The 55,559-nt window shown below is 67.4% G+C and carries 54 protein-coding genes (1 of these 54 running past the window's edge); 31 read left to right on the top strand and 23 right to left on the bottom strand.

What is annotated here, in order from left to right; translation table 11 throughout:
• Positions 1-188: 188 nt before the first annotated feature.
• A complete protein-coding gene (locus DXK21_RS07895; RefSeq protein ID WP_114817243.1) occupies positions 189-863 on the bottom strand; it encodes a DsbA family oxidoreductase in 675 nt (224 codons plus the stop codon).
• Positions 864-937: 74 nt separating this feature from the next.
• The gene (locus DXK21_RS07900; RefSeq protein WP_114817244.1) at positions 938-1,219 is read right to left on the bottom strand and encodes a hypothetical protein; all 282 of its coding nucleotides are present in this window, start codon (positions 1,217-1,219) and stop codon (positions 938-940) included.
• A gap of 123 nt (positions 1,220-1,342) precedes the next feature.
• On the opposite strand from DXK21_RS07900, the gene DXK21_RS07905 reads away from it, so the two are divergent.
• Positions 1,343-2,125: a ribonuclease T2 family protein gene (locus tag DXK21_RS07905; RefSeq protein ID WP_114817245.1), complete on the top strand. Its 783-nt coding sequence runs from the start codon at positions 1,343-1,345 to the stop codon at positions 2,123-2,125.
• Positions 2,126-2,184: 59 nt separating this feature from the next.
• On the top strand, positions 2,185-2,562 hold the full coding sequence (locus DXK21_RS07910) for a hypothetical protein (protein ID WP_114817246.1): 378 nt from the start codon (positions 2,185-2,187) through the stop codon (positions 2,560-2,562).
• A gap of 9 nt (positions 2,563-2,571) precedes the next feature.
• On the opposite strand, the gene DXK21_RS07915 is transcribed toward DXK21_RS07910, so the two are convergent.
• From DXK21_RS07915 to DXK21_RS07930, 4 genes are all read right to left on the bottom strand, one after another.
• Positions 2,572-3,918, bottom strand: coding sequence for a GGDEF domain-containing protein (locus DXK21_RS07915; RefSeq protein ID WP_114817247.1), 1,347 nt, complete (start codon positions 3,916-3,918; stop codon positions 2,572-2,574).
• A 159-nt stretch (positions 3,919-4,077) separates the two neighbouring features.
• Positions 4,078-5,106, bottom strand: a complete 1,029-nt coding sequence (locus DXK21_RS07920; RefSeq protein ID WP_114817248.1) for a hypothetical protein — start codon at positions 5,104-5,106, stop codon at positions 4,078-4,080.
• Positions 5,107-5,203: 97 nt separating this feature from the next.
• Entirely contained in the window at positions 5,204-5,971 is a 768-nt protein-coding gene (locus tag DXK21_RS07925) for an ABC transporter permease (RefSeq protein ID WP_114817249.1), read from the bottom strand.
• Positions 5,971-6,906: an ABC transporter ATP-binding protein gene (locus DXK21_RS07930; RefSeq protein ID WP_114817250.1), complete on the bottom strand. Its 936-nt coding sequence runs from the start codon at positions 6,904-6,906 to the stop codon at positions 5,971-5,973. Before DXK21_RS07930 ends, DXK21_RS07925 begins: the two co-directional genes overlap by 1 nt.
• Positions 6,907-7,045: 139 nt before the next feature.
• On the opposite strand from DXK21_RS07930, the gene DXK21_RS07935 reads away from it, so the two are divergent.
• Complete coding sequence (locus DXK21_RS07935; RefSeq protein WP_245945143.1) at positions 7,046-7,630, top strand: lipocalin family protein; 585 nt, start codon at positions 7,046-7,048, stop codon at positions 7,628-7,630.
• 11 nt (positions 7,631-7,641) lie between these two features.
• Positions 7,642-8,955 (top strand): PQQ-dependent sugar dehydrogenase, encoded by a 1,314-nt coding sequence (locus DXK21_RS07940; RefSeq protein ID WP_114817251.1) that lies wholly within the window; start codon positions 7,642-7,644, stop codon positions 8,953-8,955.
• Between the two features lie 54 nt (positions 8,956-9,009).
• Here DXK21_RS07940 and DXK21_RS07945 read toward each other — a convergent pair whose 3' ends face one another.
• The gene (locus DXK21_RS07945) at positions 9,010-9,603 is read right to left on the bottom strand and encodes a hypothetical protein (protein WP_114817252.1); all 594 of its coding nucleotides are present in this window, start codon (positions 9,601-9,603) and stop codon (positions 9,010-9,012) included.
• 336 nt (positions 9,604-9,939) lie between these two features.
• On the opposite strand from DXK21_RS07945, the gene DXK21_RS07950 reads away from it, so the two are divergent.
• The 9 genes from DXK21_RS07950 (at position 9,940) to DXK21_RS07990 (ending at position 20,763) form a co-directional block, all read left to right on the top strand.
• A complete protein-coding gene (locus tag DXK21_RS07950; protein ID WP_114817253.1) occupies positions 9,940-11,739 on the top strand; it encodes a long-chain-acyl-CoA synthetase in 1,800 nt (599 codons plus the stop codon).
• A 118-nt stretch (positions 11,740-11,857) separates the two neighbouring features.
• A complete protein-coding gene (motA, locus tag DXK21_RS07955; RefSeq protein ID WP_114817254.1) occupies positions 11,858-12,727 on the top strand; it encodes a flagellar motor stator protein MotA in 870 nt (289 codons plus the stop codon).
• Positions 12,728-12,811: 84 nt separating this feature from the next.
• Positions 12,812-13,081 (top strand): hypothetical protein, encoded by a 270-nt coding sequence (locus tag DXK21_RS07960; RefSeq protein WP_114817255.1) that lies wholly within the window; start codon positions 12,812-12,814, stop codon positions 13,079-13,081.
• Positions 13,082-13,185: 104 nt separating this feature from the next.
• Complete coding sequence (locus tag DXK21_RS07965; protein ID WP_114817256.1) at positions 13,186-13,476, top strand: hypothetical protein; 291 nt, start codon at positions 13,186-13,188, stop codon at positions 13,474-13,476.
• A gap of 188 nt (positions 13,477-13,664) precedes the next feature.
• The gene (locus DXK21_RS07970; protein WP_114817257.1) at positions 13,665-13,943 is read left to right on the top strand and encodes a hypothetical protein; all 279 of its coding nucleotides are present in this window, start codon (positions 13,665-13,667) and stop codon (positions 13,941-13,943) included.
• A 116-nt stretch (positions 13,944-14,059) separates the two neighbouring features.
• Positions 14,060-15,892 (top strand): tRNA (5-methylaminomethyl-2-thiouridine)(34)-methyltransferase MnmC2, encoded by a 1,833-nt coding sequence (gene mnmC2, locus DXK21_RS07975; RefSeq protein WP_114817258.1) that lies wholly within the window; start codon positions 14,060-14,062, stop codon positions 15,890-15,892.
• 48 nt (positions 15,893-15,940) lie between these two features.
• Positions 15,941-16,333: a DUF6491 family protein gene (locus DXK21_RS07980; protein ID WP_114817259.1), complete on the top strand. Its 393-nt coding sequence runs from the start codon at positions 15,941-15,943 to the stop codon at positions 16,331-16,333.
• 173 nt (positions 16,334-16,506) lie between these two features.
• The gene (locus tag DXK21_RS07985) at positions 16,507-17,634 is read left to right on the top strand and encodes an efflux RND transporter periplasmic adaptor subunit (protein WP_245945144.1); all 1,128 of its coding nucleotides are present in this window, start codon (positions 16,507-16,509) and stop codon (positions 17,632-17,634) included.
• Between the two features lie 9 nt (positions 17,635-17,643).
• Entirely contained in the window at positions 17,644-20,763 is a 3,120-nt protein-coding gene (locus DXK21_RS07990) for an efflux RND transporter permease subunit (protein ID WP_114817261.1), read from the top strand.
• Between the two features lie 251 nt (positions 20,764-21,014).
• On the opposite strand, the gene DXK21_RS07995 is transcribed toward DXK21_RS07990, so the two are convergent.
• A complete protein-coding gene (locus DXK21_RS07995; RefSeq protein ID WP_114817262.1) occupies positions 21,015-24,023 on the bottom strand; it encodes a TonB-dependent receptor domain-containing protein in 3,009 nt (1,002 codons plus the stop codon).
• A 377-nt stretch (positions 24,024-24,400) separates the two neighbouring features.
• Between DXK21_RS07995 and uvrB the strand changes: the two genes are divergently transcribed.
• Positions 24,401-26,761 carry an excinuclease ABC subunit UvrB gene (uvrB, locus tag DXK21_RS08000; protein ID WP_114817263.1) on the top strand — a complete coding sequence of 787 codons (2,361 nt, stop codon included), beginning with the start codon at positions 24,401-24,403 and terminating at the stop codon, positions 26,759-26,761.
• Positions 26,762-26,916: 155 nt separating this feature from the next.
• Here the strand turns inward: uvrB and DXK21_RS16905 are convergent, their stop codons facing one another.
• Together DXK21_RS16905 and DXK21_RS08010 are read right to left on the bottom strand one after the other, a co-directional pair.
• Positions 26,917-27,327, bottom strand: a complete 411-nt coding sequence (locus tag DXK21_RS16905; RefSeq protein ID WP_245945145.1) for a hypothetical protein — start codon at positions 27,325-27,327, stop codon at positions 26,917-26,919.
• Positions 27,328-27,359: 32 nt separating this feature from the next.
• On the bottom strand, positions 27,360-28,304 hold the full coding sequence (locus DXK21_RS08010; RefSeq protein WP_114817265.1) for a ParA family protein: 945 nt from the start codon (positions 28,302-28,304) through the stop codon (positions 27,360-27,362).
• Between the two features lie 552 nt (positions 28,305-28,856).
• Here DXK21_RS08010 and DXK21_RS08015 point away from each other — a divergent pair.
• The gene (locus DXK21_RS08015; protein ID WP_114817266.1) at positions 28,857-29,066 is read left to right on the top strand and encodes a hypothetical protein; all 210 of its coding nucleotides are present in this window, start codon (positions 28,857-28,859) and stop codon (positions 29,064-29,066) included.
• A 97-nt stretch (positions 29,067-29,163) separates the two neighbouring features.
• On the top strand, positions 29,164-29,493 hold the full coding sequence (locus DXK21_RS08020; protein ID WP_114817267.1) for a hypothetical protein: 330 nt from the start codon (positions 29,164-29,166) through the stop codon (positions 29,491-29,493).
• 215 nt (positions 29,494-29,708) lie between these two features.
• Here DXK21_RS08020 and DXK21_RS08025 read toward each other — a convergent pair whose 3' ends face one another.
• The 7 genes from DXK21_RS08025 to DXK21_RS08055 all read right to left on the bottom strand — a co-directional run bounded on the left by DXK21_RS08025 (position 29,709) and on the right by DXK21_RS08055 (position 33,023).
• On the bottom strand, positions 29,709-29,996 hold the full coding sequence (locus DXK21_RS08025; RefSeq protein WP_114817268.1) for a GNAT family N-acetyltransferase: 288 nt from the start codon (positions 29,994-29,996) through the stop codon (positions 29,709-29,711).
• A gap of 14 nt (positions 29,997-30,010) precedes the next feature.
• A complete protein-coding gene (locus tag DXK21_RS08030) occupies positions 30,011-30,385 on the bottom strand; it encodes a hypothetical protein (protein ID WP_114817269.1) in 375 nt (124 codons plus the stop codon).
• A 9-nt stretch (positions 30,386-30,394) separates the two neighbouring features.
• Entirely contained in the window at positions 30,395-30,766 is a 372-nt protein-coding gene (locus DXK21_RS08035; RefSeq protein ID WP_114817270.1) for a serine/threonine protein kinase, read from the bottom strand.
• 58 nt (positions 30,767-30,824) lie between these two features.
• Complete coding sequence (gene folB / locus DXK21_RS08040; RefSeq protein ID WP_114817271.1) at positions 30,825-31,214, bottom strand: dihydroneopterin aldolase; 390 nt, start codon at positions 31,212-31,214, stop codon at positions 30,825-30,827.
• Positions 31,211-31,747, bottom strand: coding sequence for a 6-pyruvoyl trahydropterin synthase family protein (locus DXK21_RS08045; RefSeq protein ID WP_114817272.1), 537 nt, complete (start codon positions 31,745-31,747; stop codon positions 31,211-31,213). Before DXK21_RS08045 ends, folB begins: the two co-directional genes overlap by 4 nt.
• A 94-nt stretch (positions 31,748-31,841) precedes the next feature.
• Positions 31,842-32,621: an SDR family oxidoreductase gene (locus DXK21_RS08050; RefSeq protein WP_245945146.1), complete on the bottom strand. Its 780-nt coding sequence runs from the start codon at positions 32,619-32,621 to the stop codon at positions 31,842-31,844.
• A complete protein-coding gene (locus tag DXK21_RS08055) occupies positions 32,622-33,023 on the bottom strand; it encodes a dihydroneopterin aldolase (RefSeq protein WP_114817273.1) in 402 nt (133 codons plus the stop codon).
• A gap of 154 nt (positions 33,024-33,177) precedes the next feature.
• Between DXK21_RS08055 and DXK21_RS08060 the strand changes: the two genes are divergently transcribed.
• The 5 genes from DXK21_RS08060 (at position 33,178) to pgsA (ending at position 37,388) form a co-directional block, all read left to right on the top strand.
• Positions 33,178-33,651, top strand: coding sequence for an NUDIX domain-containing protein (locus tag DXK21_RS08060; protein ID WP_114817274.1), 474 nt, complete (start codon positions 33,178-33,180; stop codon positions 33,649-33,651).
• A 9-nt stretch (positions 33,652-33,660) separates the two neighbouring features.
• The gene (locus tag DXK21_RS08065) at positions 33,661-34,107 is read left to right on the top strand and encodes a DMT family transporter (RefSeq protein WP_114817275.1); all 447 of its coding nucleotides are present in this window, start codon (positions 33,661-33,663) and stop codon (positions 34,105-34,107) included.
• A gap of 16 nt (positions 34,108-34,123) precedes the next feature.
• The gene (uvrC, locus tag DXK21_RS08070) at positions 34,124-36,013 is read left to right on the top strand and encodes an excinuclease ABC subunit UvrC (protein ID WP_114817276.1); all 1,890 of its coding nucleotides are present in this window, start codon (positions 34,124-34,126) and stop codon (positions 36,011-36,013) included.
• A gap of 44 nt (positions 36,014-36,057) precedes the next feature.
• Positions 36,058-36,672: a carbonic anhydrase gene (locus tag DXK21_RS08075; protein WP_114817277.1), complete on the top strand. Its 615-nt coding sequence runs from the start codon at positions 36,058-36,060 to the stop codon at positions 36,670-36,672.
• A gap of 83 nt (positions 36,673-36,755) precedes the next feature.
• Positions 36,756-37,388 (top strand): CDP-diacylglycerol--glycerol-3-phosphate 3-phosphatidyltransferase, encoded by a 633-nt coding sequence (gene pgsA, locus DXK21_RS08080; protein ID WP_114817332.1) that lies wholly within the window; start codon positions 36,756-36,758, stop codon positions 37,386-37,388.
• Positions 37,389-37,584: 196 nt separating this feature from the next.
• Here pgsA and DXK21_RS08085 read toward each other — a convergent pair whose 3' ends face one another.
• The 3 genes from DXK21_RS08085 to DXK21_RS08095 form a co-directional block, all read right to left on the bottom strand.
• A complete protein-coding gene (locus DXK21_RS08085) occupies positions 37,585-38,115 on the bottom strand; it encodes a GNAT family N-acetyltransferase (protein WP_114817278.1) in 531 nt (176 codons plus the stop codon).
• Positions 38,112-40,178, bottom strand: a complete 2,067-nt coding sequence (locus DXK21_RS08090; RefSeq protein ID WP_114817279.1) for a S46 family peptidase — start codon at positions 40,176-40,178, stop codon at positions 38,112-38,114. Before DXK21_RS08090 ends, DXK21_RS08085 begins: the two co-directional genes overlap by 4 nt.
• Positions 40,179-40,448: 270 nt before the next feature.
• Positions 40,449-42,542, bottom strand: a complete 2,094-nt coding sequence (locus DXK21_RS08095; RefSeq protein ID WP_114817280.1) for a S46 family peptidase — start codon at positions 42,540-42,542, stop codon at positions 40,449-40,451.
• Positions 42,543-42,735: 193 nt separating this feature from the next.
• On the opposite strand from DXK21_RS08095, the gene DXK21_RS08100 reads away from it, so the two are divergent.
• From DXK21_RS08100 to DXK21_RS08110, 3 genes are read left to right on the top strand one after another with little or no spacing between them, the layout of a single operon-like run.
• Positions 42,736-43,908: an ABC transporter permease gene (locus DXK21_RS08100; RefSeq protein ID WP_114817281.1), complete on the top strand. Its 1,173-nt coding sequence runs from the start codon at positions 42,736-42,738 to the stop codon at positions 43,906-43,908.
• On the top strand, positions 43,905-44,672 hold the full coding sequence (locus DXK21_RS08105) for an ABC transporter ATP-binding protein (protein ID WP_376856817.1): 768 nt from the start codon (positions 43,905-43,907) through the stop codon (positions 44,670-44,672). The genes DXK21_RS08100 and DXK21_RS08105 overlap by 4 nt, the downstream gene beginning before the upstream one ends.
• A 25-nt stretch (positions 44,673-44,697) precedes the next feature.
• The gene (locus DXK21_RS08110) at positions 44,698-45,714 is read left to right on the top strand and encodes an HlyD family secretion protein (RefSeq protein WP_114817282.1); all 1,017 of its coding nucleotides are present in this window, start codon (positions 44,698-44,700) and stop codon (positions 45,712-45,714) included.
• Between the two features lie 250 nt (positions 45,715-45,964).
• Here DXK21_RS08110 and DXK21_RS08115 read toward each other — a convergent pair whose 3' ends face one another.
• Together DXK21_RS08115 and DXK21_RS16665 are read right to left on the bottom strand one after the other, a co-directional pair.
• The gene (locus DXK21_RS08115) at positions 45,965-46,762 is read right to left on the bottom strand and encodes a crotonase/enoyl-CoA hydratase family protein (protein ID WP_114817283.1); all 798 of its coding nucleotides are present in this window, start codon (positions 46,760-46,762) and stop codon (positions 45,965-45,967) included.
• A 120-nt stretch (positions 46,763-46,882) separates the two neighbouring features.
• Positions 46,883-47,041 (bottom strand): hypothetical protein, encoded by a 159-nt coding sequence (locus DXK21_RS16665; RefSeq protein ID WP_170136955.1) that lies wholly within the window; start codon positions 47,039-47,041, stop codon positions 46,883-46,885.
• A 164-nt stretch (positions 47,042-47,205) separates the two neighbouring features.
• On the opposite strand from DXK21_RS16665, the gene DXK21_RS08120 reads away from it, so the two are divergent.
• Both DXK21_RS08120 and DXK21_RS08125 read left to right on the top strand, forming a co-directional pair.
• Positions 47,206-47,433 (top strand): DUF1289 domain-containing protein, encoded by a 228-nt coding sequence (locus DXK21_RS08120; RefSeq protein ID WP_245945147.1) that lies wholly within the window; start codon positions 47,206-47,208, stop codon positions 47,431-47,433.
• Positions 47,434-47,644: 211 nt separating this feature from the next.
• Positions 47,645-48,127 carry a retropepsin-like aspartic protease family protein gene (locus DXK21_RS08125; RefSeq protein ID WP_114817284.1) on the top strand — a complete coding sequence of 161 codons (483 nt, stop codon included), beginning with the start codon at positions 47,645-47,647 and terminating at the stop codon, positions 48,125-48,127.
• A 130-nt stretch (positions 48,128-48,257) separates the two neighbouring features.
• On the opposite strand, the gene DXK21_RS08130 is transcribed toward DXK21_RS08125, so the two are convergent.
• Complete coding sequence (locus tag DXK21_RS08130) at positions 48,258-49,106, bottom strand: LD-carboxypeptidase (protein ID WP_114817285.1); 849 nt, start codon at positions 49,104-49,106, stop codon at positions 48,258-48,260.
• Positions 49,107-49,188: 82 nt separating this feature from the next.
• Here DXK21_RS08130 and DXK21_RS08135 point away from each other — a divergent pair, with 82 nt between their 5' ends.
• From DXK21_RS08135 to DXK21_RS08155, 5 genes are all read left to right on the top strand, one after another.
• Complete coding sequence (locus DXK21_RS08135) at positions 49,189-50,577, top strand: UDP-N-acetylmuramate--L-alanine ligase (RefSeq protein WP_114817335.1); 1,389 nt, start codon at positions 49,189-49,191, stop codon at positions 50,575-50,577.
• A gap of 117 nt (positions 50,578-50,694) precedes the next feature.
• Positions 50,695-52,296 (top strand): ATP-binding protein, encoded by a 1,602-nt coding sequence (locus tag DXK21_RS08140; RefSeq protein ID WP_114817286.1) that lies wholly within the window; start codon positions 50,695-50,697, stop codon positions 52,294-52,296.
• 299 nt (positions 52,297-52,595) lie between these two features.
• Entirely contained in the window at positions 52,596-53,936 is a 1,341-nt protein-coding gene (locus DXK21_RS08145; RefSeq protein WP_114817336.1) for a glycosyltransferase family 2 protein, read from the top strand.
• Entirely contained in the window at positions 53,933-54,910 is a 978-nt protein-coding gene (locus tag DXK21_RS08150) for a hypothetical protein (RefSeq protein WP_114817287.1), read from the top strand. The genes DXK21_RS08145 and DXK21_RS08150 overlap by 4 nt, the downstream gene beginning before the upstream one ends.
• A 69-nt stretch (positions 54,911-54,979) precedes the next feature.
• A protein-coding gene (locus tag DXK21_RS08155) for a PepSY-associated TM helix domain-containing protein (protein WP_114817288.1) crosses the window boundary here: on the top strand, positions 54,980-55,559 show its 5' portion. The gene runs 86 nt beyond the window's last position; the window shows 580 of its 666 coding nt (coding positions 1-580); the start codon lies at positions 54,980-54,982; its stop codon lies off the right edge, out of view.

The following is a 55,559-nucleotide window of genomic DNA, read 5'->3' on the forward strand; positions in this document are numbered from 1 at the left end:
GATGGTCGCCATGGCCTTCAACCTGCGCCGCTGGGCCGCCCTGCAACCCGCCTGACCAAGCCCGGAATCCGCCCCAAACCCGCCGGGCCGACCCGGAAGAGCCCATCTCACCCGCATGAGCCCCCGCCTCACCGCCCCAAGCTAACAGCTGGGCCGTAATGCAACGGTTCCGCAAGGGGAGAAGGACGTCAGCCTTCCCCCGCAATCTTCCGCAGCGCCTCTTCAAACGCCGCCGCCGGCTGGCCGCCGCTGATCAGGTGCTTGCCCTCCACCACCACAGCCGGCACCGAGGTGATCCCCCGCGCCCGCCACAGCTCCTCGGCGGCGCGCACCTCCGGCGCATACCGCCCCGAGGCCAGCACCTCGCCCGCCTCGGCCCGGTCCAGCCCGGCGGCCTCGGCGGCCTGGGTCAGGACCCCGGCGTCGGTCAGGTTGCGGTTCTCGGTGAAGTGGGCGGTGAACAGGGCGCGCTTCAGCGCCTCCTGTTTGTCGGGCGCCGTCTCATGCGCCCAGTGCAGCAGGCGGTGGGCGTCAAAGGTGTTCCAGATGCGGCTGTCGTCGCCCATCCGCATGTCGAAGCCGACCTCGGCGGCGCGCTCGCGGATCATGACGCGGTTGGCCGCCGACTGCTCCGGCGTCGCGCCGTATTTGCGGCCGATGTGCTCGACGATGTTCTCGCCCTCGGGCGCCATCTGCGGGTTGAGCTCGAACGGCTGGAAGGTGATGTCCGCCGCGACGCCCTCGCCCTTCAGCGTCTCCAGGGCCGTCGTCAGCCCGCCCAGCCCCACCACGCACCAGGGGCAGACCACGTCCGAGACGAAGTCGATCTTCAGGGTTTTCAGGGCGGGGGCGGCGTCGGTCATGGCGGTTCCTCGGACGTGTTATCCGCACCATATAGTGTTGCTGATTACCAGCGCCAGCCCCTTCCGGGGAGGACTTACGCCCCCTTGCGGCCCATCAGCGGCGTCAGCAGGGTGTTGACCTCGTCCATCTGGCCGTGGCCCACGGCGGCGCGCCGTTCCAGCTCGTTGGCGCGGGCCTGCAAGGCGCGGGCCTGCGCCGCGCGGGGATCGTCCTCGGGCACGGCCTCCAGTTCGGGGCGCCGCGCCTCCAGCTCGGCCAGCAGTTCGTCAAAGCGGGCCTGGTTCATCGCCTCGCCCTGTTCGAACAGGGCGATCGCCTCTTCCAGAGCGGTCTCAAAGGCGGTTTGTTCGGGCATGACAGGCTCCCCATTTATGCTCACGCTTATCAATGGGCGAGACGGGCGCCGGGTTCCGTCTCGACCGCATGGCGGGAAGCGTTTAGGCGTCGATTTTCCCCGCCGACCCGACCGGAGCCCCTGATGCGGCCCTTCTCCCTGCTGACGCCCGCCGCCTCCGCCCTGGCCCTGGGCGCCGCCCTGCTGCTGGCCGCCTGCGAGCCGCGCCTATCGTCCCCGGTCATGACCGCTGCGACCGAGGGCGCTACCTGCGCCGTCCCCGCCGACCTGACCCCCGCCCGCCCCTATACGCCGCCCGCCGACGAGGTCGCCGCCGACGTGCCGGTCGCCTTCAACATGCTGGCCGTCAGCTGGTCGCCCCAGGCCTGCCGCTCGGGCAAGGACTACCCGGACGAGCGTTACCAGTGCGCTCAGAACCAGTTCGGCCTGACCCTGCACGGCCTCTGGCCCAATGGCGCGGACAACAAGCACCCGCGCTACTGCGCCGCTCCGGGCCCGGCCATCCCGGTCGCGACGGTGAAGAAGCACTTCTGCATGACCCCCTCGCCGTCCTTGCAGCAGCACGAATGGGCCGCCCATGGGACCTGCGGCTGGGACAGCCCCGAGGCCTATTTCGAACAGGCCGCCCGCATGTGGAACGGCCTGAACAAGCCGGATCTGGAGGCCATCCCGGCCGAGCGCCTGACCGCCGGCGCCATCCGCGACGCCTTCGTCGCCGCCAATCCCGGCCTGCCGCGCGACGGCGTCTTCGTCGCCACCACCGACGGCTGGTTCCGCGAAGCCCGCCTCTGCTACTCCAAGGCCTACCAGCCCATGGCCTGCCCGCGCGGCCTCGGCGCCCCCGACCGCGAGCGGCTGAAGCTGGCCCCCACCGGCGTCTCGGGCGGCGTGCAAACTGCTCCTTAACCAAAGCGGCCCAGCTTCATCGGCGCGGTCCCTGTGGGCCGCCTTGTGGAGCGCCGCCGATGTCGACCGTGCTGACCCAGAGCTATCGCCGCCAGCGGGATCATTTCGAACCGCAGGATCAGGACCCGCAGGAGCAGCGCCGCCTGCGCGGCCTGCTGGAGCAGATCGACTACGCGGCCTTCATCTCGAACCGCGAGGTGATCGCTCAGACCCTGTCGCGGGTGGATGCAGGCACCTTCCAGAAGCTGGCCGTCCTGACCGCCAACGCCCGCGCCCGCTGGGCCGCCGAGGCCGTGCGCCTGTCGGAATCCGGCTCGGCCGTGACGGTGGACCAGACCGCTCGCCTCACCGCCGCCCGCACCGCCTACGAGGAACTGGCCGAGGCCTACGAGGCCCTGCGCCGCATGGTCGAACGCGGCTACCTGACCTTGCGCTAGGCGTGGAGCCTAGCCCCGCTCGACCCGGTTCCGGCCCGTCTGCTTGGCGCGATACAGGGCCTCGTCAGCGGCCTTGATCAGGTAGTTTTCGTCCGGGTGGCCGCCGTGTTCGGCCACGCCGATCGAGGCGGTGACGCTGAAGGTCTCAAGCCCTCCCGCCTTGATCTCACGTCCTTGCAGGGCGGCGCGGACGCGCTCGGCGATGGCCATGGCCTGATCCATGCGCGTCTCGACCAGCACCACCAGGAACTCCTCGCCGCCGTAACGGAAGACGAAGTCGCTGGGCCGGACGTTCTCGGTGATCGCCTCGGCCACCTGACGCAGCACCTCGTCGCCGGCCTGGTGCCCGCGCGTATCGTTGACGCTCTTGAAGTGGTCCACGTCGATCAGCATCACCGACAGGGCGCTCTTGTTGGCGTTGGCGAAGCCGATCTCGCGGCTCAGGATCGAGGGCAGGAAGCGGCGGTTCAGCGCCCGCGTCAGGGGATCGCGCCCGTTCTCCATGTCGCCCAGGACCTGGAACATCTCGTTCAACAGATAGGCGACCTCCTCCACCGCCGCCTGCAAGGCCTTCAGAGCCTCGGCGCGGTCGCCGCCGCTGTCGGGCTCCAGCCGGAGCAGCAGTTCGCCGTCGATCCGCGCCATGGCCTGGTTCAGCGCCACCAGATGCGGCGAGGTCTCGAACAGGAAGCCCGCGCGGTGGCGAATCCACAGGCCGAAGGGCGAGTTGGCCATGGCCTCGCACCCGTCGACGGCGCCGTTGCCCAGGATGCGGAACAGGGTCTTCTGGCCCCATTCCATCAGGCTGGCGCGCTGGCTCTCGCGCTCCAGATTGACGTCCTGATCCAGCGAGAACAGGCGATAGGCCTCGTCCAGCCGGGCCCGGTTCATGGTCCCCTTCACATAGGACTGGCTCATCAGGCGGATGGCCGCGTCGATGCGCTCGTCGATCAGGCGGAACTGGCGGAAGCCGTCGGCCTCGCTCTCCAGCAGATCAGCGAGGCGGGCCTTCAGGACCGAGGCGCCGGCCATGACCAGATGCACCGGAATCTTGATGCGGGCGTGAACCTCGCCGATCTTGATCTGACGGGCGACGAAGGCGGCGTCGTTCGCATCCTCGGTCGTGTCCAGCAGGTCCAGCAGCCAGTCGTGCAGCGACCGGCTCAACCGCTCCTGAACAATCGAGTGATGCAGGAAGGCCTTGGCCTCCGGGTCGTCCAGCAGCGTGTCGTAGAAGGCCTTGACCAGGCTGTCGGCGTGCGCGTTCAGCAGCGCCCGAACCGCCGCCGCCGCCGCGCCCTTGTGCCCCTCGCCGCCGAAACGGGCGGCGAATGCTGCTGGGTTCGAGGTTGGCATAGGCATGACTCACGCGACATTGACTGGGGGCCGGCAGAACGTCCCGACCCGCGCGACCCTATCCGACCTCGGCCATAGCCGGGCCGGACAAGGCGGACAAGCGCCTGCACAGCCGTCAAACGCCGTGATCTCAGCGCGCAGCCTAAGCTGCGGCCTGTCTTAGTCCAGCGGCTGCGGCTTGGTGATCACCGGGGCGTCAGGGTCGCTTTGCGAGGGCCGCGCGGCGGTCGGCGGCGGCCCCGCGGGCTGAACGGGCTCCGGCGCGGGCGCCACCACCACGACGGGCGGCGGCGTAACCGGCGCGGCGGACGTGGTCGCCGCGGGCCTCGTCGCGGCGGCGGGCGAAGCCGTATTCGCGGCCAGGGTTTCAGGCGAAGCGGCGGCGCGGCGCGGCGCGGCCTCTCGGACGAGGGCAGGCGTCGGGGCAGGCGTCGGGGCTGGCGCCGTGGAGGGCGTCAGCGGCGCCGCGACCGCAGCCGGCGCCGCCTCGACCGCCGGAACGGCCAGCGCCGCATCCGGCGCGACCGGAACCTCAGGCGCGGACGGCGTCGCCGGTTCGCTGTTCGAGCGCGTGATCAGCCAGGTGGCCACCGGCGCCCCGATCACCACCACGGCGGCGGCGGCGATGTAGAGGGGCGTGCGGCTGCGGGCCGGGGCCTTCACAGGGGTCGCCGCCCGGGGCGCCTCCAGCACAGGCTCGGCCAGGACGGGACGCGGCGCCGGTTCAGGCGCGGGCGCGGGAGCCGCCTCCGGCGCGCGGGCCGCGACCGGCGCCGCCGGCAAGGCCCGAGGCGTCAAATCGACGGGCGCAGTCGGCGCCGCCGGGGCGGCCGGAGCGGCGGCGCGTGCAGGCTGCGACGGGCTCTGAGACGGGCTCTGAGACTGGGGCGCAGACGGCATCGGCGCCGTCAGCAGGTTCGGCGCAGCGTTCGCTTGCGGCGCCCGGCGTTGCGGCACCAGGGAGGCGCCGAACATACCGCTCGACGCGGCGGACGGACGCGGCGCGGACGCCGCCGGTGCAGTCGGTAGAGGCGCAGGCTTCGGCGCTTGCGGCGCCTGGGGCGTCACGGGCGGCATCAGGCCTGTGCCGCGCGGCAGCGGACCGGCGATGAAGGTCGTCTGGGGCGGACGGCCCCACTGCACCTGGCGGCGGGCGAAGGGAACAGACTTGTCGTCGGCGTCGGACATTCGGGCTCCGGCGCCGGGCGGCGCGCATCACGAGAAGGGTCGGCAGACCCTCAAACTGCTGAGCGAGTTCGGCGGTTTCGTGACATGCCGAACCCGTTCAGTTCTTCAGACGATAGCCTGTCTTGAAGATCCAGCCCACCACCGCCAGACAGGCGAAGAAGAAGCCCAGCGTCGCCGTCAGGCTCAACCCCACGCTGACGTCGCCGATCCCGTAGAAGGCCCAACGGAAGCCCGAGATCAGATAGACCACCGGGTTGAACAGCGTCACCGTGCGCCAGCCGTCCGGCAGCATGTCGATCGAATAGAAGGCCCCGCCCAGGAAGGTCAGGGGCGTGACGATCAGCATGGGGATCATCTGCAATTGTTCGAAATTCTGCGCCCAGACCCCGATGATGAAGCCGAACAGGCTGAAGGTCGTGGAGATCAGGATCAGGAAGGCCAGCATCCAGAAGGGGTGCAATATCTGCAAAGGCACGAACAGGGCCGCCGTCGCCAGGATGATCAGCCCCAGCACCGCCGACTTGGTCGCCGCCGCCCCGACATAGGCGATGACGATCTCCAGCGGACTGACGGGCGCCGACAGGATCTCATAGATGGTGCCGGTGAATTTCGGGAAATAGATGCCGAATGACGCGTTGAAGATCGACTGGGTGAACAGGCTCAGCATGATCAGGCCCGGCACGATGAAGGCGCCGTAGGGCACGCCCCCGACCTCCTCCATCCGGCTGCCGATGGCCCCGCCGAAGACGACGAAGTAAAGCGCCGTGGTGATCACCGGGGTGACGATGGACTGCCACAGGGTGCGCAGGGCCCGCGCCATCTCGAACCGATAGATGGCCCAGACGCCATGTCCGTTGAACGTCATCACGCGCTCTCCCCGTCGCGGTGGACCAGGCTGACGAAGATGTCTTCCAGCGAGCTCTGGCGGGTGTTCAGATCCTTGAAGGCGACGCCCAGATCAGACAGGCGGCGCAGCAGCGACGGCACCCCGGTCTTCTCGGCGTGGGCGTCGAAAGCGTATTCCAGCTCCCCGCCCTCGTTCTGCAAACTCAGGTCCCATTCGGCCAGTTCCGGCGGGATGACCGTCATCGGCTCCTGCAGATTCAGCGTCAGGGTCTTCTTGCCCAGCTTGCGCATCAGGGTCGCGGTCTTCTCGACCAGGATCAGCTCGCCCTTCAGGATGACCCCCACTCGGTCGGCCATCTCCTCGGCCTCCTCGATATAGTGGGTGGTCAGGATGATGGTGACGCCCTGATCGCGCAGCTTGCGCACCAGGCCCCACATGTCGCGGCGCAGCTCCACGTCCACGCCCGCCGTCGGCTCATCCAGGAACAGAATCTCGGGCTCGTGGCTCAGGGCCTTGGCGATCATGACGCGGCGCTTCATCCCGCCGGACAGGGTCATGATCTTGGCGTCCTTCTTGTCCCACAGCGACAGGTCGCGCAGGACCCGCTCCACATGGGCCGGGTTCGGCGCCTTGCCGAACAGGCCCCGGCTGAAGGTGACGGTGGCCAGCACGGTCTCAAACGAATCCGTCGTCAGCTCCTGCGGCACCAGGCCGATCTTGGTGCGGGCGGCGCGATAGTCCTTCTGGATGTCATGACCGTCGGCGATCACCGTCCCGGTCGAGGGCGTGACGATGCCGCAGACGATGGAGATCATCGTCGTCTTGCCCGCCCCGTTCGGTCCCAGCAGGGCGAAGATCTCGCCCTTCTCGATCTCCAGATCAATGGGCTTCAGCGCCTGATGGCCGGACTTGTAGGTCTTGGTCAGACCCTTGATGGTGATGACTGACGGCATGGCCCCTCCCGGCGAGGCTTGGCAGATAGGCAGGCGTGGCGGCGTGCTCAAGACCCCGCCGCCGACATGTATTCCCAGCGTGAAGTCATCCGACAGGGAACGGCGGACGTAAACCTGTTTTCGTCACACGGAGGCTCCCATGCCCGTCGCCGCCCTGCCCCTGCGTCGCCTCGCCGTTGCGGCGCCGGCCGCCGCCCTGGTTCTGATGCTGGTCCTGACCCTGGCCGCCTGCGCCACGGCCCCGTCCATGAGCGAAACCCGCGCGCCCCAGCCGCTGAAACCCATCGACGCCGAACGCCTGTGGTCGGGCCGCTGGCACGAGGTGGCGCGCCTGCCCATGAAGATCACCGACGGCTGCGTAGCCGGCGCCAGCATCTATGCCTTGACCGCGCCGACCCGCGTCGCCGTGCGCGACACCTGCCAGGTCGGCACGCCCCAGGGCCGCGAGAAGGCCATCGAGGGTCGCGGCGAAATCCTCGACCCCGGCATGAACGCCAAGCTGCGGGTCAAATACCTGTGGGGCTTCATCACCTGGGACTACTGGGTGCTGGACCGGGCCGAGGACTATAGCTGGTTCATCTCGTCGGACCCGACCTTCGACAAGCTGTTCATCTATACGCGCGAGGTCCCGACCCCCGACCAGCTGGCGCGTCTGACGCGACGGGCGGGCGAACTGGGCTATGATGTCAGCCGACTGGAGTTCCCCGCCCTGCCCGAACGCTGAGGAGACTTTGCATGAGCCGTCGCCGCCTCGTCGCCGCCCTGCCCCTGCTGACGGCGCTCGCCGCCTGCGGCACGGAAAGCGCCCTGCCGGAAAGCGTCGGCTACGGCGCCGCCCCGCAGCTGCCCGAGGCCCGGCCTCAGACCATCCCCACGGTCAAGATCGCCCCCGTCGTCGGCTGGCCCGAGGGCCGCACCCCGGTCGCGGCCCTCGGGCTGGCGGTCGACGCCTTCGCCACAGGCCTGGACCACCCGCGCTGGCTCTATGAACTGCCCAACGGCGACGTCTTGGTCGCTGAAAGCAACGCCCCGCCCAAGCCGGACGACAAGAAGGGCGGGCTGCGCGGCTGGATTCAGGGCCTGGTCATGGGCAAGGCGGGCGCGGGCGTGCCCAGCGCGAACCGCATCACCCTGCTGCGCGACGCCGACGGCGACGGCGTCGCGGAAACGAAGACCGTCTTCCTGTCCGGCCTGACCTCGCCCTTCGGCATGGCCCTGGTCGGCGACCGCCTGTTCATCGCCAACGCCGACGCCGTGGTCGCCGTCCCCTACCAGACCGGCCAGACCCAGATCGCCGCGACGCCGGTCAAGGTCGCGGACCTGCCCGCCGGCCGCAATCACCACTGGACCAAGAGCCTGGTCGCCTCGGCGGACGGGTCGAAACTCTATGTCGGCGTCGGCTCCAACTCCAACGTCGGCGAGAACGGCCTAGACGAGGAAGTCGACCGCGCCGCCGTGCTGGAGATCGACCCGGCCACCGGCTCGCGCCGCGTCTTCGCCTCAGGTCTGCGCAACCCGGTCGGCATGGCCTGGAACCCCGAGGACGGTCGCCTGTGGGTCTCGGTCAATGAGCGCGACGAGATCGGCGACGACCTGGTGCCCGACTACATGACCTCGGTGACGCCCGGCGGCTTCTACGGCTGGCCGTGGAGCTACTATGGCCAGACAGTCGATGCGCGGGTCCAGCCGCCGCGCCCCGACATGGTGGCGAAAGCCATCAAGCCCGACTACGCCCTCGGCTCTCACACCGCCTCTCTGGGCCTGACCTTCTATACCGGCGCCCTGATGCCCCAGTGGCGCAACGGGGCCATCATCGGCCAGCACGGCTCATGGAACCGCAACCCGCCCGCAGGCTACAAGGTCATCTTCGTCCCCTTCAGCGGCGGCAAGCCGGCGGGTCCGCCTCAAGACGTCCTGACCGGCTTCCGCAACGAAAAAGGCGAAGCCATGGGCCGCCCGGTCGGGGTCCTGGGCGTCCGCTCCGGCGCCCTGCTGGTGGCCGACGACGTGGGCGACGTCATCTGGCGCGTCACGCCCGCCCGCCCCTGAACAGCGAAAAGGCCCGGCGCGAACCGGGCCTTGCCTTCTTCAATCTCGCCGCGATCAGGTCGTCGGCGTGATCACGATCGGCGCGGGAGCGGCGGACGAGGCGACGGGCGCCGCCGGGGCTTCGATCATCGGCGCGGCGGGCTGGGGCGCATTCGTCTGGGGCGCGACCGACAGATAGGGCTGCGGCCCCGTGGGCGCGACCGGCGCCTCGACCGCTTCCGGCGCGGCGGCGCGCGGGGCGGCGGCGCGCGGGGCGGCGCGGGCGGCCCGCGCCGGAGCGACGGGAGCCGCACGACGCTCCACCGGCGCCGCTGCTGACGACGGAATCGGCGCAGCGGTGGTCAGCTCAGCCGGGGTCTGCATCGGCATCGACGGCAACGGCGCCGTCTCCGACGCGGCGAGTTGCGCCGCCAGAGGGGCGAAGGGCGCCGCCTCCTCGGGCGGGGCCGCCGGCTGCATCAGCATGGCCGCCGCCGCGCCGCCGACCGCCAGCACGCCCAGGGGCGCCAGGATCATCCAGGTCTTGACGGGCTTTTTCGACTTGCGCGCGCCGCTGCGGGCATAGACCGGCACATAGGCCGCGCTGTCGACACGGGCGGCGGGGCGGGCGGCGGCGGGGCGAACTTGATCGGTATAGGTCACGGACATGATGTCTTCTCCTTATCCAGGTCCCCACAACACTGGTCAAAAAAGCAAGGTTCCGCGAATAACGCCCTCGCCTCGAAGAAACACCATCCCCGCCACAGTTCAGGCGAAAGCATGATCAAGTCATACGACTGTCATCCTTGGCGCCCTTGCTTGCCTCTGGTCCGGCCCCGGTTGACGTAACGTCGCGCAAGAACCTTACCCTGCGTCATGCAAAGCGAGGTCCAAGCATCGCATTCGCGAAACATTGTGGCGATGCGCCGCTTCGACCTGTTGACCCGTCGCCGCCTCCCGTTCATCACCGTTAAAAGACGAATTTCGGGAAGAGGCGGCGCAACCATGGGTCTGGCAGCGAACATCCGGCGCGATATCAGGTTCGCGAGCGGGCTGTACCGCCTCCTGAAGCGCATCAAGCCCATCACCCTCGACAGCGACGTCCTGCTCTGTGACGACATCGAGGAAGCGGTCGACAAGTTCTCGGACAATGTCGCGCTCGAGGACGAAAACCGCCGCCTGACCTATCGCGAGCTGGACGCCCTGGCCAACCGCTACGCCCACTGGGCCAAGGCGCGGAACCTGAAGCGGTCCGACGTCATCGCCCTGGTGATGCATAACCGGGTCGAATACCTGGCCGCCTGGATCGGCTTCTCAAAGGTCGGCGTGGCCACGGCCCTGATCAACACCAATCTGACCGGCCAGGCTCTGGCCCACTGCCTGACCATCTCCAACGCCTTCAACGTGGTGACGGATCAGGACTGCTGGCGCGCGGTGGAAGACGCCCGCCCCTTCGTCGACCGCAACCTGATGAGCTGGGTTCACGGCCTGGCCGACGAAGATGAAACCAACGACCGCCGCGACATCGACAACGCGGTGCGCAGCGCCTCCTCGGTGCGCCCGGACAAGGGTCTGCGCAGCGGCCTGACCAATCGCGACACGGCCCTGTTCATCTTCACCTCGGGCACCACCGGCCTGCCCAAGGCCGCGCGCATCCCCCATTCACGCGCCCGCACCTATATGCGCGCCTTCGCCGGGGCCACGGCCTCGACCCCCAAGGACGCCCTCTACAACTGCCTGCCGCTCTATCACTCGACCGGCGGCCTGGTGGGGGTCGGCTCCATCCTGCTGAACGGCGGGCGGATGATCATTCGCCGCCGCTTCTCCTCGACGAACTTCTGGCCCGACGTGAAGACCTCGGGCGCCACCATGTTCGTCTATATCGGCGAGCTGTGCCGCTATCTGGTCAACTGCCCGCCCAATGAGGACGAGCGCGCCCACAAGCTGCGGCTGGCCTTCGGCAACGGCCTGCGCCCCGACGTCTGGTCCGAGTTCCAGAAGCGCTTCGGCATCAAGGACATCATGGAGTTCTACGGCTCCACCGAGGGCAATGTCTCCCTGTTCAACTTCGACGGCAAGGCGGGCGCCATCGGCCGCGTGCCCCGCTATCTGAAGTCGCAGATCAACATCCGCCTGATCGCGCTGGACCCGGAAACGGGCGAGCCCCTGCGTCGCGCCGACGGCATGTGCCAGCTGGTCTCGGTCGGTGAAACGGGCGAAGCCATCGGCCAGATCGCCGCCGACATCCGCCACGACTTTTCGGGCTACGCCGACAAGAAGGCCTCCGAGAAAAAGATCCTCACCGACGTCTTCAAGAAGGGCGACCGCTGGTTCCGCACCGGCGACCTGATGCGCCAGGACCGCGAGGGCTATTTCTACTTCATGGACCGCCTGGGCGACACCTACCGCTGGAAGGGCGAGAACGTCTCCACCGCCGAGGTCGAGCAGCGCCTGCATGACGCCCCGGGCGTTCAGGAAGTCATCGCCTACGGCGTCGCCGTCCCCGGCCAGGAAGGCAAGGCGGGCATGGCCGGTCTGGTGATGGAGGGCAAGTTCGACCCCGCCGCCTTCGCCGCCTACGCCGACGAGCAACTGCCGCCCTACGCCCGCCCCGTCTTCCTGCGCCTGATGAAGTCCGCCGAGACCACCGGCACCTTCAAGTACCGCAAGGTCGACCTGGTCGCCGACGGCTTCGATCTGGAAAAGGTCGAGGGCGCCGTCTACGTGCGCGGCGGCAAGACCGGCTATCAGAAGCTGACCGCCAAGGCCTATCAGGCCATCATCGACGGCACGACGCGACTCTGAGGTGCGACATCCTGCGCCGCTTTCACGTCCCGAACCGGGATTCGTGAAACCCGCCCTTAAGCATTAACGCCGATAACGGGCGTCCTGAGCCTTCTCCTCCAGGACGTCCGACCGCCCCATGTTCCAGATTATCGGCATTGTCCTGCTGTTCGCCATGGTGTTCGGCAGCTACGTCCTGGCGGGCGGCAAGTTCGGCGTCATCATGCACGCCCTGCCGCACGAGTTCATGGCCATCGGCGGCGCGGGCGTCGCCGCCTTCCTGATCTCCAACAGCATGCCGGTCATCAAGGGCTCGCTCGGCGGCCTGGGCAAGACCTTCGCCGGCCCCAAGTGGAAGAAGCAGGACTACAAGGACCTGCTGTCCCTCCTGTTCCAACTGACCAAGACCATGAAGTCCAAGGGCGTCATCGCCCTGGAAAGCCACATCGAAAAGCCGGCCGAGAGCCCCATCTTCCAGAAGTACCCCAAGGTGCTGAAGGACCACTTCGCCACTGACTTCATCTGCGACACCCTGCGGATGATGACCATGAACCTCGAAGATCCGCATCAGATCGAGGACGCCATGGAAAAGCAGCTGGAGAAGCACCACCACGAGGCCCTGGCGCCCGCCCATGCCTTGCAGAACCTGGCCGACGGTCTGCCCGCCCTGGGCATCGTCGCGGCCGTCCTCGGCATCGTGAAGACGATGGGCTCGATCACCGAGCCGCCGGAAGTCCTGGGCGGCATGATCGGCGGCGCCCTGGTCGGCACCTTCCTCGGCGTCTTCCTGGCCTATGGTCTGGTCGGCCCCTTCGCCGCACGCCTGAACGCGATCATTGACGAGGAAGCGGCCTACTACAGAATCATCCGCTCCGTTCTCGTCGCCCACCTGCACGGTAACGCCGCCCAGATCTCGGTCGAGATCGGCCGCGGCGACATTCCCTCGACGGCCCAGCCCTCCTTCACCGAGATGGAAGAAGCCCTGGCCGCCGCGCCCACGGACGCCTGACCTCGGGCAAGACCACGGGAACACAGTTCCCTCACGCCGGTTCTCCACGGGTCACGTTCGCGTGCATCTCCCGTGGAGCTTCGCATGAAGGCCCTCCCGCCCCTGCTCGCCGCCTCGGTCCTGCTGGCGCTGTCGGCCTGCGATCACGCCGCCGCCCCGACGCCGTCGCCTGGCGCGGTCGAGCCCGTCGCCGTCTCCAGCGAATCGACGACGGCCTCTGAGGCTCAGGACGACGTCGCCCCGCCGCCCGGCGAATCGGTCCCGCCTCCTCGTCCGTCGCCGACGCCTCCGTCCGACGACACGCCGCCGACCGATCCCATGACCCCGCCCACGCCGCCGTCGCCCTCGGCCTGAGGCCCAAGGCGACATCGGGCTTGTCGAACCCCGTAATCTCGCGTTACGCCTTACGTCGGCGGGATGGTCCCGCCGGAAACTGATATCTGAGGGGCTATAGTCTCATGACCATCCGTCGCCTGATGATCGTCGCCGCGGGCCTCAGCGCCCTGTCGCTGGCCGCCTGCCAGCAACCGGCGACCAAGACCGAAGAAGCCGCCGCTACGACCGCTGACGCCGCCGCCGATACGGCCGTCGTCGCGGCCGACCAGGCCGCTGACGCGGCTTCCGCCGCCGCCGGCGCCGCAACCGACGCCGCCGCTTCAGCCGGCGCCGCCACTGAAAAGGCCGCCGACGCCGCCGGCGCCGCCATGACTCCGGCCCCCGCTCCGGCCGCCCCGGCTCCCGCCAACTAAAAAAGTTCGGCCGTCAAAAATCCGGCCAGGGGCCGCTCCGACTGACGTCGGGGCGGCCCTTTCTTCATGCGGATAACGGGACTTCACGAACCCGTGAGAATTTCGCTTGCGGTTTCGCTCACGATCCCGTTATCTCCCCTCAGCGAGGATTCATGATCTCGCGTTTCCCTTCTGAAGGACAAAAAATTATGCGCATCACCGCTCTGATCGCCGCTTCGGCCGCCGCTCTGGCCCTGGCTGCTTGCCAACCCGCCGCCACCGACAAGGTTGAAGACGCCGCTGCCGACGCTTCGGAAGCCGCTGCGACCGCTACGGACGCCGCCGCCACCGCCGACGCCGCTGCCACCGACGCCGCTGCCGCCGCTGGCGAAGCTGCCGCCGCTGCTCCGGCCGCTGCTGCTGAAGCTGCTGCTGCCGCTCCGGCCGCCGCTGCTCCGGCTGCCGCCGCTCCGGCCGCTGCTCACTAAGACTTACGTCTTGGATCGCGGCCTTACGGGTCGCGATGCGGAAAGGGGTCGTCTTCGGACGGCCCCTTTTTTCGTGCCTGCTATCCAGCCGAGCGGCTGACGGCTAAAGCCCGGCCATGATCGACGACCCGCGCGAACAGTCCTCCGACGACGCCTCTCCCCGACTGGTCTGGGCCGAGGACGGTTCGCCCCGCTCCGGCCGGTTCGGCGACGTCTATTTCTCCAAGGACGACGGCCTGGCCGAAACCCGCGCCGTCTTCCTCGACGGCTGCGGCCTGCCGGACGCATGGGCGGATCGCGCTGACTTCACCGTGGCGGAACTGGGCTTCGGCACCGGCCTGAACATCGTGGCCCTGCTCGACCTCTGGCGCCGCACCCGCCCGTCTAACAGCCGACTGCACGTCTTCTCCATCGAAGGCTTCCCCCTGACCCGCGGCGAGGCCGCCCGCGCCCTGTCCGCCTGGCCCGAACTGGCCGAAACCGCGAACGCCGTCCTCGCCGTCTGGCCGGACGGAACCCCCGGCTTCCACCGCCTCGATCTGCCGCAATGGAACGCCCGCATCGACCTGGCCGTCGGCGACGCCCGGTGGGCGCTGGAGCAATGGTCCGGCCCGGCCGACGCCTGGTTCCTCGACGGCTTCTCGCCCGCCCTCAACCCCGGCATGTGGTCGCCCGAGATCATGGCCCTGATCGCCGCCCGTTCCGCCCTTGGCGCGCGGGTCGCCACCTTCACCGTCGCCGGCGCCGTGCGGCGCGGTCTGGCCGAGCAGGGCTTCGTCGTCGAGAAGAAGCCCGGCCACGGGCGCAAGCGCGAACGGCTGGAGGCGCGCCTGCCCTCGCCGCCGCTCGCCGCCCGTGCACAACGCCACATCGCCGTCGTCGGCGCCGGCATCGCCGGGGCCTCCGTCGCCCGCGCCCTGATCGCCGGCGGCGCCCGCGTCACCGTCGTCGAGGCCGAGCGCCCCGGCGCGGGCGGCTCCGGCTTTCCCGCCGCCCTCGTCACGCCCCGCCTCGACGCTGGCGACGCCCTGATCGCCGGCTTCCACGCCCAGGCCCTGGAACGCGCGCGCGCCCTCTATCGCGCCCTGCCCGACGCCGTGATCGCCGAAGGCGTGCTGCAACTGGAACAGACCCCGCGCGACGCGACCCGCTTCGACAAGGTCGCCGCCCAGGACCTCTGGCCCGCCTTCACCATGACCCGCCTCGACGCTGCCGCCTGCGCCCGCCATCTGGGCGAGTCCGTTCAGGCCGGCGGCCTGATGATGCAGGGGGCGCTGGCCCTGCGCCCTTCGGCGGTGCTCGAACCCTGGCTGACGGGCGCCGAACGCCTGACCGCCGCCGTCGCCGGCCTTCAGGCCGAGAACGACGGCTGGACCCTGCGCGACGCCGACGGCGCGATCCTGTTTCAGGCCGACGCCGTGGTCCTGACCGCCGGATGGGGGAACGCCGCCCTCGCGCCCGACCTTTCCCTCGCCCCGGTCGCGGGTCAGGCTCAGTGGATCGACGGCCCGACCATGCCGCCGGTCGCCTGGGGCGGTTACGCCGTGCCGACCGGAACCGGCCTGCTGTTCGGCGCCACCCATGACCGAGACCAGACAGACCTGACGCCCGCCGCGGAGGCCGCCGCCCGCAACCTCGCGACCCTGGCCGCCGCCCTGCCCGGCCTGGCCGCCCAGGTCGAGGCCGCAGACGGGGTTCAGACCCGCAAGGCCGTGCGCGCCACCACCCCTGACCGCCTGCCCGTCGCCGGGCCGCTCGCCCCGCCCGGCCTCTACGCCCTGACCGGCCTCGGCTCGCGCGGCTTCTGCGTCGCCCCCCTGCTGGGCGAGCATCTGGCGGCGGTCATTCTAGGCCAGCCCTCGCCCCTGCCCGCCGCCTTCGCCGCCCGCCTCGCGGCCTCGCGTGTCTTCGCGCAACCAAAGGGCTCCGCTCGCGCTAATACGGCGTAGCCAGATTTCCGCCATGCTCACGCGACGCCGAACTCAACGGAGCTTCCCATGTCCCGCCGCCTTCTGATCGCCGCCGCTGGCGCGACCGCTCTGGCCGCCTGCGCCCCGATGGCCCCCGGCGACGGCGCCCCGACCGCCTCTCGCGGCTCACAGTGTTTCTACACGGATCAGGTCGATAATTTCCGCGGAAACAACCAGAGCATCTACGTCCGCGCGCGCAACAAGGACGTGTTCGAGCTCCAGACCTTCGGCATGTGCTCCGATGTCGACTTCGCCTTCGCCATCGCCTTCGTGCCCAGCGGCGGGCTCAGCCGCCTTTGCGTCGGCGACACCTCACGCCTTCTGGTCGGCGTCCCGCCGCGTGAGCCCTGCCGCGTCCAGGTGGTCAAGAAACTGACCGAGGCCGAGGTCATGGCCCTGCCGTCCCGCGACCGCCCCTGACACAGAACTGAATCGTCGCCCATGGCGGCGAGGTTACTTCGCGGTAATGGTGGTGTGCGAGGTTTGAGAACGCTTCGCGGAAACGCTATGAAGCGTGGCTATCAAACTCGCGTCCGGCGCCGGACAGAATGGTTCGCGCCCTCCCTGCACCGACCCTTCAAGGATCTTCGCACGTGGCGACCACCCTTCGTACTCCGGCCCTCCTCCTCGCGGCGGCCGCCGCTCTGACCCTGTCCGCCTGCGGCGGCGGCGACGACAAGTCCAAGGCCGAAGCGCATGGCGCCTCGCGTCAGACCGTCTCCGCCGCCACGGCCGCCGAGGTCGCCCTGCCCCGTGTCATCGTCGCCTCGGGTTCGGTCTCGGCCTGGGAAGAGGTCCCGGTCGGCGCCGAAACCGGCGGCCTGACCGCCGTCGGCGTCTATGTCGACGAAGGCGCCTACGTCCGTCAGGGCCAGGTCCTGGTCAAGCTGAACGACGCCCTGCTGCAAGCCCAGCTGCGCCAGCAGCAGGCGGGCGTGCAGACCGCCGAGGCCAACGCCGCCCGCGACGACGCCGCCCTGGGCCGCGCCCAGGAACTGAAGCAACGCGGCTTCCTCAGCCAGGCCTCGCTGGACACGGCCCTGGCCAACCAGCGCGCCTCGCAGGCCAATCTGGCCTCGGCCCGCGCCGCGCTTTCGGAAATCCGCACCCGCCTGTCCCAGGCCGAGATCAAGGCCCCCGTCTCGGGCCTGATCATCAGCCGCAACGTCACCAAGGGCCAGATCGTCGAGGCCGGAACCCAGCTGTTCCGCATGGTCCGCGACGGTCGCCTGGAACTGGACGCCCAGGTGCCCGAGACCGACCTGCCCGCCCTGCGCGCCGGCCAGACCGCGACCATCACCTCCAACGAGGGCGTGACCACCACCGGCACGATCCGCATCGTCACGCCCGAGGTCGACGCCGCGACCCGCCTGGGCCTGGCCCGCATCACCCTGTCGCCCGGCAGCGGCCTGAAGCCCGGCATGTTCGCCCGCGCCGCCATCGACGCCGGCGCCCAGCCCGCGACCGTGGTGCCGACCGGCGCCGTCCTCTATCGCAACAACAAGGCCGGGGTCTTTGTCCTCGGCGCCGACAACGCGGCCAGCTTCCGTCCGGTGACAGTGCTCTCGCGCCGCGACGACCAGACCTCGGTCAGCGGCGTCGAACCCGGCGTCCGCGTCGTGGTCCAGGGCGCCGGCTTCCTCAGCGACGGCGACAAGGTCACGGTCTCCACCGGCCAGCCCGCCGCTGCGCCCGCCGCCGCCGCTCCGGCCAAGAAGTAGCCCCCGGCCATGAACAACATCTCCTCCTGGGCCATCAAGAACCCCATTCCGATCATCCTGCTGTTCGTCCTGCTGACGATCAGCGGCGTGATCGGCTTCTCGGGGATGCGGATCAACAACAACCCCGACATCGACTTCCCCCTGGTCGCCGTCACCGCCGCCCGTCCAGGCGCGGCGCCCAGCGAAATGGAGGTCCAGGTCACGCGTCCGATCGAGGACTCGATCGCCGGCCTGTCGGGCGTGCGCCACATCTATTCGAACATCTCGGACGGGGTTTCCTCGACCACCATCGAGTTCGAACTGGGCACCGACACCGAACGCGCCACCAACGACGTGCGCAACGCCATGAGCGGCGTGCGCGCCACCCTGCCCCAGGACATGCAGGAACCGACGGTCCAGCGCATCGACATCACCGGCGACGCCCTGATCACCTATGTGGTCCGCTCGCCGACGATGTCGCCGGAACAGATCAGCTGGTTCATCGACAACGAGATGAGCCGCGCCCTGCTGGCCCTCGGCGGCGTGGGCGAGGTCAACCGCTCGGGCGGCGTCGACCGTGAGATCCGCGTCGAGCTGGACCCCGACCGCCTGGCCGCCTACGGCGTCACCGCCGCCCAGGTCAGCCAGGCCCTGACCAGCGTCAACACCGACCTGCCCGGCGGCCGCGTCACCGTGGCCGGTTCGGAACGCGCCATCCGCACCCTGGGTTCGGCTGGTTCGGTCGAGCAGCTGCGCCAGACCCTGATCCCCCTGGGCGACGGCCGCAGCGTGCGCCTGGGCGACCTGGGCCGCGTCGAGGACAAGTGGACCGAGCCGCGCCGCCTGGCCCGCTACAACGGCCAGGAAGCCGTCACCTTCAACTTCCTGCGCTCGCGCGAGGCCAGCGAAGTCACCGTCTCGCAAAAGGTCCGCGAAGAGGTCGCCAAGATCGACGAGGCCCACCCCGAGCTGACCATCGAACAGGTCACATCCAGCGTCCAGTATATCGAGGAAAGCTACATCGCCTCGATCGAGGCCCTGGTCCTCGGCGCTGTCCTGGCCGTCATCGTGGTCTTCATCTTCCTGCGCGACTGGCGGGCCACCCTGATCGCGGCCACGGCCATGCCGATGTCGCTGATTCCGGCCTTCGCCATCCTCGGCCCGATGGACCAGTCGCTGAACGTGGTGACGCTGCTGGCCCTGTCGCTGACCATCGGCATCCTGGTCGACGACGCCATCGTCGAGATCGAGAACATCGTCCGGCACATGCGCGACGGCAAACCGCCCTACGCCGCCTCGATGGAGGCCGCCGACGAGATCGGTCTGGCCGTCGTGGCCACCACCTCGACCATCATCGCCGTCTTCGCTCCCGTCGGCTTCATGCCGGGCATCATCGGCCAGTTCTTCAAGGCCTTCGCCCTGGCCGCCTGCGTCTCGGTCGCCTTCTCGCTGGTCGTGGCGCGGACCCTGACCCCGCTGATGGCCGCCTATCTGCTGAAGCACACCAAGCATGAGGACAAGGACCCCCTGTGGATGCCCGGCTATCTGCGCGCCCTGCGCTGGTGCCTCGGCAACCGCTGGAAGGTCTTCGCCGTCGGCATCGCCATCTTCGTCGGCTCGGGCTTCCTGGCCACCAAGCTGCCGTTCGAGTTCAGCCCCTCGGGCGACCAGTCGCGCGCCGCCTTCCAGATCGAACTGCCGCCCGGCGCCACCCTGCGCGAGACCGACGCCGTGGTTCAGCGCGTCACCCGCGCCCTGCAAGCCCGCCCGGAAGTCACCTCGGTCTACGCCGCCATCGGCGGCCAGGACGTCAACCAGGCCAACATCTACGCCGACCTGGTCAAGAAGGGCGAGCGCAAGCTCAGCCAGCAGGCCTTCGCCCGCGAAATGGTCGACCAGTTGAAGACCATCCCCGGCGCCCGCATCAGCGCCGGCATCGCCCAGCAGGGCGGCGGTCCCAGCGACGGCACCCGCTACACCTTCGCCATTCTGGGCGACAACCCGACCGCCCTGAACGCCGCCGCGCGCCAGGTCGAAGAGGAGATGCGCGGCGTTCCCGGCCTGGCCAATGTGGTCAACACCGCCGCCATCGCCCGCCCGGAAATCCTGGTCACGCCGCGACCTGACGAAGCGGCCCTGGCCGGCGTCTCGACCGGCTCCATATCTCAGGCCGTCCGCGTCGCCACCCTCGGCGACGTCGATCAGAACCTGCCCAAGTACAACCTGGGCGACCGTCAGGTGCCGATCCGCCTGCAACTGACCGACACGGCTCGTCAGGACCTGAACGTTCTGGAGACCCTGCGCGTGCCCACCGCCTCCGGCGCCGCCGTGCCGCTCAGCGCCGTCGCCGACATCGAGTTCGGCGCCGGTCCCGCGACCGTCAGCCGTCAGGACCGCTCGCGCATCGCCTCGATCACCGCCGAACTGGACGGCATCCGCACCGGCGACGCCGCCCAGCGGGTGCAGAAGCTGCCCTCGGTCCAGAAACTGCCCGAAGGCGTGCGTCAGGTCCCGGCCGGGGACGCCGAGTTCATCCAGGAGATGATCACCGGCTTCGCCATCGCCTTCGGCACCGGCATCCTGCTGATGTACGCGGTCCTGGTCCTGCTGTTCAAAAGCTTCGCCTATCCGATCACCATCATGGCCGCCCTGCCCCTGGCCATCGGCGGCGCCTTCGTGGCCCTGCTGCTGGGCGGCTCCAGCTTCTCGATCTCTTCGCTGATCGGGGTGCTGATGCTGATGGGCATCGCGGCCAAGAACTCCATCCTTCTGGTCGACTACGTCATCATGGCCGAGAAGGACGGCATGTCCCGCTATGACGCCATCATGGACGCCGCCCACAAGCGGGCGCGCCCCATCCTGATGACCACCTTCGCCATGGGGGCCGGCATGGTGCCCGTCGCCATGGGCATCGGCGCCGACGTCGAGTTCCGTTCGCCCATGGCCATCGCGGTCCTGGGCGGCCTGATCTCCTCGACCTTCCTGTCGCTGCTCTACATCCCGGCCATCTTCACCATCGTCGACGACATCGCCGGCTGGGGCCGTCGCCGCATCGGCAAGGCCTTCGCCGGCCAGCACCGCATGGCCGACGAGCCCGCCCCGGTGAAGCCCCAGGCCCCGGTCGGCGCCCAGCCCTATCTGGGCGACTGAAGCCCCTAGATCGGACACGAAGAAAGCCCCGGAGAGCCCATGCTCCGGGGCTTTTTTTGATACCAAGGCGGCTGAGGCCTTCTTCCCTAAGGCCCGACGAAGCCCTCTAGCCATGGCCAAGCGCGAAGCATCGCCCGTCGCTCGTCACTCGCCGCCTATCCCAAGCCAGCAGTCGCCACACGCCCCAAACGCAGAAAGGGCGGCGGACCGAAGTCCGCCGCCCTTTCCTCAACCTGAAATCAGGTCAGACCTTAGAAGGACTTCGCGAGGTTCACGAAGGCCGTCCGGCCCAGGTAATCGTAGCCTGAGTACAGCGGAGCGTTGCCGACCCGGTTGTTATAGCCCGACGAAATGGTCGGCGGCTCTTCGTTCATCAGGTTGCGAACGCCGAGTGTGGCCGTCCAGCCGTCTGCCTGGTATTGAACCGAGGCGTTGTGCAGGAAATAGTCGCCGACTTCGAGATCGAACGGGCTGACCGAAGGATCAGAGATCCGACGATAGGCATAGTCGTCCGTACCCTGGATCCACTCGACGCCATAGCGCACGCGCCATTGATCCCAAGCGTACGAAACATCAGCCGTACCCGTGAACTCGGGGTTGTTCAGACGACCCTTGTACTCGATCAGGGGGTTGGCTTCGAACAGCTTGCTGGCGATCTGCGTGTACTGGGTGACAGCAACGTTGACCGCCGCGACGCCCGGACCAACGTCCTTGCGGTAGCGAGCGGTGTAGTCCAGGCCCTTGACGATGTCAGTGGCCAGGTTGACGTAGCCGTTCTGGACGGTCAGGCGGTTGTCGCCGGCGTTGCGCGAGACGAGGCCGCAGAAGCCTTCGTCAGCGGCGAACTCGGCAGCGCTCGAGTTGTAGCAACGCTCCAGGATGTTGGCGGCGCCGTATTGGGCCACGCCGTTCTTCACTTCGATTTCATAGTAATCGACTGCGAAGGCCAGATCGCCCCAACCCTCGGGCAGGGTCGGCTTCAGTACCATGCCAACCGTCATGTTGGTCGAGGTTTCAGCCTCAAGGCCAGCTTCAGAACCGCCCTTGGTGACGACGGCGACGCTGGACTTCTGGATGAAGTCCTTGTCCAGGCCTTCGGCCTGACAGTTGGCGACCAGTTCAGGCGTCGCCTTCGAGGTCAGCTCGCTGCACAGATCGTTAGCGGCGGCCAGGAAGCCGGTCGTAGCGCCAACGAACTGCTCGAACAGCGCCGGGGCGCGGTACGAGGTGCCGTAGGTGGCGCGGAACGTCAGCATGTCGACGGGCTGGTAAACCAGGCCGATCTTGTAGGTTGTGTCGTCGCCGTACGAGTCATAGTCCGTGTAACGGAACGAACCGTTCAGCGTAAGCGACTTGGCGAACGGCGCGTCGCGCAGCAGAGGCGCTTCGACTTCACCGAAGATTTCCCACACCGAATCCGAACCGCGGGTGATAGCCGAGCTCGAGTAGTTGTAGGTGTTGCCCGTTTGCGAATCGAGACCCGGAGTGTCGTCGATGGACGAGTCACGCCATTCGGCGCCGAAGAAGCCCATGACCTTACCGGCCGGCAGATCGAACAGCGGACCGTCGATACCGAAGCTGACGACCTTCTCTTCGTACTCGGTGACGCCCGTGACCGGACGGAAGACGTAGTCCACCCAGGCCTTCGGCAGAACGCCGCCGATCGTTTGACCGTTCACCGCCGGTGCGGCGATGCAGCCCGGGTTCGAGGCCAGTTGAGCGCACTGGAAACCGCCATTGCCGTTGCTGACAACGTCCAGGCTTTCGATCAGGCGGTTCGTCAGGAACTGCTGGCTGGTGTATTCTGAACGCGACTTGGCATAGCTGGCAGACAGGTCATAGCGCCATTCCGGGATGAAGAAGTCACCCTTGATGCCAACGACGTTACGGTTGAAACGCACGTCTTGCGACGAGACGTCGTTGCCGAAACCGATGAAGGCGCGGACGCCGATGTCCTGGCCCTTGTTCAGGCCCTGGTCGCCCGAGAAGACGCTGAAGCCCAGATCGGCCGGGATCAGAAGGCTGCCCTTGGCGTAGTCCAGCGTCAGCTGGCGATAGCCGGTTTGTGACGAGCTGCGGTTGTTGAACAGCACTTCGCCGTACACTTCTGCGTTGCCCAGCGCGTTCAACTGATAGGCGGCTTCACCATAGACGGTGGTGACTTCGACCGGCGAAATCAGCGAGCGGTTCAGCATGCGTTCGTCGAAGGTGTCGCGAACGTTAGAGTTCACGCCCTTGCCGCCGACGCCTTCGAAACCGGCCATGGGTCCGGTGATGCCCGAGTTCGGACGGAAGCGATCGAAGAGGACGTTCGGCGCGCCAGCAGCCGGGGTTCCGGCCACGCCGACGAAGGTACGGTTGCCCTTGGAGTCCAACGGCCCCTCAACAGCAACGCCGAGCGTGTTGATCGACGAGCCGTTCGAGCCCGTGCCGGTGATCGGATAGCATTTCGACTGGCCGGTGATCGGGTCGATGTAGTCGCTGCTCACGCCGTTGATCGGACGACGGCCGTCAGTCTGGCAACGCGTGAAGTCGCGGTCGCCCAGGCTCAGGGCTTCGCGATCATAGCGTTCCACCGAACCAGCGGCCCGCCAGCGGTCGCCACGGGCGCCAGCCGTCAGCGAGATGCGGCTCGACGCGCCGGCGCCATTGGCTTCCAGCGGCTCGTTGCGCTGGGCTTCGATGGTCAGACCTTCAATGTTCTTGCGGGTCTGGATGTTGATGGCGCCAGCCACGGCGTCCGAGCCATAGATCGACGAGGCGCCGTCGCGCAGGACTTCGACGCGGTCGATCATGGCGGTCGGCAGGACGTTCAGGTCAGCCGAGCCGACCGAACCGCGCGAGCCCGACGGCGAAACGCGACGACCGTTCAGCAGCACCAGGGTGCGGCTCGGGCCCATGCCGCGCAGGCCGATGGTGTTGGCGCCGGGGCCGCCGTTGGTGACGTAGCCGCCGTAGGAGCTATTGACCTGCGAGGTGCCGCCCGTGATCGCCGTGCTCTGCAGGGCTTCCGTGGTCGAGGCGAAGCCTTGAAGGGTCGCTTCTTCACGCGTCACGACCTGGGTCGGCGACGGGGCGTTGTAATTATCGCGACGAATGCGCGAGCCGACGACGACGACTTCGTCGACCGTCGATGCAGCTTCCTGGGTATTGGTTGCGTCCTGAGCGAACGCGGCTCCCGGAGCGAGCAGGGTCAACGACAAAGCAGCGGCGCTAGCCACCATCGTCGTGCCCAGCAGGTAGTTCTTGCGAGTGCTCATATGCCTCTATTTACCTGTGAATATTGAACAACAGATACAACGATCATTGAACGCTGTTTCGGATACCAATGTTCGACTCTACGTTTCTTGGTTGATCGAGGGCTAGGCAAAGCGTCACATAAGGGCAACCAAAATATTGCTGGAAAGCGACGATATGCGAAAAAGCGCGTCAATTTTGACGCCAAGGAACCCGTTTTAAACCACAATTCGTCCATTTATGGCGACAATCGGCCAAATATTGCCCGCATTGTGACGCTATTCGGCGCGATTAAGGCAAAGCTTGAGCCGGATCGCGGCGGCGGCGCGTTCGCCCCGCCTCCGCCGCCACAATCGCCGCCCTATGGCGTCCTCGGCCCGCGCGCACTACCTTGACGTTCATGGCTCGTTCTCCCTCGACACCGTCGCCCAAGCCCGTCCACGTGCCCGGCCAAAGCGCAGGCCAGAATCCAGGCATGCAGGAGATGGCCGCGCCCTTCGTCCACGACGCCCCGCGCGCTCGCGGCGGCAAGGCCATGCCCATGTTCGCCCCCGTCGCCGGCCCGCGCCTGACGCCGGAGGAGCCGCCCGCCGCCCCCGGCGACTGGGTCCCGCACCGCCCCTCGCGCGAGGGCAAGAAGAAGGGCGGCCGCTTCCGGCTGGAGACCAAATACACCCCCGCCGGGGACCAGCCCGCCGCCATCGCCGAACTGTCGGCCATGGCCGATGCGGGCGAGCGCGATCAGGTCCTGCTGGGCGTCACCGGCTCTGGCAAGACCTTCACCATGGCCAAGGTCATCGAACAGACCCAGCGCCCGGCCTTGATCCTGGCCCACAACAAGACGCTGGCGGCCCAGCTCTATTCCGAGTTCAAGGCCTTCTTCCCCGACAACGCGGTCGAGTATTTCGTCAGCTACTACGACTACTATCAGCCCGAGGCCTACGTCCCGCGCACCGACACCTACATCGAGAAGGACTCATCGATTAACGAGCAGATCGACCGGATGCGCCACTCGGCCACCCGCGCGATCCTGGAGCGCGACGACGTCATCGTGGTCGCCTCGGTTTCCTGCATCTACGGCATCGGCTCGGTCGAGACCTATACCGCCATGACCTTCTCCCTGAAGGTCGGCGACCAGATCGACGAGGCCAAGCTGCGCGCCGACCTCATCGCCCTGCAGTACAAGCGCAACGACCTGAACTTCGAGCGCGGCATGTTCCGCAAGCGCGGCGACGTGCTGGAGATCTTCCCCGTCCACATGGAGGACCGCGCCTGGCGCATCCAGCTGTTCGGAGACGAGCTGGAGTCGATCCAGGAGTTCGACCCCCTGACCGGCAAGAAGACCGCCGACCTGGAGGAAGTCACCGTCTACGCCGCCAGCCACTACGTCACCCCGCGCCCGTCGCTGAACCAGGCCATCATGGGCATCAAGGCCGAGCTGAAGGAGACGCTCGACTGGATGACCGAGAACGGCAAGCTGCTGGAGGCCCAGCGCCTCGAACAGCGGGTCCGCTTCGACCTGGAGATGATGGAGGCCACCGGCGCCTGCGCCGGCATCGAGAACTACAGCCGCTGGCTGACCGGCCGCGCGCCGGGCGAGCCGCCGCCCACCTTCTTCGAGTACATCCCCGACAACGCCCTGCTGTTCGTGGACGAAAGCCACGTCACCGTAGGCCAGATCAACGGCATGTTCCGGGGCGACTACCGCCGCAAATCGACCCTGGCCGAGTACGGCTTCCGCCTGCCCTCCTGCATCGACAACCGCCCGCTCAAGTTCGACGAGTGGGACGCCATGCGGCCCCAGTCGGTCTTCGTCTCCGCCACCCCCGGCCCGTGGGAGATGGAGCGCACCGGCGGCGTCTTCGTCGAACAGGTCATCCGACCCACCGGCCTGATCGACCCCCCGGTCGAGATCCGCCCCGTCTCCGGCGCCGCCCGCAACCAGGTCGACGACGTCATCGACGAGGTCAAGGCCGTCAGCCGCGCGGGCTACCGCTCCCTGGTCACCACCCTGACCAAGAAGATGGCCGAGGACCTGACCGAATACATGCACGAACAGGGCGTGCGCGTCCGCTACATGCACTCCGACGTCGACACCCTGGAACGCATCGAGATCCTGCGCGACCTGCGCCTGGGGGCCTTCGACGTCCTGATCGGCATCAACCTGCTGCGCGAGGGCCTCGACATCCCCGAGTGCGGCCTGGTCGCCATCCTCGACGCGGACAAGGAGGGCTTCCTGCGCTCCGAAACCGCCCTGATCCAGACCATCGGTCGCGCCGCCCGTAACGTCGACGGCCGCGTCATCCTCTACGCCGACCGCATGACCGGCTCGATGGAACGCGCCATCGCCGAGACCAACCGCCGCCGCGAGAAGCAGCAGGCCTACAACCTCGAACACGGCATCACGCCCGAAAGCGTCAAGCGCGACATCAAGGACATCCTCGACAGCCCCTACGAGTCCCGCGACCTCGACAAGCTGACCCGCCCCGGCGTCGCCGAAGAAGCCAAGCCCTTCCTCGGCTCCAACTTCCAGGCCGCCCTCAAGGACATGGAAGGCCGCATGCGCACCGCCGCCGCCAACCTTGAGTTCGAGGAAGCCGCCCGCCTGCGCGACGAGATCAAGAAGATGAAACTCCTCGACCTCGAATTCGCCAACGAAGCCCTCACCGGCGCCGGCGAAACCGTCGACACCTCAGCCCCCAAACGCTGGCGCAAGGAAGCGGCGGCCGAAAAGGCGGAGGCGTTCAGGAAGGGGCGGTAGGGGGCGGGCAGCCAGTTCCACTACCCAGTTGCCCATACGACCGCGAAGGCCGTATGCGCGAAGCTGCCCGCCGTCGCGACGAGATCAATAAGACAAAGGAGAAAGACCTGGAGTTTCGCTTAGAAGATGAGCGTGTAATAGATAATTTCAATCAACTACTTAAGATCTCTACTAGCTACTTCAGCTATAACGCTATGAGTCCTCTCATTATCGATCATAGATTCGATCAACGTCATTAGCTGGTCCATATTCCCCGCCGACTTCAGAGAGCCTTTAGGATACTGAAAGCGCCCCAGAAGGATGGCCTCAAGACTCTTCCTAGAAAGTTCCGACGACCCCAGCACAGCCTCCACTTCTTCCAATGAAGCATCGCGGTACAGCTCCGCTTCCGCCTCAACGTTTGATCGGAGCGCCCGCTTGCCCCCCCCCAGAAGGATCGCCTCGACATCCGCCTTCGGCAACCTGTGAAGATAGAGGAGCACATTTGCGAACGCGTTGACTGCCTCTGGCGGAGCACCAGCTTCAACCAACAGATTTCTTTGGTTCTCAAGGTGCTTGAGAACCATTCGAAGGGATCCGTACGTGGTCTTATTCAGGCTCAAAGTGCGTCTATCCGGATTTTCAGCTCGGTGCAGATCTTAGTCATCATAGGCCGCGCCTTCACGGAATTGGAGGTTTTTACCGCCCAAACAGGAAGCCCGACATTCAGCGCCTCTGGAACGCCAATAAGATTAGTACTTATAGTATCCAAGACTTGATTTCCGCGCCTTGCTCGCAATTGCGCCAACTGGGTCGTATGAATGTTAGTAACGCCAGACGCCGCACGCCCCGCCGTTTTCAATATTGACGGAGCAATCGCCACAAGATTTGTGTCAGCAACATAGCTTTTTGGCGTCGCTGCGGAATCGATCCGTCCATCCTGCTTCAACTGCTTCAACTTTCCGTCGATTTTAGTCTGAACAAGCGACAGGAAGTGCGTCACCCCTCGGCTTGACAGTTCGTCAGGAATAACAGGAACGATGAATCCATCGCTACAAGCGATGGCGTTCTGGCTTACAATTTTTGTAGCAGGCGGGCAATCTATGACGACGTAATCATAGTTATTATCGGCATCAATGAAATCAAGCCACGAGGCTAGGAGCGTCCTTTTCTCCCAGTCAGAAATAGTAGCATTTCCCATCGTAGTAGATGCAAGATCTATCTCAATGTCGTCCAGCTCAAATTGGGCAGGAACCAAGCTCAAATTACTATAATAACTATACCCAGGATACCTGGAAGACATTGGGTTATTAACAATAATTTCCGCACCAGGCATCGCCACCTTTCTATTTGTGAACGATTCAAATATGCGATTAACCGTTCGACCGGCGGTCACTCGCGTTTGCCAAGCAGCAGATCCAAGAGCGACAATCGAGAGGCTGGACTGATGGTCTACGTCTATAAGTAGAACGCGAGACGTTTTAGCCAAATGACAGGCAAGATGAAATGAAAGCGTTGTCTTGCTCACGCCACCCTTAAAGTTGATTACCGACACAATCTTCATAAAACCCCCCACCAAGACCGTTAAACCGATGGCAAATTAGCCATACCTATCTGTTGACCATATGACATACGCCAGCACGTCGTCACCATAATGCTGGAGTTTTTCGTACAAAGTTGAAAATTCAGCTTTTGCGCTTGCCAATCCTTCTCGCTTAATTGCGGCAGGTTGGATTTTGCAGGATTAACAATCAAAGGCCCGCGTATTAGTAACTCCCACCTACAGTAATTTCCCGCCCCTCCCCCTCCGCCATCCCCTTTCAGCTCGCCCTACCTTCCGCCCGTGCCACCCTGTGCTCGTTCCGTTGCATGGAGGGCTCGTGAGGCCTGCGACCTTGTGGCGACGGGAGCGGATGGAGCGGGCACTTGTCGGGCCGCGCGGCGTCCGTCGCGGTCTCCGGTCAAGGGCGCTGAAGCCCAGCGGACAGGTCGCGGCGGGCTTCGCCGCGCGACCCAGGATGTGAACGTGCGAGGCGGCAAGCGAACGCAAGCCTCCTCAATCGTGGTCTCAAGTCGCCCGCAAGGGCGATAGACCACACATCAGGACAAGGAGCCCATGACCCGTCCCCGCCCCTCGCGCCGCGACCGCGTCGCCGACCCTGACGACGTGAGCGACGTCCACCCCGCCGAACTGCGGCGGCTGCAAAAGGAGTTCTTCTCGCGCGTCGATCATCTGGCCGCCGCCTTTCAACGCAAGCGCGATGAGGCGATCGCGCGCGGCGCGCGTCTGCCGCCGGACGATCCGCCCTGGACCGCCGGGGCCTGAGGCTTGGGCGCCACAGGAGCGCAAAACTCCGCGCCTCCCTCAGATGAGTCAGGGAACGGCGCAGAAATTGCGGCATTATCGTGTCGAAGGGTGCATCATGTCGAAATCGAACAGTCCAGAATCCGACGACCGTCCCAACCTGCGGGTCGTCTCCTCTCCCGAGGCCGAGGTCTATGACCTGATGCGTGCGCCAGAGACCACAGCCGAGCGCGTCAAGCGCCTCCAGGCCGAGGCGCGCGCCCTGGCGCTCGAACAGGTCGAGGCCCTGGAAGAGGTCCTGCTGAAAGCCGCCGACATGGCCCGCGAAATCGCCGAGGGCGGCGACGCCTACCCCGTCGGCGCCCGGGAACTGGCCCAACGCCTGGGCCAGGACCTGCCGGTCAAGGCCGAGACCATGAAGGCCATCATCGCCAAGAGCCATCCATAACGCTGTAGGCCGCGGTCAGAAGGCTCCGCATAGGCTGCTTCGCGCCGCCCTTCGGGTCTCGACCCGACGCGGCCTCGGCGCTTCGCGCGGCCCCTACTCGTCATCCCGGCCGAAGCGAAGCGCAGAGCCGGGACCGCCCAGGACGCCGCCGTCAGCCCTTCTTGCGGTCCCGGATAGCGGCTGCGCCGCTTCCGGGATGACGACAGGGGTCAGCCTCACCCGACGATGTCGGAGAACTCCGGGTGGCGTTTGAGCCACGCCACCGCATAGCTGCAGTGCGGGATCAGGCTCAGCTTCTCGGCCCGCGCGTGCTCGGCCAGAGCCTGCATGAACTTCCCCGCCGCCCCCGTGCCGCGCAGGGCCGGATGGGCCTCGACGTGCAGGATGACCCGGGCGTGGCCGCGCACCGCATACTCGGCCCAGACGGGATGCTCGTTCCCGTCGGCGTCAGCAAACTCCTGCTGAAAGCGGCGGTCGGCAGGCTGGTCGCGGAAGGCGGTCATGAAGGCTCCTGAAATCAGGCCGGCCGATCGTTCAGCAGGGCCAGCAGACCTAGAACGCTTTTCACCGTGAACCAGATCGACACCAGCAGCAAAAGAAGTCCGAACAGCAGCAGGAAGGGAATGCCGATCAACAGGAAGGAGGCCACGGCGCTGACCGCGATCAGCCCCCACAGCACCACGGTGATCCAGAAGACCGACCAGAACAGCTTGATCTGCGCTTCGATATGCTGGGCCGCCAGCCCCGTCGCCGAGCCCCGGCAGGCATAGGCTACGACCAGCCCCGCCAGCACCAGCAGGTTGGCGCTGGGGATCGACAGAATATAGAGAATCCAGGCCAGAACCGCCCCGTCCCGACCATTGCCGCGCGCCTGGGAAATCTGATCAGTCATGACGGGCCTTTAGTAAAAGAGACGAAGGGGATGGGGGATCGGACGGCCTTCCAACAGGTCTTTCAGACCCAGGGCGCCGCGCACGATGGTCCACACCGCCATGACGAACAGGACGAAGACCCCGACGTTGACCAGGATCAGCACCACCCCGCCGACGATGGCGGCCACGGCGGCCATCAGGGTCCGCTGCTGAAAGATGAAATGGCTGCGCGCCACCGGCTCGGCGGGCGGGGCCTTGCGCCACATCCGCAACAGGCCGATCGCCGCCGCCACGCCGAAGGTCGGCACGGCGAAAAGGATCAGGGCGTATCCGACATAGAGGCTGGTCAGGTCAGGCGAGACCGCCGCGCTGTTGCTGCTGTAATCGCCGGACTGGACCATCGGAACCTCTTGAACGAGGCGCGACAATGGCGGGACGCAACGCCCCGCGCAACCGGCCTCAGCGCGAATAGGCGACTTCGCAGCCCGCCGCCGCCGCGCCGGGAATGGCGCCGGGCTTCTCCACCCGCACCTTGACCGCCAGCACGCGATGATCCGCCAGACAGGCCAGAGCCACCCGCTCGGCGAAGGTTTCGACCAGGGCGATGTGCTCGCCGCCCGCCAGTTCCCGCGCGATCCGGGCCACGCCCTCATAGTCCAGCGTATCGGACAGGCGGTTGATCGGCCCGGCGCCCAGGTCCAGTTCGACGTCCACGAACAGGGGCTGCAGCCGACCATGCTCATGGGCGTGAACCCCGATGGCGGCCTGAACCTCCAGCCCGCGCACCAGCACGGTCAGACCCAGACGGCGCGGCTCGGACAGGGGCAAGGGGGTGACGACGGCGCTCACGACCAGGTCTCCGGCGGCAGAAGGTCATTGATGCTGAAATCGGCCCGGTCGCACCAGTCGCCCAGCTTCCAGGCCCGCTCGGCCTCGGTCAGGCCGCGCGTCAGCACGGTATTGGTCGGCGTCTCCTCGATGGCCAGTTCGGCCAGGCAGAAGGGCAGGCCCTCAGCCTTGAGGATGGCCTCCAGCTTGCGCCACAGGGCGATGACCAGGGCCTCGGTCGTCGGATCGCCGTCGATGGTCAGGACCTGGTTCAGCCGCTGCGGCTCATGGCTCTGGAACCAGTCCAGAAGCGGGTCGGCGCGGTTCAGCTGGAAGGCATGGTCCAGGCTGCGGTCGACGAAGCCGTGCCAGCGCCGCTTCAACTGCTCGAACGAGGCCGCGTGGTTCGACTGGCCGAAGGCGATCTCGGCCGTCGGCTCCAGCGTCACCTTGACGAACTCATTGTGCCCGTGCGGCACGGCGCACTTCGACCCCGCATCGGCGATCAGCCGGTGCGCCATCGAGAAGCGGCGGGTGAACTGGACGGCAGGCATCAGAGGCAAGGGTTCCGAAAACGCAGTCGCCCCATATAGGCGCCGCGAAGGGTTCGCGCATCAACACCGTGACGGCGGCGAAGTAAAGGCCGCCTCAGGGAAGCGGAATCCCGTCAAAGGCCACGTCCCGCCCACGACCGATCAGGCTATCGCCCCCGTCAATGGTCAGGTTCTGCCCCGTCAGGCTGGGCGTTTCGAGCACGAAGCGCACCGTGCGGGCCACGTCGTCCAGCGAGGCGCCGCGCCCCAGCGGAGTGTCGCGCCAGGCGGCTTCGTACTCGGCCTCGGTCTGCTCGCCACTGCGCAGGATCAGGCCGGGCGAGACGCCGCACAGCCGGATGCGGGGCGCCAGCCCCATGGCCAGGGTCCGCGTCAGCCCCGCCAGCCCGACCTTGCCCGCCGTATAGGCGAAGAAATCCGGGTTCGGGCTGTCCACCTTGTGATCCAGGATATTGACCACCACGCCCTGCCCGTCCGCCGCCTCGATGGCCCTGGCGAAGTCGCGGATCAGGAAGACTGGCGCGGTCAGGTTCGAGGCCAGATGCTCGTCCCACGACGCCTCGGTCAGGGTCGCCAGGGTATCATAGCGGAACAGGGAGGCGTTGTTGATCAGGGCGTCGATCCGCCCGAAATGGCCGACCACCCGGTCGATCAGGCCGTCACGCTCGCCCGCCTCATTCAGGTCCGCTTGAAAGGCCGCCGCCCGCACGCCCTGGCCCGACAGCTCGACCACGAGGGCGGCGGCCTCGTCCGCCCCGCCGCGATGGTGGACGGCCACGTCCCAGCCCGCCTCGGCCAGAGCCCGCGCCAGACCGGCGCCCACGCGGCGCGCGGCGCCGGTGATCAGCACCACCTTGTTCAGGGGCTCGTTCATTCAGCCCGGCCTGCGGCGGAAGATTTCCACGCCCGCGCCGGCGGCTTCGGGAAAGATGTCCGGCTTGGTGATCCGCACCCGGCAGGCCTCGACCGGCGGCAGGGCGAAACAGAACCTGATCAGTTCCTCGACCAGGGTCTCCAGAAGCTCGACGTGCTCACGCCCGCGCCAGCCGTTGATGTGATCGCGCACCCGGTCGTAATCGATGAAGTCGCCCTGCGCCAAAGGCCAGGCGGCGAACATCTCGACATTGACGATCAGCCGCGTGGGGCGCTCAGGGTGCCGCTCCCACGGGTGCAGGCCGATGCGCACATCGACCGCCACGTCCGACAACAGGACGCGGACATGGTCCCCGGCGTGACGCCAGTCGAACCCGCCCGCGCCGGCAGCGGATTCAGTCAACCCGGCCGAACTCGAAGAAGTTCACGGCGGCGATGACGGCGATGAAGGCGAAGATGATGGCGATGGCCAGCATGGGAAGGCTCCTGTTCAAAGCTTCGCATAGAGGCACAGGCGCGACTGTTCAAGCCGCCCCGCCAAAGCCTATCATCGCCTCATGACCACCTGGCGCACCCGAATCGAGCCCTTCACCCGGCCTGTCTTCTTCGCCGTCTCGCGGATGCGGCGGGGCATGACGCTGGGCGTGCGCGGACTGGCGGTCGACGGCGAGGGCCGGGTGCTGCTGGTCAAGCACACCTATCTGCACGGCTGGTGGCTGCCGGGCGGCGGGGTGGACAAGGGCGAGACGACCCAGGCCGCCGTGGTCCGCGAATTGCGCGAGGAGGCGGGGCTGATCGCCCAAAGCGAACCGCGCCTGATCTCGGTCCACTCCAACGAGCGTTTCTTTCCCGGCGATCACGTCCTGGTCTTCGCCATCGACGCCTTCGACCTGACCGAGCGCACCAGCCATGGCGAGATCGCCGAGATCGGCTGGTTCGCCCCCGACGCCCTGCCCGAGGATACGACCCGCGCCACCCGCGACCGCCTGGCCGAGATCTTCGGCGGCGCGCCCGCCGATCCGAACTGGTAGAGACGGCCCATGCAGGTTCCCATCCTCGTCTTTCTGACCTTGCTGATGGCGGGCGCCGCCACGGCCTTGCAGGGTCCGACCAACGCCAGGCTGGTCACGGCGGTCGGGTCGCCGGTGAACGCCGCCTTCATCTCCTTCGCGGTCGGCACGGTGGCGCTGGGCTGCCTGGCCCTGGCCTTGCAGACGCGGCCTGACGTCGGCGCGATGAAGTCCCTGCCGTGGTGGGCGTGGATGGGCGGGCTCTATGGCTGCGCCTTCGTGGTGTCGGCCGCCTGGGGCGTGCCGCGCCTCGGGGTCGCGACCACCATCACTCTGATGATCGCGGGTCAGCTGGCGCTCAGCCTGATCCTCGACCATTTCGGCGCCCTGGGCGTCGAGAAGCAGCCTCTGAGCCTGGGCCGCATCGCCGGGATCGCCCTGGTGATCGGCGGCGTGGTTCTGGTTCGCCGGTCCTGACCCTATATCCCGCCCGATGACCGACGAGACGACTGACATTCCCGGGGAGACCGAGGCCCCGCTGCCGCTTCAGGCCGCCGAGCTGATCGCCGACGAGGCGCGCCGCGCCCCCGACAAGCCCGGCGTCTATCGCATGTACGGCGAGGACGGGACCTGCCTCTATGTCGGCAAGGCCAAGTCGCTCAAGAAGCGCGTCATCCAGTATGCGCAGGGCCGCTTCCACACCCAGCGCATCGGCCTGATGGTGTCCCTGACCCGGTCGATGGAGCTGGTGGTCACGGCGTCGGAAACCGAGGCCCTGCTGCTCGAATCCAACTTCATCAAGAAGCTGAAGCCGCGCTTCAACGTTCTGATGCGCGACGACAAGTCCTTCGCCGAGCTGATGATCCGGCGCGACCACCGCGCGCCCCAGGTGCGGAAGCATCGCGGCGCCCACAACATTCCGGGCGACTATTTCGGCCCCTTCGCCTCGACCTGGGCGGTCAACCACACCCTGAACACCTTGCAGAAGGCCTTCCTGCTGCGGTCCTGTTCCGACAGCGTCTACGAGACCCGGACGCGGCCCTGCATGCTGCATCAGATCAAGCGCTGCTCGGCGCCCTGCACCGGCCTGATCTCGCTGGAGGACTACTCAGAACTGGTGAACGAGGCCGAGGCCTTCCTGCGCGGCAAGTCGCGGACGGTGATCAGCCGCCTGTCGCAGGAGATGCAGGCGGCGTCCGACGAAATGGATTTCGAGACCGCCGCCCGCGTGCGTGACCGCATCCGCGCCCTGTCGGCCATTTCCATGGAGAACAGCGTCAACGCCGACGGCGTGGCCGAAGCCGACGTCTTCGCCCTGCACGCCGAGGGCGGGCAGGCCTGCGTGCAGGTCTTCTTCTATCGCGCCGGCCAGAACTGGGGCGGGCGCGCCTATTTCCCCCGCGTGGACAAGACCGACAGCGACCCCGAAATCATCGCCGCCTTCCTCGGCCAGTTCTACGAGGACAAGCCGATCCCGCGCCTGATCCTGTCCAACGTCCGCCCGCACGAGCTGGAGCTGCTGGAAGCCGCCTTCTCGATGAAGGCCGAGCACAGGGTGGAGATCGCCCGGCCCCTGCGCGGCGGCAAGCTCAGCCTGGTCGATCACGCCCTGACCAACGCCCGCGAGGCCCTGGGCCGCAAGATGGCCGAGAATTCGGCCACGTCGAAGATCCTGGACGAGGTCTGCGAGGCCTTCGGTCTGGACGCTCGGCCTGAGCGGATCGAGGTCTATGACAACGCCCATATTCAGGGGACCAATGCGGTCGGCGGCATGATCGTCGCCGGGCCTGACGGCTTCCGCAAGAACCAGTACCGCAAGTTCAACATCCGCGGCGACGACCTGACCCCCGGCGACGACTACGGCATGATGCGCGAGGTCATGCGCCGGCGCTTCGGCAAGATGGTCAAGGACGAGGAGGCGGGCGAGGCGGTCGAGCGCCCGGACCTGCTGCTGATCGACGGCGGCGCGGGGCAGCTGGCCGAGGTGCTGGCGGTGCTGGCTGACCTGGGCGTGGACGACATCACCGCCGTCGGCGTGGCCAAGGGACCGGATCGCGACGCGGGCAAGGAGCACTTCTTCATGCCCGGCAAGCCGCCCTTCATGCTGCCGCTGAAGAGCCCGGCCCTCTACTACATCCAGCGGCTGCGCGACGAGGCCCACCGCTTCGCCAACGGCGCCCACGCCAAGCGTCGCTCCATGGACATCACCAAGAACCCGTTGGACGAGATCGAGGGCGTCGGGCCGGGGCGCAAGAAGGCCCTGCTGCACGCCTTCGGCTCGGCCAAGGGCGTCGGACGGGCCTCGGTCGCCGATCTGGTCAAGGTCCCCGGCGTCAATCAGGCCCTGGCCGAGCGCATCCACGGCTTCTTCCACAAGTCCTGATCGGGACTTGAGCCGGAAACCGCTGCGGGTTTAGGAAGGCGCTCATGACCGATGAACTCACCGACGGCTATCACCGCTTCCGCCAGAACCGCTGGCCCGCCGAGCGCGCCGAGTATGAGGCCCTGGCCGCCAACGGCCAGAAGCCGCACACCCTGGTCGTGGCCTGTTCCGACAGCCGCGCCGATCCGGCCCTGATCTTCGACACGGCGCCGGGCGAGCTGTTCGTCGTGCGCAACGTCGCCAACCTGGTCCCGCCCTATGAACCCGACGGCAAGCTGCACGGCGTCTCGGCGGCGCTGGAGTTCGGCGTCAACGTGCTTCAGGTCAAGCGCATCGTGGTCATGGGCCACGCCTTCTGCGGCGGCGTGAACGCCATGCTGAAAGGCTCGCCATCCAACTGCCAGGACTTCGTCGCCCCCTGGGTCGAGCAGGCCGCCCCGACCGTGCGCCGCGTGGTCGAGGACTTCCCCGCCGATCAGGTGGAGCGGGTGGCCGAGGAGACCGTGGTGCGCCTGTCGATCGACAACCTGCGCACCTTCCCCTGGATCGCAGAGCGCGAGGCGGCGGGCGATCTGGTGCTCAGCGGCCTGCACTTCGGCATCGCCGACGGCATCCTGTCCAAGCTGACCAGCGCCAAGCGGTTCGAGCGCCTGGGCTGAGCCTTCGCTGAGAGGACAAGTCGCCGCCCTCGCCTCTTGTGGCGAACCGTGCCACACCCTCAGGCGTTGCAATGGACGTGATGATGACCTCTGCCCACAAAGCCAACCCGATCCCGAACATCCTGACCGGCATTCGTCTGGCGGCGGGCGTGGTCATGTTCCTGCTGCTGGCCGGCGCCACCAGCGGCTTCCCCTTCGTCTCGGCCATGCTGAGCCCGGACGACCAGTTCGCCATGTACCGGACCGGCTTCTGGATCTTCGTCATCGCCGCCTCGACGGACTGGATCGACGGCTACCTGGCGCGGCGCTGGAACGCCGAGACGCGCTGGGGCGCCATTCTGGACCCGATCGCCGACAAGATCCTGGTCACGGGCGCCATCCTGGGCGTGCTGACCTCGGGTTCGGTGCAGCAGATCATCATCCCCTGCGGCCTGATCCTGTTCCGCGAGTTCGCTGTCTCGGCCCTGCGCGAGACCATGGCCGGGCGCATCACCCTGCCCGTCACCCTGGCCGCCAAGTGGAAGACCACCCTGCAAATGGTGGCCCTGGGCTGCCAGTTGTTCGCCCGCAACTGGGACGGCTGGGGCCTGCCGTTTGACTACCTGCCCCACTTCCAGCTGTTCTCGGACACCCTGATCTGGCTGGCCGCCCTCATCACCCTGTGGACCGGCTGGCAGTATTTCAACGCCGCCCAGAAGCAGATGCGGGATCTGTAACCAGCCCTTAGTCGGTCCCTTCTCCCGGTGGGAGAAGGTGGCCCGAAGGGCCGGATGAGGATCGCCGATATCCGTCGGCGCGCGCCGCCCGCGCCACGGCTGCCGCCGACTGGAACCATAGCCCCTCACCCTTTCGCCTTGCGGATCGCCTTCGGCTCTCCGAGGCTCAAGCCCTCTCCCGCCGGGAGAGGGTTTTTTATTGGAGCGGCTTGTCCATGACCACGAACTCGAGTTCGCGGGTCTGCGGCAGGCCGAAGCGTTCGTCGTCCAGGGGGAAGGGCCGGGTTTCGCCGGTCAGGACGTAGCCGCGCCGTTCGTACCAGGCGATCAGTTCCGTCCGCTGGCGGATGACGGTCATCTCCATGCGGGTCGCGGCGAAGCGAGCGACAGCCTCGGCCTCGGCGGCCTCGATCAGGCGTCGGCCCAGACCGCCGGCCTGACGGGTCGGATCGACGGTCAGCAGGCCGAGATAGGCCAGACCCTGCCCTTGGTCCGCCACCTGGACGCAGCCGGTCAGGACGCCGTCAACCTCGGCCAGCAGGATGACCCGGCGGGCGTCGGCGAGGATGTCCCGCAGCTCAGCCTGATCGGTGCGCTGGCCGCCCAGAAGGTCGGCCTCGTGGGTCCAGCCGGCCCGGGCAGCGTCGCCGCGATAGGCGCTTTCGATCAGGCGGTGCAGCCCCGCCACGTCCGAAGACGCGGCGGGACGGAAGGTCGTCGCGGTCATTTGACCCCGAGTTCCTCGATCAGATGATCCATGCCGTAGACGTCGCGCAGGGCCGTGGTCACGGCCTGGGTGGTGACGATGACGCTGCGGTTGACGTTGCGGTCATAGCCGTAGGCGTTGCGCTGGGTCAGGACGGTGGAGTCGAAGTTGGCGCCGATGATCTCGCCCCTGGCGTTGACGGCGGGCGAGCCCGACGAGCCGCCAATGGTGTCGGACGAGACGGCCATGTTCATCACCGCGTTGGGGTCGATGCGGTCCTTGGCGGCCAGCAGCTTGGGCGCGACGTTGAAGGGCTCGGCGCCCGTGGCGCGGTCCCACAGGCCGGCGAAGGTGGTGAAGGCGCCGATACGCTGGCCCGGAACATCCGTGCCCTCGACCCGACCATAGGTCAGGCGGAGCGTGCCGGTGGCGTCAGGATAGACGGCGTCGCCATAGGCGGCGAAGCGGGCGGCGGCCAGCTGTTCCGAAGCGCGGTCGGTCGGCGCCTTGACCTTGTCATCCCACGTCTTGCGCACGGCGCGGGCGTCGGCGTCGATGGCCAGAACATACTGGATCAGGGGGTCGGTCGAGGCCTGGACGGCGGGCAGACCGCCTTCCCACAGGGCGCGGCGTACGGCGGGATCAGCCAGCTTGGTGCCGGTGATCAGACGGGCCGACAGAGCTTCGGGGCTTTTCTTGCCCAGCAGGGTGCGGACATAGGGGCTGTCGACGGTCAGCCATTCGCGGGTCTTGGACAGCCACCATTCCAGACGGATCTGCTCCAGCTCCGGGTAGGTCGGGCGCTCGGCGAAGAGGCCGGATTGCACGCCCGGCAGGCGGCTGTCGGCATACTCGGCCAGACGCTGATCCGACGGCTTAGCGCGTTCCTGGGCGCCGCGCACGATGGCCCGCGCCCATTGGAACAGGGGCGAGCCGCCCGCGACCGAGGTCGTGCCCATGCCGGTGCCGCCTTCCAGCAAGGCCATAGGGGCGTAGAGCTCGCGCGCCAGAGGCTGAACCGCGTCCAGCGTCGCCCACGGGTCGGTGGCGCCGCCCGCCGCACGGGCGCGGAAGTCAGCCTCGGCCTCGGCCTTGGCGGCCATGAAGGCCGGGTCGATCAGGGCGGCCATGCGGCCGCGCCCGCGCTTGTAGGTGTTCTCGACGCCGACGATGGGGTCCATGGCGATGAAGGCCTGTTCCTCGCCCTCTTCCGAGTAGCGGATCAGCCGGCCGCGCAGCTCGGACGCGATCAGCTGGTCCAGCGGCAGGACGACGTCGCGGATGGTCATCAGCTGCGACTGGGTCAGCAGACGCTGGGTCGAGCCGGGGTTACCGGTGACGAAGACGGGCTCGCCCTCGGTCGGCTTGTTCGGGTTCCAGGTGAAGTGGGTCGGGGTCAGGGCGGGCTTGCCGTCTTCATACAGGCGGATGAAGGCCGCATCGATGGCGAAGCGCGGGAAGGAGAAGTTGTCGAGGTCGCCGCCGAAGGTCGCGGCGCGGTCTTCCGGGGCCCAGGCCAGACGCACGTCGGAATACTTGCGGAACTTGTAGAGCTTGAACTGGCCGCCGCGGTACAGGCTGACGACCTGGCAGCGGATCTTGGGATCATCGCCGCAGTTCTCGGTTTCGATGCGGCCGGCCTCGGCCTCGCGCGCCTGGGTGAAGGCCTGGCCGTCCAGACCGGCGCCCGCCTTCTGCACGCGTTCGGTGACGTCGACGATCTCGGTCAGGATTTCGGCCGAGCCGCCGGGGCATTTCAGCTCCTCCTCGCGGCTCTTGGGCGTGAAGCCGGTCTCGGCGTACTGCAGCTGAGGCGTGGACAGGTTGGCGACGCAGGTGGCGACGCAGTGGTTGTTGGTCATCACCAGGCCTTCGCCGGAGATGACGCCCGCCGAGCAGCCGCCGAACTTGACCGACGACAGGCGGACCTTGTCGAGCCAGGCCTGGTCGATGTTCGTGCCCAGGGTCTGGTTGGCGCGGGCGATGGGGAAGTTGTCGTACGTCCACATGCCTTCCTCTGCCTTGGCGGAGTTGGCGGCGGCGAAGGCCAGGACGGCGGCCGAGGCGAAGAACATGTGACGCATGGAGAACTCCTGGTTCAGACTCTGGCGAGGAAAAACAGAGTCCAATTCGTCTGAATAGTCTGAAATCGGCGGCGCGGATCAAGAGAAGCTAGCAGGGCGCTGCGTCAGACGGGGGCGTATCTTTCCTCCCTGTCGCGCAGCGATGGGGAGGTGGCGCGGAGCCGAAGGCGACGTGACGGAGGGGGCGACTCCACGGCAGGCGTTTGCGCCGCCCCCTCCACCACTACGTGGTCCCCCTCCCCATGGAATGGGGAGGAAAGACGCAGTCGTTTAGCGCGTCACGCCCAGTTCGCGCAGGAGGCGCGGCTGGTTGTAGACGTTGCGCAGGGCCTCGGTGACGGCGGCGGTGGAGACCGTCACAGTGCGGTTCAGTTCGCCGTCGTAGCCGAACGAGCCGCCCAGCGAGTGGATGTTGCCGTCGAAGGCGGCGCCGATCACTTCACCCTTGGCGTTGATCACCGGCGAACCGGAGTTGCCGCCGATGATGTCGTTGGTCGAGACGAAGTCATAGACGACGTTCTTGTTGATGCGGCTCTCGGCATCGACGAAGCGCTGAGCCGCGTTGAACGGCTCGGCGCCGGTGGCGCGCTCATACAGGCCGCCCATGTAGGTGAAGGCCGGCACGGTCACGCCGCGATAGGTCCAGCCCTTTACCTGGCCATAGGACAGGCGCAGCGAGAAGGTCGCGTCGGGGTAGAGGTTGTCGCCATAGACGGCGAAGCGGGCCTGGGCGACCTTTTCGGCGGCGCGGGCGGTCGGGCCGTTGACGCCCGCGTCCCACTGGGTGCGGACGGCTTGCGCGGCGTCGTCGTTGGCCAGGACGAAGGCGATCATCGGGTCGCCCGAGGCGGCCAGCTGTTCCGGCGTCATGGCCAGGGCTTCGGCGCGGAAGGCCGGATCGATCAGCTTGGTCTCGACCAGCTTGGCGGCGATGCCCTCGGGGTTTTCGCGGCCCAGCATCGCCTTCACGTTGGCGTTGTCCACGGTCAGGTATTCGCGGGTCTTGGAGAGCCAGAAGGACAGCTGGATCTCCTCGACGCCCTTGGCGATCGGGGCTTCCGAGGCCAGACGACGGCCCAGGGCGGCGATGTCGCTGTCGGCGTAGCCGGCGCGGCGTTCGGCGACCGGCTTGGCGCGTTCCTTCGACGCGCGGACGATGGCGCGGGCGTAAGAATAGAGGGTCGAACCGCCGCCGGCGTTACCTTCCAGCTGGCGGTAGGGCATGTAGAGGTCGCGAGCCGTCGACTGGACCTTTTCCAGGTCCGCCCACGGATCACCGATGCGTTCGGCCAGGGCCGGGTCGGCGGCGACGCGTTGACGCAGCTCGGCCTCTTCCTGGCGCTTCTTGCCCATGAAGGCCGGGTCGGTCAGGGCGCCCAGCTGGCCGTAGTTGACCTTGAAGCCGTTCTCCAGGCCGAAGATCGGGTCCACCGAGACGCGCTTCTCCTCGTCGCCCTGGGTCGAATATTCGGTCAGGCGGCCGCGCAGTTCCGAGCTCTGGATCAGGGTGGTGGGGATCTGCTGGTCGCGCAGACGCTCCAGCTGGCTCATGGTCAGCAGGCGCGAGGTCGAGCCGGGGTTGCCGGCGACGAAGGTGACTTCGCCTTCCTTGGGCGCGCTCGGATTCCACTTGAGGTGGTTCGGCGTGGCGACCGGCTTGCCGTCCTCATAGGCGCGCAGGAAGGCGGCATCGAGGGCGTAGCGGGGGAAGTTGAAATTGTCCGGGTCGCCGCCGAAGAAGGCCGCCTGGAACTCCGGCGCGAAGGCCAGACGCACGTCTTCATACTTGCGGAACTGATACAGGGCGTACTTGCCGCCGCGATAGAAGCTGATGACCTGGCAGGTCAGCTTGCGGTCGTCGCCGCAGGCGTCCTTCTGGATCTTGTCGATCTCGGCGGCGCGGGCCGTGACGAAGGCCGAGCCTTCCAGGCCGGCGCCGGCGCCCAGCACGCGCTCGGTCACGTCGGTGATGCCGGTCAGGACCTCGGCGGTCTGGCCGGGGCAGGTCTTCTCTTCTTCACGGGTGGCGGGCATCCAGCCGTTCTTGACGTAGTCGTTCTGGGCCGTGGACAGGTCCTGGACGCAGGAGATGACGCAGTGGTGGTTGGTCAGGATCAGGCCTTCGCCCGAGACGAACGAGGCCGAGCAGCCTTGCAGGCGCACGGCGGCGTTGCGCACGCCGTCCAGCCACGACTGGTCGATGCGGGTGCCGTACTTGTCGTTGACCGTCTGGATCGGGAAGTTGTCGAAGGTCCACATGCCCTCGTCGGCGAGCGCCGGGGTGGCGGTCGCGCCGGTCACGGCGGCGGCGACCCCCAGGGCTGCCAATGAGGCGGTGAAGGAAAAGGTGCGACGAAGCGACATGGGGCTCTCCCGGCGCGCAAGGCCCGGCGCCTCGCGTCTGTTATTGTGTAACTAGCGCCGTCCAGGGACGGGCCTCAAGCCCCCATAGTCCTGCTGCGCGTCCGGGGGAAGCGGAACCCTTACCCCGATTTAACTTGGCCCCGGCCCGGCACGGCCTCAGATAACGCTGCAAGTCAGGGGTTTGAGACGCGTCATGTCACTCGCGCTATCCACGCTGCTCTTTGAGTGGCGACGTTATATGGCCGCCGTCATGGCGCTGGCCCTTTCGGGTCTGCTCGTGCTGGCGATGACCGGGGTCTTCATCGGCATCGGCAAGGGCTTCACCGCCCAGATCGAGCGCTCGGCCGCCGACGTCATCATCATGCAGCCGGGGGCCAAGAGCCTGATCGGCGGACCGTCGGGCGTGCCGCGCCGCTTCATTCCGCTGGCCTACAACCACCCCGCCGTGGTCGAGGTCCAGCCTCTGGACGGCGCCGGCGGGACCTTCCAGTCGATCAAGGAGGTCGACCCGACCCGCAGCCAGGCCGAGCGCGCCAAGCAGGGCGCCCCGCGTCAGAAATTCGTTCAGTCCAGCATCATCGACACCACGCCCGGCTCAGTCACCATTCCCACCGACTATTCGCGCGAACTGGTCGACGCCCTGCGTCAGCCCTACACCGTCGCGGTCGATGAAACGGCGCTGACGACCCTGGGTGTCAAGCTGGGCGACAAGGCCCTGTACAATGGTCAGACCGTCACCGTCGTCGGCGTCACCCGCGGCTATCCCAACATGATGCAGCCGGGCGTGGTCATGTCGCGCGACACCCTGCGCATGGTGGGTCAGGCCGACACCGGCCCGCGCGTCGGTCCGCTGATGATCAAGCTGCGCGACCCGTCGCAATCCAAGATCGTCGCGACCCAGCTGAACGCCATGGGCAACGGCCAGTGGAAGGCCTGGACCCGTCAGGAACTGGCCGACGCCAACGCCGGCGCCATGTTCGAGGAAGGCATCCTGGTCATCATCATCGGCGGCTGCATGGTGCTGGGCATCATCATCGGCGTGGCCATTACCTGGCAGACCCTGCGCGGGGCCATCATGGCCAACATCAAGGAGTTCGCCTCGCTGCGCGCCCTGGGCGTGGGCATGGGAAGCCTGCGTCGGATCGTCATGGAGCTGAGCTTCTGGGTCGGGGTGGTCGGCGTCGCCGCCGCCATCGGCCTGACCTGGCTGCTGTCGCTGTTCGCCCTGTCCAAGGCCGTCATCATCGCCCTGCCCCTGCCCCTGCTGATCGTGGTGGGCGGCGGTCTGATCGCCATCGCCATGCTGTCGGGCTTCCTGTCGATGGGCATCCTCAAGAAGAGCCAACCTGCGGACCTGCTGCGATGAACACGATGACTTTTGGGCATACGAAGGTTCAAGGCCGGCATGGCGAGTTCGCCATCGAGGCCAAGGGTCTGGTCAAGCGGTTCAAGTCCGGCAAGAACTATGTCGAGGTGCTGAAGGGCGTGGATTTCGACGCCCGTCACGGCGACCTGACCATGGTCATGGGACCGTCCGGTTCGGGCAAGTCGACGCTGATCGCCGCCCTGTCGGGTCTGCTGAAGCCCGAAGCGGGCCGGGTCGACGCCCTGGACATGGATGACATGTGGTCCTTCTCGTCGGGCAAGATCGACAAGTTCCGGCTGGATCACTGCGGCTTCATCTTCCAGGGCTTCAACCTGTTTCCGTCGCTCAGCGCCCTGCAACAGGTGACGACGGTGCTGAAGTTCCAGGGCCTGACCCCGGATCAGGCGAAGAAGCGCGCCACCCTGGCGCTGGAAGAGGTCGGCCTGGGCCATCGCCTGCATCAGCGCCCGGCGGCCCTATCCGGCGGCGAGAAGCAGCGCGTCGCCATCGCCCGCGCCCTGGCCAAGGACCCGCAGATCCTGTTCGCCGACGAACCGACCTCGGCCCTGGACGGCGAGAACGGCCAGATCGTCATTAAACTTCTTCGCCGGGCCGCCACCGAACATGGCGCGGCGGTCATCTGCGTGACCCACGACCCGCGTCTGGAAGCCTGGGCCGACCGGGTCATCCACATCGAAGACGGCGTGATCATTGACGATCAGCGCCGCACCCCCAATCCCGACGCCGTTCTGGCCTCGCACTGAACACCGATCCTCAAGGACGCCTCACATGCCCGCTTTCCTGAAAAACAAATGGCTCTGGATCGGCCTCGTGCTGCTGATCGCGCTCGTCGTCGGCTTCGGCCTGTTCCAGAAGGCCAGCGCCGCCAAGAAGGCGGAAGCGACCGCCGCCGCCGAGAAGAAGGTCGAGAGCCCCTACGCCGCCATAGCCAACGCCAAGATCGACATCGAGGGCGGCATCATCCAGATCGCGGCCCGTCGCGGCGGCGTGGTGCGTGAAGTCCTGGTGCAGGAAGGCGACCGGGTCACAGCCGGCCAGATCCTGGCCCGTCAGGAAGACGACGAGCCGCGCCTGTCGCTGCAAAGCGCGGCGGCCGACGTGGCCCAGGCCGAAAGCCAGCTGCGCCTGATCAACGTCGAGATCAACACCGCCCAGCGCGAGTACGACCGGCTGCAGAAGCTGGTTTCGACCAACTTCGTCGCCGCTCAGCGGCTGGACCAGGCCCGCGACGCCATCGCTTCGGCCCAGGCCCGCCTCGCCGCCCAGCAGTCGGCCATCCAGACCGCCCGCGCCCGCCGCGACCAGGCCGCCTATAACGTCGAGCTGACCGTCATCCGCGCCCCGCAGGACGGCCGTATCGTGCGCCGCTACGCCAACCCCGGCGCCGGCGCCTCGACCCTGAACGTGTCGAACATGTTCGATCTGGAGCCCGACGCCCCGCGCATCGCCCGCGCCGAAATCGTCGAGGCCGACATTCCGAACATCACCACCGATCAGGCCGTCGAGATCACCCCCGAAGGCGACCCGTCTAAGGTCTATATCGGCAAGGTCCTGCGTCGCGCCGCCGTCTTCGGCGCCCGCAAGCTGGCCTCGGACGATCCCTCGCAGCGGTCGGACGAGCGCGTGGTCGAGGTGGTCGTGGCCGTCAACGACGCGCCGCTGCTGATCGGCCAACGGGTCCTGGTCAAGTTCATGAAGCCGGGCGAAACCGCCGGCGCCAAGCGCGCCGACAGCGTCGTCGGGGTGCCGGCCACCCGCTCGATGCAGACGCCGGCCAAGCGGTAAGGGTTCGCGACACTGAACACGAAAAGGGGCGCTGCGAGGCGCCCCTTTTTTGTTGGCCCACCCAAACTCAGCACCAGGGTGTCGGCGCCCCTACTCCGTCACCCCGGACGTCCCGGAGGGGCGATCCGGGGCCCAGACGCCTCGTCCCGACATGGACGCGATATATCTGGCGCCTGGATTCCGGGTCCGCTTCGCGTCCCGGAATGACGGCAAGGAAAGGCAGTAGGACAAGTCGCTTTGCAATCGCCGGTTAGCGGCCGCTGAATTCCCCCGGTCGCTTTTCCAGCACCGCCGTCACACCCTCGATGTGGTCCTCGGTCAGGTGGGCCAGGGCCTGCATGGCCGCTGACAGCTCCAGCATCTGATCGAAGTTCATGTCGCGGCCCTGGCGCAGCAGGCTCTTGGCCATGCGCAGGGCCTGGGGCGGCTGGGCGGCGATCTGGTTGGCCGTAATCATGGCCTCGTCCATCAGGGTCTCGTGCGGGACCACGCGGTTGACCAGGCCCCACTTGTCGGCGGTCTCGGCATCGATGGATCGGGCGGTGAACAGCATTTCGGCGGCGCGGACATAGCCGACGTTGCGCGGCAGCAGCCAGGAGCCGCCGTCGCCGGGGATGATGCCCAGCTTCATGAAGGGCACGCCGAAGCTGGCGCGGTCCGAGGCGATGCGGATGTCGCCGAGCCCGGCGATGTCGCAGCCCAGTCCCATGGCCGGGCCGTTGACGGCGGCGATCAGCGGAACCTCCAGCCCGTACAGCGAGCGGACGATGCGGTGGACGACGCGGCGATAGCGTTCACGGATGGCGGCGCCCGAACCCTCGAACAGGTCGGCGCGCGCCTTCATCGCCTTCAGGTCGCCGCCCGCCGAGAAGGCCCGGCCCGCGCCGGTCATGACGACGCAGCGGATGGAAGGGTCGGCGTTGACCGCCTCGCAGACCTTGGCGAAGGCCTCGCCGTCTTCCAGATCCGGCAGGGCGTTCAATCGGTCGGGCCGGGTCAGGGTCCAGACCATGACCGCGCCGCGGCGCTCCTCGACGATCAGACCCATGGCGATGCTCCTCTTGATGATGGAGCCGGTTTCAGCGGGGCGGCGGGTTAAGGCAAGCGGAATTGAAAAACCCCGGTCGTTGTGACCGGGGCTTATGGCTTGGATCAAATACCCTCGCGACTACGCGCGCGGCCGTTTGATCGTAATGGGCACGAAGTTCGAAGGGTGACTGACCGCGCGGTTGTTCGCGGGGTTCATCTGCTTCGTGTTAACCAGCATCCCGCCCCATAGGGCGAAGGACATCATGGCGTGCTGGAGATTACGGTCCTTGTCGTTCATTTGGGCGTCTCCTTTCGTTGAACGATGAAAGAAGACGCGTCGTGCTTATCGGGGATCTCACCGTCATAGTCGTTTCGCGTCAGGGTCCTAGATAGCTCCGCTTGGTTAAAAAGTCAAGAATTTGGTCCGATGTCGGACGTATTGTAGTGTTCACGTCATAAAACATGAGCCAGCCGCCCGCCCCCTCGCCCGCCAAACCGCCGCGCGCCGTCGCCACGCCCTGCGTCATGGTCTGCACCGTGGACGGGGCGTCGGGGCTGTGTCTCGGCTGTTTTCGCACCCTGCCCGAAATCGCGACCTGGAGCCGGATGAGCGAGGAGGAACGGGCGAAGATCATGGGCGAACTGGAGGGGCGGCGAGGGCTAATCGACCCGGTGTTGCTGGGCGGTTAGGTCCCCCTTGCGCCGTCATCCCGGAAGCGGCAGAGCCGCTATCCGGGACCGCAGGAAGCGTCGACCGCAGAGCCTTGGGCGGTCCCGGCTCTCCGCCTTCGGCTGCGGCCGGGATAACGAAGAACGTCGCGCGTAACGATGTTCATCCGTCAACCTTTCGTTCGCCGTATCGCTTCACCGCCTGCCAAGACCCTTGCGGCACAGTAGGGTCATGATCCGTATCGATCCGCGCTCTGCTGTCGTTTTCGCCGCCGCCCTGGCCACGTCGCTGGCCTGTGCCGGCGCCTTGCGCTGGATGGACGGGACGGGCGAAGCGCAAGCCGCCATCGCCGCGCCTTCGGTCGTGCGCTCGGCGGACGGTCACTACTGGGCCGAGGCCGTCGTGGCCGGTCGGCCCATGCGGATGCTGGTCGACACCGGCGCCAGCGTCGTGACCCTGAGCCGCGCCGACGCGGAACGGGCGGGCGTCAGCGTCGGCGCCGGAGACTTCACCCGCACCCTGAACACCGCCGCCGGTCCGGTGAAGGCGGCGCCCGTCGTCCTGCCGTCGCTGGCGGTGGCGGGGGTGCGGCTGACCTCGGTCGAGGCCCTGGTGGTGGACGCCGACATGCCGGCGTCCCTGCTGGGCATGAGCTATCTGGGCCGGCTGTCGGGCTTCGAGGCCCGGCCTGAAGGGCTGACCTTCAAGGGCTGAGGCCTTCCCCATTCGTCATCCCGGAAGCGGCGCAGCCGCTATCCGGGACCACAGGAAATGCTGATGTCGGCGCCTTGGGCGGTCCCGGCTCTGCGCCTCTCTGTGAGAGGCTTGGCCGGGATGACGGGTTTCAGCGCGTCACGCCGAACGGCACCACCTTGTTATCCGGGTCGTGGCCGATGTCGGCGGTTCCCAGGTAGGGAATGCCCGAGCGTTCGCACCAGTAGCGGACGATCTCCTCCGCCGTCAGGCCGAAGTCGGGGTCGTTGGGGGTGACGTCCGAAACCCGGCCCAGGCGGATGCCCGCCGCGCGGCGGATCGAGGCCTGGCCCGTCAGGTGGAACATCATCCGATCGACGCGGTAGAGGGCCTCGGACACCTCTTCCAGCATGATGACGTGGCCGGTCAGGTCGGGCTCCAGCGCTGTGCCGACCAGTTCGTTGAGGATGGTCAGATTGAAGGCGACGGTCGGACGCGGGTCGTCCAGCAAGGACGGCTCCAGCGAGGCGCGGTCGCCGCTGACCAGCCAGTCGACCGCGCGACGGCCCGTGGCGTCGTGGCGCGCCCCGTCCGAGGCCATTGGTCCGTGGGCCACATGAGGAAAGCCCGCCTTGTAGAGCAGGGCCAGCAGGCTGCCGGCGTCGGAGTAGCCGAGGTAGCGCTTCTTCCTCGCCACATCGGTCAACTGCGGCAGGACGGCCTCGGCGATGCGGCAGGCGCCGTAGCCGCCGCGCGCGAACCAGAGGGCGCCGAGGCGCGGATCATTGGCGAACTCGACGAAGGCGCGGGCGCGGGTGGCGTCGTCGCCGCCGAAATGACCGTGCTTGTTGAAGCTCTGGGGATGGAAGACGAGCTGCACTTCGCCGCCCGGATAGGCCGCATCCATCCAGGCCTGGATCGCCTGACCGCGCTCGGGGTCCAGACGCGAGCTGGCGTTGACGACGCCGATCTTGAAGGGTCCAGTCTTGGATTCTGGCATAGGGATGGGGCTGGCCTCCGGCGTCGCCCGTGCTAGTCAGGCCGTCGGACATTCCCCGGTTTCGCGCGTCAAAATCAAGCCGATGAACAAAGACTATTTCTTCTGCGGCGTCGGCGGGTCCGGCATGCTGCCCCTGGCCATGATCGTTCAGGCGCAAGGGAACCGCATCAGCGGCTCGGACCGGGCGCTGGATCAGGGGCGGACCCCGGACAAGTTCGACTGGCTGCGCGCCCACGGCGTGACCCTGCATCCGCAGGACGGCTCGGGCGTGGTCAGCCCCGATCAGATCGTGGTCGCCACTGGGGCGGTCGAGGACACGGTGCCCGACATCGGCGCGGCGAAGCGCGTGGGCGCAGAGATCAAGACCCGCCCCCAGCTGCTGAGCGAACTGTTCAACGCCGCCCCGACCTCGATCGGCGTGGCCGGGACCAGCGGCAAGTCGACCATCACCGGCATGGCAGCCTGGATTCTGGATCAGGCGGGCCGCCAGCCCACCGTGGTCAACGGCGCGGTGATGAAGAACTTCGCCGATGCGGACCACCCCTTCGCCAGCGCCCTGGTCGGGGGACCCGATCTGTTCGTGGCCGAGGTGGACGAGAGCGACGGCTCCATCGCCCGCTATGACGCCACCGTGGCGGTCGTCTCGAACATCTCGCTGGACCACAAGTCGATGGAGGAGCTGCGCGACCTGTTCGGCGGCTTCGTCGGGCGGGCGCAGACGGCGGTGCTGAACCTCGACAACCCCGAGACGGCGGCGCTGGCGCAGGAGCTGGAACCCGGCAAGGCCGTCACTTTCGCGCTCGGCGAGGAAGAGGCCGACCTGTCGGCGCATGACCTGGCGCCCCTGCCGACCGGCATGACCTTTACTCTGCGGGTGCGCGGCGAGGCCCCCCGCGCGGTCGTGCTGAACGTCCCCGGCGCGCACAATGTCGCCAATGCGCTCGCGGCGCTCGGCGCGGTCAAGGCTCTGGGCGTGTCGGTCGATGAGGCGGTCGCAGCGCTGGAGACCTTCGCCGGCATCCGGCGGCGGCTGGAGGTGGTGGGGACGCAGAATGACGTCACCGTCATCGACGACTTCGCCCACAACCCCGACAAGATCGCCGCCACGCTGAAGACCCTGCACGCCTTTGACGGGCGGCTGCTGATCCTGTTCCAGCCGCACGGCTTTGGTCCGCTCAAGCTGATGAAGTCCGAGTTCATCGCGGGCTTCGCCGGGCTGATGCGCGAGCACGACGTCCTGCTGATGCCCGAGCCGGTCTATTACGGCGGGACGACCGACCGCAGCGTGGGCTCCGAGGACATCGCCGCGGGCGTGCGCGCCGAGGGGCGTCAGGCCGAGGCCCTGGCCACACGCGCCGACTGCGGCGACCGGATCGTGGACCTGGCCCGCCCCGGCGACCGGGTGGTGGTCATGGGCGCGCGCGACGACAGCCTGTCGAGTTTTGCGGCGGAGCTGCTGGCCCGTCTATAAGCTCCGCGCCCGGAGCAATCGTCAAATTGTCCTTGTAAAACATTCACTTTCGGAAAATCGGCTGTTAAGCGCCGCCCGCCTAACTGCGCTCTCGCAGAACGCGGGAGAGGCGACCAGATGGCCAGGATCGGAGACTTCGTCGAGGCGGCGCCGCCGATGGCGCCCGAGGCCCTGGGCGCCGAGGCCTTCGACCGCTTTCAAGCCGAGCCGGATACCCTGGTCATCGCCGTGGCGGACGAAGACGGGCGGCCGGTCGGCCTGATCGAGCGCAACGCCTTCACCCTGAAGATGGCCGCCGAGTTCGGCCGCGCCCTCTATGCGCGGCGTCCGGTCTCGGCCCTGATGGACCCCGAACCGCTGATGGTCGAGGCCGACGCCTCGGCCGACGTCCTGTTCCAGACCATGGACGCGGCGGGGCTGGGCGCCCTGCTGAAGGGCTTCATCGTCGTCTCGCGCGGGCGCTATGTCGGGGTCGGGGCCGGTCTGCACGTCATGCAGGCGGGGGTGGCCATTCACAAGCGCCGCGCCGAGGCCATGAGCGAACTGGCCCAGAACCTGGTCCGCGCCGAAGCCGAGGCCCGCGCCTCCAGCCGCGCCAAGTCCGAGTTCCTGGCGGTGATGAGCCACGAGATCCGCACGCCGCTGAACGGGGTGCTGGGGGTGGCCGCCCTGATGGAGCGTGAACTGACGCAAGCCTCGCTGCGCCCCTATGTCCGCACCATTCTGGACTCGGGCACCAGTCTGCTGCGGCTGCTGACCGACGCCCTGGATATGTCGCGCGCCGAAGCCGGCGTGCTGACCCTGGAGCCCGCGCCGCTGGACCTGGACGCCGTGGCCGCCGACCTGTCGGCCCTGTGGCGGCCCCGCGCGGAGGAGAAGGCCCTGCGCCTGAGCGTGACCACGGACACGGCCGCCGCGCGCTGGGTCGTCGGCGACGAGATGCGGCTGAAGCAGTTGCTGAACAACCTGATCGGCAATGCCTTGAAGTTCACGCAAGTCGGCGCGGTCGAGGTCAATCTGAGCACGCGGCTGGACGACGGCCGGGTGCGGCTGGACGCCGTGGTCGATGACAGCGGGCCAGGCGTCAGCGACGAGGCGGCGGTCGCCATCTTCGAGCCCTTCAACACCGGCGAGGCCGGGCGTCAGGGGGCGGGCGCTGGGCTGGGCCTGGCCATATGCCGTCAGATCGTCGAGCGGATGGAGGGACGACTGGCGCTGGAGCGGTCGCCGTCGGGCGGGGCGCGCTTCCGCTTCGACCTGCACCTGCCGCTGGCCGAGGCCGACGCGCGGCGGGGCGAGGACCGGGCCGCCGCGCCGACGACGCACGAGACCCTGCACGTGCTGGTGGTGGACGACCACGCCGCCAACCGCTTCGTCGCGGGCAAGGTGCTGGAGTTGTTCGGTTGCACCCACGAGACGGCTGACGACGGGCGACAGGCGCTGGAGCGGGCTGCGGTCGCGCCCTTCGACCTAATCCTGATGGATGTGAAGATGCCGGTGATGGACGGGGTGGCGGCGACGCGGGCCATCCGCGCCCTGCCCGGCCCCGCGTCCGCCGTTCCCATTCTGGCCCTGACCGCCAACGCCGACCCGCGCGACGAGGCCGAGTATCTGGCGGCCGGCATGGACGGGGTGGCGCAGAAACCGATCCAGCCCGACGCCCTGCTGAACGCCATCCGGCTGGCCCTGTCGCGCCACGCGGTGGCCGCGGCGGCCTAGAATTCGCCTTACGAAACAATATCAAACGCTGTTTTGACCAAGAATTACTCAGCGTCGTCAGATTTCAGCGGTCCAAGCGCCAGACGACATCTCCATCGCGGGCAGCGCCTTCATTAAAGCCAAGCTTATTCTGAAGCTGGGAGGCATGGTTTTACAATCGTCCGCGTCGGCTTCTTTTAGGATGGAACCTCCTCAACAAGGTTCCTCCGCCCTTGACCTCGTCCCTGTCGCCAGACCCCGTTCGGAATCGCCCCGCGCCGCGGCTGACGCCGTCATCGACGTCCGGCCCGGTCGAGGCCGTGTCCACGCGGCCCTATCGCCGCCTCTATCTGTCGGTGCCCGCGAAGTTCACCCTGGCCCTGGTGCTGGCCTTCGCCTGGACCGCCCTGAGCATCTGGCTGTCGCAGCGGTGGCTCAACGACCTGGCGGCGGTGACGAGTTGGGCCTTCGCCCTGATCGCCATCGGTTTCATCGCCTATGTGCCGGGCTTCATGAACGCCTTCCTGCTGGGCACCCTGCTGTTTGATCGGCGGCTGCCCCGCATCCGCCCGCCCTCCTATCCAGCGATCAGCATCCTGGTCGCGGCCTATAACGAAGCCGCCGCCATTCGCGACACCCTGACCAGTCTCGCGGCCCAAACCTATCCCGGCGACTACGAAATCCTGGTCCTCAACGACGGCTCGACCGACGCCACGGTCGCCCTGGCGCAACAGGCCATTCGCGAGCTGAGCTTCCCCGCCAACGCCACGGTCCGCGTGCTCGACTACCCCGTCAATGCAGGTAAGGCCGCCGTGCTGAACCGGGGACTGAAGGCGGCGAAGCACGACCTGATCATCACCATCGACGGCGATTCCTGGGTGCGCCACGACGGCCTGGCCCAGATCGTCGAGCGTCTGCTGACCGACCCGGCCAACACTGTCGCCGTCGCCGGCGCCGTCATGGTGCGCAACTCGCGCGAGAACTTCCTGACCCGCGCCCAGGAGTGGGACTATTTCCACGGCATCGCCGCCGTGAAGCGGATGCAGTCCATGTATCACGGCTGCCTGGTGGCCCAGGGCGCCTTCTCCCTCTACACCCGCGCCGCCCTGGAAGAGGTCGGCGGCTGGCCGGAATGCGTCGGCGAAGACATCGTCGTCTCCTGGGCCCTGCTCGAAAAGGGCCACCGCATCGGCTACGCTGAGGACGCCCTGGCCTTCACCAATGTGCCCACGAAGTTCAAGCAGTTCGCCCTGCAGCGCAAACGCTGGTCGCGCGGTCTGGTCGAGGCCTTCAAGGCCCACGGCTCCCTGCTGTTCAAGCCGCGCCTGACCACCATCTTCATCTGGTGGAACCTGTGCTTCCTGCCGCTGGACCTGGTCTACACCTTCATCTTCATCCCCGGTCTGGTGCTGGCCCTGTTCGGGATCTTCTGGATCGCCGGCCCCCTGACCCTGGCCGTATTGCCGCTGGCCGCCTTGTGGAACATGTTCATCTTCCGCATCCAGCGTCAGATGTTCCGGCGCGAAGGGCTGAAGGTCCGCCGCAACTTCGGGGGCTTCCTCTTCTACGCCCTGGGATACAGTCTGGTGATGCAGCCGGTCTGCGTCTGGGGCTATGGCGCCGAAATTCTGGGCATGAGCAAGAAATGGGGCACCAAATGAACCGCCTGCCCGCCGCCGTCGTCGGAGCCGCCGCTTCGCTCGCGTTCGTCTTGCCCGGCCTTGCCCGCGCCCAGACCGTCGAGACCGCGCAGCAGACCGCCCGCGTCGAACACCCGGACAGCGCCGCCGCAGGCTTCCTGCCCGCCCACGCCGTGGGCGTGGACGTCTTCGCCTCGACCGACGCCGACGACACGGACGTCGTCAAGGCCGGGATCAACCTCGACTGGCGCTATCGCGGGCCCGACGACTATCTGGGCCTGCGGGTCGAGACCGCCCGCTTCAAGCCCCTGGGCGGCGACGCGACCGAGGATCAGCGCCTCTATCTGCGTTTCGCCGACAAGACCGGCGACTGGTCGTGGAAGGGCCAGGTCGGGACCGACGGCGAGACCGTCCTGGGCTCGGCCAGCGTCCACAACGAGGCCCGCTTCCGTCAGGAATACTTCGTCGAGCGCGAGATTCTGGAAACGCCGCGCGGCCTGGACGAGGGCCTCTACTACACCTTCGTCGGCGGGGCCTTCGACCTGCCGGTCAATGACCGCAACAACTTCACCGTGGTCGCGGGACTGCAGGACTTCACCGGCGACAATGTCCGCACCCATCTGCGCTTCAACTACATCCATGTGGTGAAGCCGGAATGGGGGCTGTCGGCCCAGGTCCGCACCCGCTATTTCCACAGCAGCGACCCCGGCGAGTACGACTATTTCTCGCCCGAGAACTACCTCGAGATCATGCCGGTGCTGCAGGTGCGCCGCTACTACGGCGGATGGCGCTATGTCGTGGCTGGCGGCGTCGGCGGGCAGAAGGAAACCGGCGGCGACTGGCGCAGCGCCCGCTACTTCAACGCCCAGGTCGTCAGCCCGCCCATCCGCGAATGGGCGATCAACGCCAGCTTCACCTACAGCAACACCCCCGTCGCCAGCGGCTATACCTACGATTACAGCCAGGTGAATTTCGGCATCGTCCGCGCCTTCTAGGCTCAGCCGCGACATTCCGACGCCTAAACGGTATTGCAAATCGTTCGCAGGGTATGGCACAGCCATGGTGTGACCGAAACCGCAGCCCATCCCGCCAAGACCGCCGCGAAACCGAAGGCGGCGCTGAACGCCAAGCGGTCGTTCTGGCTGAAGCAATTGCACAGCTGGCACTGGATCTCGGCGGCGGTCAGCCTGGTCGGCATGATCCTGTTCGCGATCACCGGCATCACCCTGAACCACGCGGCGCAGATCCCGGCCGAGCCCGTGGTCAAGGAGGCGACGGCGACCCTGCCCGCGCCCCTGCTGGCGCGTCTGGCCGACTTCCCCGCCGAGACCACCGACCCGGTCCCCGCCCCCGTGGCGCGCTGGGCGGCGGAGGCCTTCAAGGTCCAGGTCGAGGGTCGCGCCACCGAGACCACGGCGGATGAAATCTATGTCGCCCTGCCCACGCCCGGCGGCGACGGATGGCTGACCATCGACCGTTCAACCGGCGAGGCCCTGCACGAGAAAACCACGCGCGGGGCGGTCGCCTATCTCAACGACCTGCACAAGGGTCGCAACGCCGGGGTGGTTTGGTACTGGTTCATCGACGTCTTCGCCGTGGCCTGCGTGGTCTTTTCCGTCACGGGTCTGGCCCTGCTATGGCTGC

This window comes from Brevundimonas bullata, from assembly GCF_003350205.1.
Lineage (GTDB): Bacteria > Pseudomonadota > Alphaproteobacteria > Caulobacterales > Caulobacteraceae > Brevundimonas > Brevundimonas bullata.

Coding starts and splice junctions, on each gene's coding strand:
- DXK21_RS08065 (WP_114817275.1), top strand. CDS start 33,661: ATGCAGGTTCCCATCCTCGTCTTTCTGACCTTGCTGATGGCGGGCGCC.
- motA (WP_114817254.1), top strand. CDS start 11,858: ATGTTCCAGATTATCGGCATTGTCCTGCTGTTCGCCATGGTGTTCGGC.
- DXK21_RS08090 (WP_114817279.1), bottom strand. CDS start 40,178: ATGCGTCACATGTTCTTCGCCTCGGCCGCCGTCCTGGCCTTCGCCGCC.
- DXK21_RS08100 (WP_114817281.1), top strand. CDS start 42,736: ATGTCACTCGCGCTATCCACGCTGCTCTTTGAGTGGCGACGTTATATG.
- uvrB (WP_114817263.1), top strand. CDS start 24,401: ATGGCTCGTTCTCCCTCGACACCGTCGCCCAAGCCCGTCCACGTGCCC.
- DXK21_RS08140 (WP_114817286.1), top strand. CDS start 50,695: ATGGCCAGGATCGGAGACTTCGTCGAGGCGGCGCCGCCGATGGCGCCC.
- DXK21_RS08020 (WP_114817267.1), top strand. CDS start 29,164: ATGTCGAAATCGAACAGTCCAGAATCCGACGACCGTCCCAACCTGCGG.
- DXK21_RS08095 (WP_114817280.1), bottom strand. CDS start 42,542: ATGTCGCTTCGTCGCACCTTTTCCTTCACCGCCTCATTGGCAGCCCTG.
- DXK21_RS08015 (WP_114817266.1), top strand. CDS start 28,857: ATGACCCGTCCCCGCCCCTCGCGCCGCGACCGCGTCGCCGACCCTGAC.
- DXK21_RS08030 (WP_114817269.1), bottom strand. CDS start 30,385: ATGACTGATCAGATTTCCCAGGCGCGCGGCAATGGTCGGGACGGGGCG.
- DXK21_RS07995 (WP_114817262.1), bottom strand. CDS start 24,023: ATGAGCACTCGCAAGAACTACCTGCTGGGCACGACGATGGTGGCTAGC.
- DXK21_RS07910 (WP_114817246.1), top strand. CDS start 2,185: ATGTCGACCGTGCTGACCCAGAGCTATCGCCGCCAGCGGGATCATTTC.
- DXK21_RS07915 (WP_114817247.1), bottom strand. CDS start 3,918: ATGCCAACCTCGAACCCAGCAGCATTCGCCGCCCGTTTCGGCGGCGAG.
- DXK21_RS08120 (WP_245945147.1), top strand. CDS start 47,206: ATGAGCCAGCCGCCCGCCCCCTCGCCCGCCAAACCGCCGCGCGCCGTC.
- DXK21_RS07900 (WP_114817244.1), bottom strand. CDS start 1,219: ATGCCCGAACAAACCGCCTTTGAGACCGCTCTGGAAGAGGCGATCGCC.
- DXK21_RS07970 (WP_114817257.1), top strand. CDS start 13,665: ATGCGCATCACCGCTCTGATCGCCGCTTCGGCCGCCGCTCTGGCCCTG.
- DXK21_RS08045 (WP_114817272.1), bottom strand. CDS start 31,747: ATGCCTGCCGTCCAGTTCACCCGCCGCTTCTCGATGGCGCACCGGCTG.
- DXK21_RS07945 (WP_114817252.1), bottom strand. CDS start 9,603: ATGTCCGTGACCTATACCGATCAAGTTCGCCCCGCCGCCGCCCGCCCC.
- DXK21_RS08060 (WP_114817274.1), top strand. CDS start 33,178: ATGACCACCTGGCGCACCCGAATCGAGCCCTTCACCCGGCCTGTCTTC.
- DXK21_RS08035 (WP_114817270.1), bottom strand. CDS start 30,766: ATGGTCCAGTCCGGCGATTACAGCAGCAACAGCGCGGCGGTCTCGCCT.
- DXK21_RS08110 (WP_114817282.1), top strand. CDS start 44,698: ATGCCCGCTTTCCTGAAAAACAAATGGCTCTGGATCGGCCTCGTGCTG.
- mnmC2 (WP_114817258.1), top strand. CDS start 14,060: ATGATCGACGACCCGCGCGAACAGTCCTCCGACGACGCCTCTCCCCGA.
- DXK21_RS08010 (WP_114817265.1), bottom strand. CDS start 28,304: ATGAAGATTGTGTCGGTAATCAACTTTAAGGGTGGCGTGAGCAAGACA.
- DXK21_RS07950 (WP_114817253.1), top strand. CDS start 9,940: ATGGGTCTGGCAGCGAACATCCGGCGCGATATCAGGTTCGCGAGCGGG.
- DXK21_RS07905 (WP_114817245.1), top strand. CDS start 1,343: ATGCGGCCCTTCTCCCTGCTGACGCCCGCCGCCTCCGCCCTGGCCCTG.
- DXK21_RS16905 (WP_245945145.1), bottom strand. CDS start 27,327: ATGGTTCTCAAGCACCTTGAGAACCAAAGAAATCTGTTGGTTGAAGCT.
- DXK21_RS07925 (WP_114817249.1), bottom strand. CDS start 5,971: ATGACGTTCAACGGACATGGCGTCTGGGCCATCTATCGGTTCGAGATG.
- DXK21_RS07930 (WP_114817250.1), bottom strand. CDS start 6,906: ATGCCGTCAGTCATCACCATCAAGGGTCTGACCAAGACCTACAAGTCC.
- DXK21_RS08075 (WP_114817277.1), top strand. CDS start 36,058: ATGACCGATGAACTCACCGACGGCTATCACCGCTTCCGCCAGAACCGC.
- DXK21_RS08085 (WP_114817278.1), bottom strand. CDS start 38,115: ATGACCGCGACGACCTTCCGTCCCGCCGCGTCTTCGGACGTGGCGGGG.
- DXK21_RS07960 (WP_114817255.1), top strand. CDS start 12,812: ATGAAGGCCCTCCCGCCCCTGCTCGCCGCCTCGGTCCTGCTGGCGCTG.
- DXK21_RS07980 (WP_114817259.1), top strand. CDS start 15,941: ATGTCCCGCCGCCTTCTGATCGCCGCCGCTGGCGCGACCGCTCTGGCC.
- DXK21_RS07935 (WP_245945143.1), top strand. CDS start 7,046: ATGCCCGTCGCCGCCCTGCCCCTGCGTCGCCTCGCCGTTGCGGCGCCG.
- DXK21_RS08050 (WP_245945146.1), bottom strand. CDS start 32,621: ATGAACGAGCCCCTGAACAAGGTGGTGCTGATCACCGGCGCCGCGCGC.
- DXK21_RS07965 (WP_114817256.1), top strand. CDS start 13,186: ATGACCATCCGTCGCCTGATGATCGTCGCCGCGGGCCTCAGCGCCCTG.
- pgsA (WP_114817332.1), top strand. CDS start 36,756: ATGACCTCTGCCCACAAAGCCAACCCGATCCCGAACATCCTGACCGGC.
- DXK21_RS08115 (WP_114817283.1), bottom strand. CDS start 46,762: ATGGGTCTGATCGTCGAGGAGCGCCGCGGCGCGGTCATGGTCTGGACC.
- uvrC (WP_114817276.1), top strand. CDS start 34,124: ATGACCGACGAGACGACTGACATTCCCGGGGAGACCGAGGCCCCGCTG.
- DXK21_RS07920 (WP_114817248.1), bottom strand. CDS start 5,106: ATGTCCGACGCCGACGACAAGTCTGTTCCCTTCGCCCGCCGCCAGGTG.
- DXK21_RS07990 (WP_114817261.1), top strand. CDS start 17,644: ATGAACAACATCTCCTCCTGGGCCATCAAGAACCCCATTCCGATCATC.
- DXK21_RS08025 (WP_114817268.1), bottom strand. CDS start 29,996: ATGACCGCCTTCCGCGACCAGCCTGCCGACCGCCGCTTTCAGCAGGAG.
- DXK21_RS08150 (WP_114817287.1), top strand. CDS start 53,933: ATGAACCGCCTGCCCGCCGCCGTCGTCGGAGCCGCCGCTTCGCTCGCG.
- DXK21_RS07940 (WP_114817251.1), top strand. CDS start 7,642: ATGAGCCGTCGCCGCCTCGTCGCCGCCCTGCCCCTGCTGACGGCGCTC.
- DXK21_RS08125 (WP_114817284.1), top strand. CDS start 47,645: ATGATCCGTATCGATCCGCGCTCTGCTGTCGTTTTCGCCGCCGCCCTG.
- DXK21_RS07895 (WP_114817243.1), bottom strand. CDS start 863: ATGACCGACGCCGCCCCCGCCCTGAAAACCCTGAAGATCGACTTCGTC.
- DXK21_RS08135 (WP_114817335.1), top strand. CDS start 49,189: ATGAACAAAGACTATTTCTTCTGCGGCGTCGGCGGGTCCGGCATGCTG.
- DXK21_RS16665 (WP_170136955.1), bottom strand. CDS start 47,041: ATGAACGACAAGGACCGTAATCTCCAGCACGCCATGATGTCCTTCGCC.
- DXK21_RS08130 (WP_114817285.1), bottom strand. CDS start 49,106: ATGCCAGAATCCAAGACTGGACCCTTCAAGATCGGCGTCGTCAACGCC.
- DXK21_RS08105 (WP_376856817.1), top strand. CDS start 43,905: ATGAACACGATGACTTTTGGGCATACGAAGGTTCAAGGCCGGCATGGC.